Annotated in this window: 53 protein-coding genes and 1 pseudogene (1 of these 54 only partly in view); 33 read left to right on the top strand and 21 right to left on the bottom strand. The window is 68.3% G+C overall.

Translation table 11 applies throughout. The features are described from left to right. Positions 1–169: 169 nt before the first annotated feature. From E0H75_RS20660 to E0H75_RS20635, 6 genes are all read left to right on the top strand, one after another. Entirely contained in the window at positions 170–1,657 is a 1,488-nt protein-coding gene (locus tag E0H75_RS20660; RefSeq protein WP_131515207.1) for a DUF2252 domain-containing protein, read from the top strand. A 14-nt stretch (positions 1,658–1,671) separates the two neighbouring features. Continuing rightward, a complete protein-coding gene (locus E0H75_RS20655) occupies positions 1,672–3,369 on the top strand; it encodes a SulP family inorganic anion transporter (RefSeq protein WP_131515206.1) in 1,698 nt (565 codons plus the stop codon). Beyond that, positions 3,366–6,173 (top strand): cation-translocating P-type ATPase, encoded by a 2,808-nt coding sequence (locus tag E0H75_RS20650; RefSeq protein WP_202873075.1) that lies wholly within the window; start codon positions 3,366–3,368, stop codon positions 6,171–6,173. Before E0H75_RS20655 ends, E0H75_RS20650 begins: the two co-directional genes overlap by 4 nt. Beyond that, entirely contained in the window at positions 6,170–7,099 is a 930-nt protein-coding gene (locus tag E0H75_RS20645; RefSeq protein WP_131515205.1) for a polyphosphate kinase 2 family protein, read from the top strand. Before E0H75_RS20650 ends, E0H75_RS20645 begins: the two co-directional genes overlap by 4 nt. A 20-nt stretch (positions 7,100–7,119) precedes the next feature. Further along, the gene (locus tag E0H75_RS20640; RefSeq protein ID WP_238163158.1) at positions 7,120–8,892 is read left to right on the top strand and encodes a SulP family inorganic anion transporter; all 1,773 of its coding nucleotides are present in this window, start codon (positions 7,120–7,122) and stop codon (positions 8,890–8,892) included. A 92-nt stretch (positions 8,893–8,984) separates the two neighbouring features. Then, entirely contained in the window at positions 8,985–11,339 is a 2,355-nt protein-coding gene (locus E0H75_RS20635) for an arylsulfatase (protein WP_131515204.1), read from the top strand. A gap of 7 nt (positions 11,340–11,346) precedes the next feature. Here E0H75_RS20635 and E0H75_RS20630 read toward each other — a convergent pair whose 3' ends face one another. Genes E0H75_RS20630 through E0H75_RS20620 form a run of 3 tightly spaced genes read right to left on the bottom strand, consistent with a single transcriptional unit; the run spans position 11,347 to position 13,025 of the window. Then, entirely contained in the window at positions 11,347–12,015 is a 669-nt protein-coding gene (locus tag E0H75_RS20630) for a GAP family protein (protein WP_131515203.1), read from the bottom strand. Between the two features lie 14 nt (positions 12,016–12,029). Continuing rightward, positions 12,030–12,509 carry a hypothetical protein gene (locus E0H75_RS20625; RefSeq protein ID WP_131515202.1) on the bottom strand — a complete coding sequence of 160 codons (480 nt, stop codon included), beginning with the start codon at positions 12,507–12,509 and terminating at the stop codon, positions 12,030–12,032. A gap of 15 nt (positions 12,510–12,524) precedes the next feature. Next, complete coding sequence (locus E0H75_RS20620) at positions 12,525–13,025, bottom strand: DUF1269 domain-containing protein (protein WP_131515201.1); 501 nt, start codon at positions 13,023–13,025, stop codon at positions 12,525–12,527. Between the two features lie 212 nt (positions 13,026–13,237). Here E0H75_RS20620 and E0H75_RS20615 point away from each other — a divergent pair, with 212 nt between their 5' ends. The 6 genes from E0H75_RS20615 (at position 13,238) to E0H75_RS20595 (ending at position 16,977) form a co-directional block, all read left to right on the top strand. After that, the gene (locus E0H75_RS20615; RefSeq protein WP_165553886.1) at positions 13,238–13,537 is read left to right on the top strand and encodes a hypothetical protein; all 300 of its coding nucleotides are present in this window, start codon (positions 13,238–13,240) and stop codon (positions 13,535–13,537) included. A 12-nt stretch (positions 13,538–13,549) separates the two neighbouring features. Continuing rightward, positions 13,550–14,860 (top strand): hypothetical protein, encoded by a 1,311-nt coding sequence (locus E0H75_RS20610; protein ID WP_131515200.1) that lies wholly within the window; start codon positions 13,550–13,552, stop codon positions 14,858–14,860. 6 nt (positions 14,861–14,866) lie between these two features. After that, entirely contained in the window at positions 14,867–15,691 is an 825-nt protein-coding gene (locus tag E0H75_RS20605; protein ID WP_131515199.1) for a bestrophin-like domain, read from the top strand. A 60-nt stretch (positions 15,692–15,751) separates the two neighbouring features. After that, positions 15,752–15,913, top strand: coding sequence for a hypothetical protein (locus E0H75_RS43140; RefSeq protein WP_165553884.1), 162 nt, complete (start codon positions 15,752–15,754; stop codon positions 15,911–15,913). Between the two features lie 114 nt (positions 15,914–16,027). After that, entirely contained in the window at positions 16,028–16,471 is a 444-nt protein-coding gene (locus tag E0H75_RS20600; protein ID WP_165553882.1) for a DUF7144 family membrane protein, read from the top strand. 23 nt (positions 16,472–16,494) lie between these two features. Next, positions 16,495–16,977 (top strand): DUF7144 family membrane protein, encoded by a 483-nt coding sequence (locus E0H75_RS20595; protein WP_131515198.1) that lies wholly within the window; start codon positions 16,495–16,497, stop codon positions 16,975–16,977. Positions 16,978–17,010: 33 nt separating this feature from the next. Here E0H75_RS20595 and E0H75_RS20590 read toward each other — a convergent pair whose 3' ends face one another. Continuing rightward, the gene (locus E0H75_RS20590; RefSeq protein ID WP_131515197.1) at positions 17,011–17,727 is read right to left on the bottom strand and encodes a hypothetical protein; all 717 of its coding nucleotides are present in this window, start codon (positions 17,725–17,727) and stop codon (positions 17,011–17,013) included. 397 nt (positions 17,728–18,124) lie between these two features. Between E0H75_RS20590 and E0H75_RS20585 the strand changes: the two genes are divergently transcribed. The 4 genes from E0H75_RS20585 to E0H75_RS20570 all read left to right on the top strand — a co-directional run bounded on the left by E0H75_RS20585 (position 18,125) and on the right by E0H75_RS20570 (position 24,115). Beyond that, the gene (locus tag E0H75_RS20585; protein WP_131515196.1) at positions 18,125–20,632 is read left to right on the top strand and encodes a helix-turn-helix transcriptional regulator; all 2,508 of its coding nucleotides are present in this window, start codon (positions 18,125–18,127) and stop codon (positions 20,630–20,632) included. A 1-nt stretch (position 20,633) separates the two neighbouring features. Continuing rightward, the gene (locus E0H75_RS20580) at positions 20,634–21,938 is read left to right on the top strand and encodes a cation:proton antiporter (protein WP_131515195.1); all 1,305 of its coding nucleotides are present in this window, start codon (positions 20,634–20,636) and stop codon (positions 21,936–21,938) included. 103 nt (positions 21,939–22,041) lie between these two features. Continuing rightward, complete coding sequence (locus E0H75_RS20575; protein WP_131515194.1) at positions 22,042–22,299, top strand: hypothetical protein; 258 nt, start codon at positions 22,042–22,044, stop codon at positions 22,297–22,299. Positions 22,300–22,423: 124 nt separating this feature from the next. Further along, positions 22,424–24,115, top strand: a complete 1,692-nt coding sequence (locus tag E0H75_RS20570; protein WP_131515193.1) for a SulP family inorganic anion transporter — start codon at positions 22,424–22,426, stop codon at positions 24,113–24,115. On the opposite strand, the gene E0H75_RS20565 is transcribed toward E0H75_RS20570, so the two are convergent. Further along, positions 24,109–24,693: an HD domain-containing protein gene (locus E0H75_RS20565; RefSeq protein ID WP_131515192.1), complete on the bottom strand. Its 585-nt coding sequence runs from the start codon at positions 24,691–24,693 to the stop codon at positions 24,109–24,111. The two genes, E0H75_RS20570 and E0H75_RS20565, sit on opposite strands and share 7 nt — an antisense overlap. Positions 24,694–24,869: 176 nt before the next feature. On the opposite strand from E0H75_RS20565, the gene E0H75_RS20560 reads away from it, so the two are divergent. Together E0H75_RS20560 and ligA are read left to right on the top strand one after the other, a co-directional pair. Beyond that, on the top strand, positions 24,870–25,778 hold the full coding sequence (locus tag E0H75_RS20560) for an NADP-dependent oxidoreductase (RefSeq protein WP_131515191.1): 909 nt from the start codon (positions 24,870–24,872) through the stop codon (positions 25,776–25,778). 39 nt (positions 25,779–25,817) lie between these two features. After that, positions 25,818–27,815 (top strand): NAD-dependent DNA ligase LigA, encoded by a 1,998-nt coding sequence (ligA, locus tag E0H75_RS20555; RefSeq protein WP_131515190.1) that lies wholly within the window; start codon positions 25,818–25,820, stop codon positions 27,813–27,815. Positions 27,816–28,015: 200 nt separating this feature from the next. On the opposite strand, the gene E0H75_RS20550 is transcribed toward ligA, so the two are convergent. Next, the gene (locus E0H75_RS20550; RefSeq protein WP_202873074.1) at positions 28,016–31,834 is read right to left on the bottom strand and encodes a S8 family serine peptidase; all 3,819 of its coding nucleotides are present in this window, start codon (positions 31,832–31,834) and stop codon (positions 28,016–28,018) included. 297 nt (positions 31,835–32,131) lie between these two features. Between E0H75_RS20550 and E0H75_RS20545 the strand changes: the two genes are divergently transcribed. Together E0H75_RS20545 and E0H75_RS45040 are read left to right on the top strand one after the other, a co-directional pair. Further along, positions 32,132–33,736, top strand: coding sequence for a DHA2 family efflux MFS transporter permease subunit (locus E0H75_RS20545; RefSeq protein WP_131515188.1), 1,605 nt, complete (start codon positions 32,132–32,134; stop codon positions 33,734–33,736). Between the two features lie 17 nt (positions 33,737–33,753). Continuing rightward, positions 33,754–33,990: pseudogene (locus tag E0H75_RS45040) on the top strand (DUF302 domain-containing protein); the annotation flags it as partial. A 13-nt stretch (positions 33,991–34,003) separates the two neighbouring features. On the opposite strand, the gene E0H75_RS20535 reads toward E0H75_RS45040, so the two are convergent. Continuing rightward, positions 34,004–34,471 (bottom strand): hypothetical protein, encoded by a 468-nt coding sequence (locus E0H75_RS20535; RefSeq protein WP_131515187.1) that lies wholly within the window; start codon positions 34,469–34,471, stop codon positions 34,004–34,006. 28 nt (positions 34,472–34,499) lie between these two features. After that, entirely contained in the window at positions 34,500–35,330 is an 831-nt protein-coding gene (locus tag E0H75_RS20530; protein ID WP_131515186.1) for a serine/threonine-protein kinase, read from the bottom strand. A 302-nt stretch (positions 35,331–35,632) separates the two neighbouring features. Here E0H75_RS20530 and E0H75_RS20525 point away from each other — a divergent pair, with 302 nt between their 5' ends. Continuing rightward, a complete protein-coding gene (locus tag E0H75_RS20525; protein ID WP_131515185.1) occupies positions 35,633–36,625 on the top strand; it encodes a calcium-binding protein in 993 nt (330 codons plus the stop codon). Positions 36,626–36,750: 125 nt separating this feature from the next. Further along, a complete protein-coding gene (locus E0H75_RS20520; protein ID WP_131515184.1) occupies positions 36,751–36,966 on the top strand; it encodes a hypothetical protein in 216 nt (71 codons plus the stop codon). Between the two features lie 12 nt (positions 36,967–36,978). On the opposite strand, the gene E0H75_RS20515 is transcribed toward E0H75_RS20520, so the two are convergent. The 6 genes from E0H75_RS20515 to E0H75_RS45035 form a co-directional block, all read right to left on the bottom strand. Further along, positions 36,979–37,614, bottom strand: coding sequence for an alpha/beta hydrolase (locus tag E0H75_RS20515; RefSeq protein WP_131515183.1), 636 nt, complete (start codon positions 37,612–37,614; stop codon positions 36,979–36,981). Further along, positions 37,611–38,579, bottom strand: coding sequence for a ring-cleaving dioxygenase (locus E0H75_RS20510; RefSeq protein WP_131515182.1), 969 nt, complete (start codon positions 38,577–38,579; stop codon positions 37,611–37,613). The genes E0H75_RS20515 and E0H75_RS20510 overlap by 4 nt, the downstream gene beginning before the upstream one ends. 94 nt (positions 38,580–38,673) lie before the next feature. Beyond that, positions 38,674–38,937, bottom strand: coding sequence for a hypothetical protein (locus E0H75_RS20505; protein WP_131515181.1), 264 nt, complete (start codon positions 38,935–38,937; stop codon positions 38,674–38,676). Positions 38,938–39,002: 65 nt separating this feature from the next. Beyond that, the gene (locus E0H75_RS20500) at positions 39,003–40,256 is read right to left on the bottom strand and encodes an MFS transporter (protein WP_131515180.1); all 1,254 of its coding nucleotides are present in this window, start codon (positions 40,254–40,256) and stop codon (positions 39,003–39,005) included. Continuing rightward, a complete protein-coding gene (locus E0H75_RS20495; RefSeq protein ID WP_131515179.1) occupies positions 40,253–40,780 on the bottom strand; it encodes an ArsR/SmtB family transcription factor in 528 nt (175 codons plus the stop codon). The genes E0H75_RS20500 and E0H75_RS20495 overlap by 4 nt, the downstream gene beginning before the upstream one ends. 84 nt (positions 40,781–40,864) lie before the next feature. Next, entirely contained in the window at positions 40,865–41,113 is a 249-nt protein-coding gene (locus tag E0H75_RS45035) for an alpha/beta hydrolase (RefSeq protein WP_420323300.1), read from the bottom strand. On the opposite strand from E0H75_RS45035, the gene E0H75_RS20485 reads away from it, so the two are divergent. The 5 genes from E0H75_RS20485 to E0H75_RS20465 all read left to right on the top strand — a co-directional run bounded on the left by E0H75_RS20485 (position 41,093) and on the right by E0H75_RS20465 (position 46,745). Continuing rightward, a complete protein-coding gene (locus E0H75_RS20485) occupies positions 41,093–42,643 on the top strand; it encodes a mucoidy inhibitor MuiA family protein (protein ID WP_131515178.1) in 1,551 nt (516 codons plus the stop codon). The genes E0H75_RS45035 and E0H75_RS20485 overlap by 21 nt on opposite strands. A 135-nt stretch (positions 42,644–42,778) precedes the next feature. Next, the gene (locus E0H75_RS20480; protein ID WP_238163156.1) at positions 42,779–43,252 is read left to right on the top strand and encodes a GNAT family N-acetyltransferase; all 474 of its coding nucleotides are present in this window, start codon (positions 42,779–42,781) and stop codon (positions 43,250–43,252) included. Between the two features lie 121 nt (positions 43,253–43,373). After that, positions 43,374–44,615 (top strand): MFS transporter, encoded by a 1,242-nt coding sequence (locus E0H75_RS20475; RefSeq protein WP_131515177.1) that lies wholly within the window; start codon positions 43,374–43,376, stop codon positions 44,613–44,615. Beyond that, positions 44,615–45,082: a winged helix-turn-helix transcriptional regulator gene (locus E0H75_RS20470; protein ID WP_131515176.1), complete on the top strand. Its 468-nt coding sequence runs from the start codon at positions 44,615–44,617 to the stop codon at positions 45,080–45,082. The genes E0H75_RS20475 and E0H75_RS20470 overlap by 1 nt, the downstream gene beginning before the upstream one ends. Before the next feature lie 628 nt (positions 45,083–45,710). After that, positions 45,711–46,745: a type I asparaginase gene (locus E0H75_RS20465; RefSeq protein WP_131515175.1), complete on the top strand. Its 1,035-nt coding sequence runs from the start codon at positions 45,711–45,713 to the stop codon at positions 46,743–46,745. 32 nt (positions 46,746–46,777) lie between these two features. On the opposite strand, the gene E0H75_RS20460 is transcribed toward E0H75_RS20465, so the two are convergent. After that, positions 46,778–47,134 (bottom strand): carboxymuconolactone decarboxylase, encoded by a 357-nt coding sequence (locus E0H75_RS20460; RefSeq protein ID WP_131515174.1) that lies wholly within the window; start codon positions 47,132–47,134, stop codon positions 46,778–46,780. Between the two features lie 125 nt (positions 47,135–47,259). On the opposite strand from E0H75_RS20460, the gene E0H75_RS20455 reads away from it, so the two are divergent. Next, positions 47,260–48,087 (top strand): alpha/beta fold hydrolase, encoded by an 828-nt coding sequence (locus tag E0H75_RS20455; protein ID WP_131515173.1) that lies wholly within the window; start codon positions 47,260–47,262, stop codon positions 48,085–48,087. Between the two features lie 2 nt (positions 48,088–48,089). On the opposite strand, the gene E0H75_RS20450 is transcribed toward E0H75_RS20455, so the two are convergent. From E0H75_RS20450 to E0H75_RS20435, 4 genes are all read right to left on the bottom strand, one after another. Then, on the bottom strand, positions 48,090–48,707 hold the full coding sequence (locus tag E0H75_RS20450; protein ID WP_131515172.1) for a LysR family transcriptional regulator: 618 nt from the start codon (positions 48,705–48,707) through the stop codon (positions 48,090–48,092). A 48-nt stretch (positions 48,708–48,755) separates the two neighbouring features. Continuing rightward, positions 48,756–49,724: a GNAT family N-acetyltransferase gene (locus E0H75_RS20445; RefSeq protein ID WP_165553880.1), complete on the bottom strand. Its 969-nt coding sequence runs from the start codon at positions 49,722–49,724 to the stop codon at positions 48,756–48,758. A 278-nt stretch (positions 49,725–50,002) separates the two neighbouring features. Then, a complete protein-coding gene (locus tag E0H75_RS20440) occupies positions 50,003–50,311 on the bottom strand; it encodes a WhiB family transcriptional regulator (protein ID WP_475009181.1) in 309 nt (102 codons plus the stop codon). A 146-nt stretch (positions 50,312–50,457) separates the two neighbouring features. Continuing rightward, positions 50,458–51,669: an MFS transporter gene (locus E0H75_RS20435; RefSeq protein ID WP_202873072.1), complete on the bottom strand. Its 1,212-nt coding sequence runs from the start codon at positions 51,667–51,669 to the stop codon at positions 50,458–50,460. 167 nt (positions 51,670–51,836) lie between these two features. Between E0H75_RS20435 and E0H75_RS20430 the strand changes: the two genes are divergently transcribed. The 4 genes from E0H75_RS20430 (at position 51,837) to E0H75_RS20420 (ending at position 55,119) form a co-directional block, all read left to right on the top strand. Continuing rightward, complete coding sequence (locus tag E0H75_RS20430; protein ID WP_131515169.1) at positions 51,837–52,634, top strand: alpha/beta fold hydrolase; 798 nt, start codon at positions 51,837–51,839, stop codon at positions 52,632–52,634. Between the two features lie 25 nt (positions 52,635–52,659). Further along, positions 52,660–52,797, top strand: coding sequence for a hypothetical protein (locus E0H75_RS43135; protein ID WP_165553878.1), 138 nt, complete (start codon positions 52,660–52,662; stop codon positions 52,795–52,797). A 1-nt stretch (position 52,798) separates the two neighbouring features. After that, the gene (locus E0H75_RS20425; protein ID WP_131515168.1) at positions 52,799–53,272 is read left to right on the top strand and encodes a P-loop nucleotide/nucleoside kinase family protein; all 474 of its coding nucleotides are present in this window, start codon (positions 52,799–52,801) and stop codon (positions 53,270–53,272) included. A 113-nt stretch (positions 53,273–53,385) separates the two neighbouring features. Further along, entirely contained in the window at positions 53,386–55,119 is a 1,734-nt protein-coding gene (locus E0H75_RS20420; protein WP_131515167.1) for an AfsR/SARP family transcriptional regulator, read from the top strand. An 86-nt stretch (positions 55,120–55,205) separates the two neighbouring features. Here E0H75_RS20420 and E0H75_RS20415 read toward each other — a convergent pair whose 3' ends face one another. Both E0H75_RS20415 and E0H75_RS20410 read right to left on the bottom strand, forming a co-directional pair. Continuing rightward, positions 55,206–55,682, bottom strand: a complete 477-nt coding sequence (locus tag E0H75_RS20415; RefSeq protein WP_131515166.1) for a hypothetical protein — start codon at positions 55,680–55,682, stop codon at positions 55,206–55,208. Positions 55,683–55,815: 133 nt separating this feature from the next. Beyond that, complete coding sequence (locus tag E0H75_RS20410; protein ID WP_131515165.1) at positions 55,816–56,010, bottom strand: hypothetical protein; 195 nt, start codon at positions 56,008–56,010, stop codon at positions 55,816–55,818. Between the two features lie 111 nt (positions 56,011–56,121). Between E0H75_RS20410 and E0H75_RS20405 the strand changes: the two genes are divergently transcribed. Continuing rightward, positions 56,122–56,728: the 5' end (the start) of a RecQ family ATP-dependent DNA helicase gene (locus E0H75_RS20405; protein WP_202873071.1), read on the top strand. Its footprint extends 998 nt past the window's final position; 607 of the gene's 1,605 nt are visible here — the first part of the coding sequence; the start codon lies at positions 56,122–56,124; the stop codon falls past the right edge of the window.

Raw genomic sequence — 56,728 nt, 5'->3', positions numbered from 1 at the left:
ATGCCCATCCTGGGCGGCCTGCCCCAGACAGGCATCCCACACGCCGGATGATCGTGAGGCCCGCGGACCGGGCCTGATCCTCCCTCAGGGGTGATGCGGCGGCCCGGGTTCTGCTGAATCGTCGGCGACGTACGCCCATCGCAGGGCGGGACCCGGAGGGCGGCCGATCATGGCGACGAAAGTTGTACATCTGACCCTGGACGAGCGCAACGCACGCGGTCTGGAAGCGCGCGAGCGAGCGAATCCGGACAGTCACGCCGGGTGGAAGCCCGCCGGGGACCGGCCGGACCCGGTGGCGCTGATCGAGGAGCAGAACCGCCGGCGCGACGCCGACCTGGTCCCGGTCCGGCACGGCCGGATGATGGCATCGCCGTTCACGTTCTACCGCGGTGCTGCCAAGATCATGGCCGCGGACCTCGCCGAGACACCGACGTCGGGTCTCACGGTCCAGCTGTGCGGGGACGCGCACCTGTCGAACTTCGGCGTCTTCGCCTCGCCGGAGCGGGTCCTGGTGTTCGACATCAACGACTTCGACGAGACGCTGCCGGGCCCCTTCGAGTACGACGTCAAACGGCTGGCGGCGAGTCTGATGGTGGCCGCCTTCAACAACGGCTTCTCGAAGGCGGACGCTCATGCCGTCACGAAGGACGCGGTCACGACCTACCGGGAGACGATGGCCCAGTTCGCCTCGATGAAAACCCTCGACGTGTGGTACGCCCACACCTCCGAGGACGAGATCAAGCAGTCGGTCGCCGATTTCCTGTCCGCCACCGACGGCAAGGGCAAAGGCAAGCACAAGCGCAAGGGCGCCGAGGCGATGGAGGGTACGACCGGTCTGACGTCGAAGGAGCGGAAAGAGGCGACCAAGCGGTTCGAGAAGAACGCGAAGAAGGCGCACACTCGCACCAGCGATCAGGCGCTGACCAAGCTCAGCGAAGAGGTCGACGGCCGCTATCGCATCGCCAGTGTCCCGCCGGTGATCGTCCCCGCGCGCGAGCTCCACCATGCGTACGGCATCGAACCCGGAGAGCTCGAGGACGTCGTCTTCGACCTCTTCCGCGACTACCGTTCCACCCTTCGGCCCGACGTCCGGCAACTCCTCGAGCGCTTCGAGATCGTCGACTGGGCCCGGAAGGTCGTCGGCGTCGGCAGTGTCGGAACCCGGGCGTTCATCGTCTTGCTGCAGGGCCGGGACCGCGGTGACCCGCTGTTCCTCCAGGTCAAGGAAGCCACCGCGTCGGTGCTCGAAGGACCGTTGCGCAAGAGCACCTTCAGGCAACCGGGCGAGCGGGTGGTCCAGGGCCAGCGACTGATGCAGGCCAGCAGCGACATCTTCCTCGGCTGGTCCAAAGGAGTGCAGGCGGACCGCTACTTCTACTGGCGCCAACTGCGCGACATGAAGGGGTCTGCGCTGGTGGAACTGATGGCGCCCGCGACGATGGCCTTCTACGCCCGAACCTGCGGATGGACCCTGGCCCGTGCGCACGCACGATCGGGTGACGCGGTGTCCATCGCTGCCTATCTCGGCGACGACGATGCCTTCGACAAGGCCATCACCGACTTCTCCGAGCGCTACGCCGAGCAGAACGACCGGGACTTCGCGGAGTTCACCAACGCCATCAGCACGCACCGGATCGAAGCCACCCCCCAAGTCTGACCCGGGACGACGGTATGAAACTGGTCCCCGAGCCGCTGCGTGGCTACCAGCGAGCCTGGCTGGCTCGCGACATCATCGCGGGTCTGACGCTGTCCGCGGTGGCGATCCCCGAGGTGATGGGCTACACGTCCATCGCCGGTACGCCGATCGTCACCGGGCTGTACACCATCATCTTCCCCACCGTCCTGTTCGCCCTGCTCGGCTCCTCGCGGCTGCTCGTCGTGGGCGCGGACTCGGCCACCGCCGCCGTACTCGCCGCGGGCCTCACCGGCCTCGGCATCGCCGGAGTCACGCCCGGATCGCCCGACTGGCTGGCCTTCACCGGCCTGACGGCGCTGGTCTGCGGTGTCCTGCTGATCCTGGCGCGCCTGCTGCGGCTGGGGTTCATCGGCGACTTCCTGAGCGCATCCGTACTGATCGGCTTCCTCACCGGCGTCGGCATCCAGGTGCTGTCCGGCCAGATCCCGGACCTGCTCGGGATCTCCAAGGGCAGCGGCAACTGGTTCGAACAGCAGTGGCACTGGATCAGCTCACTGTCCTCGATACAGGTCGGCGCGTTCGCCTTCGGACTGGCCACGATCGTGATCATCCAGTTCTTCAAGCGATTCCTCCGGGTGGTCCCAGGTGCCATCGTCGCCGTCATACTGCTGACCGCGATCTCCGCCGTGACCGACGCGAGTGCGCACGGCGTGGCGGTGGTGGGCGCCGTGAAAGGCGGATTCCCGCCGATCGGCCTTCCCTCGGGGATCTCCTGGTCGGACGTGACCAAGGTGCTGCCGACCGCGCTGTCCTGCTTCGTGCTGATCATCGCCCAGAGCGCCGCCACCTCCCGCAGCTTCGCGTTCAAGCACGGAGATGCCGTCGACATCAACCGCGACATCGTGGGACTCAGCGGCGCCAGCCTCGCCGCCGGCCTCAGCGGCACCTTCGTGGTCAACGGCAGCCCGACCAAGACGCAGATCCTCGACGAGCAGAAGGGCCGCACCCAGCTCGCCAACCTGACGATGGCGGCGGTCGCACTGCTCTTCACCATGTTCTTCACCGGACTGCTGGCCGATATGCCCAAGGCTGTGCTCGCCGGGATCGTGTTCCTGATCGGCGTCAGCCTGATCGACCTGCCCGGCCTGAAGCGGCTGTGGGGGCGACGCCAGGACGAGTTCATCGTGGCGGTGATCACGGCGATCACGGTCTTCGCCGTCGGCGTCGAGCAGGGAATCATCCTCGCCATCGTGCTCTCGCTGCTCGACGTGGTCCGGCGGCAGTACAAACCGGGCGACTACGTCATCGGTCAGGACAACGCCGGCGAACCGACCTACCAGCCGGCCGTGCCAGGGGCACAGAGTCTGCCCGGGCTGGTCGTCTTCCGCTACGACGCGGAGCTCTTCTTCGCCAACGCCAACCGCTTCGCCGACGACCTCGAGTCGGTGATCTCCGCCGCTCCTGACCCGGTCCGCTGGGTAGCGCTGGACTGCGGCGGGATCGATGACATCGACTACTCGGCCGGCGTGACTCTGGCCAATCTCGTCAAGTACAGCCAGGCCCACAACGCCCGCTTCGTGCTGGTCCGGCCGGATACCCAACTGCTGGCGACGCTGCGGGCGTACGGGACGCTCGACACGATCGGCGGGGACAACATCTTCCCGACGCTTGTGGACGCCTTCCGCGCCTACCGCGCCGAACCAGCTGCGACGGAGAGCAGGGCAGAGTCATGAGCGAGACCGGCATGGCAGCGTCGTCGGCAACCGAAGTCGAGCGAGCGCCGTACACCCTCGCGGCGGAGGAGGTGGTTGCCGCGGCCGGGTCCGATGCCGATGCGGGCCTTTCGGGGCCTGAGGCAACGAGCCGGCTGTCGTCGTACGGGCCGAACGCGATCGCCGCGGAGAAGCCGCCCTCGATGTGGGCGATCGCTGCTCAGCAACTGCGCGACCCGATGAACCTCATGCTGGTCGCCGTCGTGGTCGTCAGCCTGCTGATCGGAGAACTCTCGACCGGCATCATCGTTGCCCTGCTCATCCTGCTGAACATCGGACTGGGCACGCGCCAGGAGCTGACGGCACGGGCGAGCGTCGATGCCCTGTCCAACCTGCAGGTACCGCAGGCGCGGGTGGTCCGCGACGGCGAGGTGGAGATGATCGCAGCCACTCAGGTGGTTCCGGGCGACATCGTCCAGGTCGAGGCCGGTGACATCGTGCCGGCCGACGGCCGCATCGTCCGGTCCGCGACCCTCGAAGCCCAGGAGGCCGCACTCACCGGAGAGAGTGCGCCGATCGCCAAGGGCGCTGGTGCGCTGGCCTCCGCCGATGTCGGTCTGGGCGACCAGACCAACATGTTGTTCCAGAGCACTTCGGTGACCCGGGGCACCGGCACGATCGTGATCACCGCGACCGGGATGCAGACGCAGATGGGCCGGATCGCGACGATGCTCACCTCGGTCACGCGCACCCGCTCACCGCTCCAGCGCGAGCTCGACTCCTTGACGAAGGTGCTGGGGTTCGTTGCCTGGGGATCGGTGGCCGTGATCGTCGTGGTCGGCCTGATCCGTGGAACGCCGGGCAAGGACCTGCTGCTGCTCGGCATCGCGATGGCGATCTCCGCGATCCCGACCGGTATGCCGGCGTTCGTCTCGGGCCTGCTCTCGCTCGGCGCGAAGCAGTTGGCCGAGGCGAAAGCCGTGGTGAAGAACCTCACCGACGTCGAGACGCTCGGTGCGACGAGCGCGATCAACACCGACAAGACGGGGACGCTGACGCTGAACCAGATGATGGTCTCGACGTTGTACGCGAACGGGACGTGGTTCACCGTCGACGGCGAGGGCTACCGCAAGAGCGGCGCGATCCGTTCGGTGGCAGGCACTGCGGTGCCCGACTTCACCCGCCTCGGCCTCGGACTCGCGCTGGACAGCGACGCGGTCGTCGGCGACGACGGGTCGGTGATCGGCGACCCGACCGAGGCGGCGCTGGTCGTGCTCGCCGCGAAGCTCGGCATCGACGCGGAGGAGACCCGGCGTACCTATCCGCGGCTGTCGGAGGTCCCGTTCGATTCCGAGTACAAGTTCATGGCGACGTTCCACCGAGTGACCGTCGACGGCGTCGAGGACGTCATCGAACTGGTCAAGGGCGCGCCCGACGTCGTCCTCGCGCGCTGCACCCAGGCGGGTGGACCGCTCAGCGGTTCGCAGGTCCCGATCGCGGAGTCGAAGGACGGCATCGCCGAGGCCAACGAACGGATGGGGCGCAAGGGTCTGCGCATCCTCGCGTTCGCGGCCCGCCTGGTCGCCGACCACGAGCTGACCGCGATGACCGACGATCCGATGTCCTTGACCAAAGGGCTGTCGTTCGTCGGGCTGGCCGGAATCATCGACCCGCTGCGGACGGAGGCGAAGAGCGCGGTCGGTACGGCGCTGGCCGCCGGCATCGACGTACGCATGATCACCGGTGACCATGCGGTCACGGCTCAGGCGATCGGCGAGGAGCTGGGCCTTGGTCCCGGCGCGATCAGCGGCACGGAACTGGCGACGCTGAGCGACGAGCAACTGAAGCAGCACATGCCCGAGTTGCACGTGTTCGGCAGGGTCACCCCCCAGGACAAGCTGCGGCTCGCCCGGGTCATGCAGGAGCAGGGCATGATCGTCGCGATGACCGGCGACGCCGTCAACGATGCGGCCGCCCTCAAGCAGGCCGACATCGGGGTGGCGATGGGTAGCGGCAGCGAGGTCACCAAGCAGGCCGCGCGGATGGTGCTCACCGACGACAACTTCGGCACCCTGGTGCACGCCGTGGAGATCGGGCGGCGCGTGTACGACAAGGTTGTCTCGTACGTGCGGTATCAGATGACGCAACTGCTCTCGCTGGTCTTCCTCTTCCTGGCCGCCACCGTGTTCGACATCAACGACGGCGTGGCGATGACCCCGTCGATGGTGCTGTTCCTCTTGTTCTTTGCCACAGCCGTCGGTGTCGTGATCATCGCCGTCGATCCCGGTGATCCCGACGTCATGCATCGTCCACCGCGCGACGCCGGCGTACCGATCACGAACCGGAGCGCCGTGATCATGTGGATCTGCTATGCCCTGGTGCTGTTCATCGCCGCCTTGCTGCCCCTGGTTGCGGGGCCGGACGACCCGAGTACCTCGCAAGGCACCGTGTCGATGACGATGACCTTCGTGGTGATGGGGCTGGGGACCACGTTCAACGCCGTGGTCAACCGGCGCGACCCGACCAGCGGCGTGACCGCACCGATCGTGAAGGCCGTGGTGATCGGCCTGATTCCGGTTGTGCTGATCTTCCTGGCGACCCAGCTCCCGACGCTGCAGAGCGGACTGCTCACCGTCTCGCTCTCTCCGCGTCAGTGGCTTACCTGCATCGGCCTGGCCGCGCTGCTCCCGATCGTCGTCGAGGTGGGCAAGGTGGTCAGGAGGCGCCGGCGCCGGCGGCGTACGGCGCTCAGACCGGACCATGCCGTCGCGCCGGCTCGTGCCTGGAGCGCGCCGGCCACCGCAGAGGTAGGAGACAGCCAATGACATCTCGTGAGCAGCGGATCGCCGACTTCATCGAGCCGTTCCGGGTCGAACCGGGCTCGAAGGTCACGCTGGCCAAGGACTTCGAGCCGGACTTCAAGGGCACGATCCGTTCGAAGAAGCGCGGCCGCAAACTGCTGGACCAGGGCATCGAGCTGTTGGCCGAGTACCAATCGCGGCTGTACGCGCAGCACACCCACGGTGTGCTGGTGGTGCTGCAGGCGCTCGACGCCGGCGGGAAGGACGGCACCATCCGCCATGTCATGACCGGAGTGAACCCGCAGGGTGTGGCCGTGAGCAGCTTCAAGGTCCCCTCCAGCGAGGAGCTGGATCACGACTATCTGTGGCGCTACGGGCTGCGCCTGCCGGCTCGCGGTCAGATCGGCATCTTCAACCGATCGCACTACGAGGAAGTGCTGGTCGTTCGCGTGCACGAGGAACTCCTCGACCGGCAGAAACTCCCGCCCGGCTCCCGCCGGGGGCTGTGGAAACGGCGCTATCGCGAGATCAACGAGTGGGAACAGACCCTCACCGGCAACGGCATCAAGATCGTGAAGCTCTTCCTGAACCTGTCCAAGGAGGAGCAGCGCAGCCGCTTCCTGCGCCGGATCGACCTGCCCGACAAGAACTGGAAGTTCTCCGCGGCCGACATCCGCGAGCGCGACTACTGGGACGACTACCAGCGCGCCTTCTCGACGATGCTGTCCAGGACCAGCACCGCATGGGCGCCCTGGTACGTGATTCCCGCCGACCGCAAGTGGTACGCACGCATCGCCGCCGGTGCGGTGATCGCCAACACGCTGATCGAGATCGATCCTCGCTATCCCACGGTCGGGAAGAAGGCACGCGAAGCGTTGCAGGAGATCAGGCGTGACCTCGAGGCACAGGCCCCGGCGGGCGCGGCGGCCGATCCGTTCATCGAAAAGTAGAGCGAGGGGGTCCGACGAACGTGGCCGACGACGGCAAGCACCCGGCGATCAGTCCGCCCGGGTGGCAGGAGTACGTGCCTGGTGTGGGGCTGGCCAGGTCGTACGAGCGGGCGTGGCTGCCCAAGGACATCGTCGCCGGCCTGGTCCTGTCCGCGCTGCTGGTGCCGCAGGGGATGGCGTACGCCGAGCTGGCCGGTCTGCCCGCGGTAACTGGGCTCTACACCTCGATCCTGTGCCTGCTCGGCTACGCCGTCTTCGGGCCGTCCAGAGTGCTGGTGCTCGGTCCCGACTCGTCCCTGGGCCCGATGATCGCGGCAACGATCGCGCCGCTCCTGCTCGCCAACGGTGACCCCGCCCGGGCGGTCGCGCTCGCCTCGATGCTGGCGGTGATGGTCGGCGTGGTGATGACCGTCGCCGGCCTGGCCCGGTTCGGGTTCGTGGCGGACCTGTTGTCGAAGCCGACCCAGATCGGCTACATGAACGGGCTCGCGCTGACCATCGTGATCGGTCAGTTGGCCAAGCTGTTCGGGTTCTCGGTCGATGCCGACGGGCTGGTGGCCGAGGCGCGCGCCTTCTTCTCGGGGCTCGCCGACGGCGAGGCCAACGCGACGGCCGCGGTCCTCGGGGTGTGCTCGCTGGCCGGCATCCTGTTGCTGAATCGGTTCATGCCCAAACTGCCGAGCGTCCTCATCGTCGTGGTGCTGGCCGCCATCACGGTCAGCGCGTTCGACCTCAAGTCCCATGACGTCGACACGGTCGGCGTACTCCCCCAGGGTTTCCCGCCCTTCACGGTCCCGGCGGTGAGCTGGGGCGATCTGCCGCCGCTGTTCGTCGGGGCGCTCGCCATCGCCGTCGTCGCGCTCGCCGACACGATGTCGACCGCATCGGCGTTCGCCGCCCGCCGGGGCGATCGGGTGCGCGGGAACCAGGAGATGGTCGGCATCGGTGCCGCCAACATCGCGGCCGGGTTCTTCCAGGGCTTCCCGGTCAGCACCAGCGGGTCCCGCACCGCCGTCGCCGAGCAGGCCGGTTCCCGGTCCCAGGTGACCGGCATCGTCGGCGCCGCGATGATCACCGTGGTCCTGGTCTTCGCCACCTCGCTGATGCAGTACGTGCCGCAGCCGACCTTGGGCGCGATCGTCATCGCCGCGGCGCTTTCGCTGGCTGACATCGCCGGCACGCGCCGGCTGTGGCATCAGCGCCGGACCGAGTTCTGGCTGTCCATCATCGCGCTGCTCGGCGTGGCCTTCCTGGGTGTACTGCCCGGCATCCTCGTCGCCGTGGGCCTGTCCATCCTCAACGTCTTCCGGCGCACCTGGTGGCCGCACACGGCCGAGCTCGGTCGGGTCGAGGGAATCGCCGGCCTGCATGACACCGAGAGCTACCCCGGCGCAGAACTCCTGCGTGGTCTGGTCGTCTACCGCTTCGACGCGCCGCTGATCTTCGCGAACGCGCGGATGTTCAGTGACAAGGTCCGGGAGACCGCTACCGACGATCCGAGCCTGCAATGGATCATCGTCGCCGCCGAGCCGATCACCGACGTCGACACCACGGCCTCCGACATGCTGCAGGAGCTGGACGCCTGGCTCAACGCCCGCGGGGTGTCCCTGGTCTTCGCGGAGATGAAGGATCCGGTGCGCAAGAAGATCGAGCGGTACGAACTCACCCGCACGATCAACCCGGCGCACTTCCACCCGACGCTCGACGCGGCCGTCGCCGAGTACGTCCGGCAGACCGGCGCGAGCTGGCGCAGTCCGCAGCCGGAGGCTGACGACGAGGGCTCGCGGCGGTGAGCCGGTTCATCCCTTCGGGGTGACGACTCGCGCTCGGGGGTTTGACCAAACTCGGCAGAAAGAAACTGCCCCCGCGAGAAGAGGACGACGTCATGCCTGCGCAGTTCCGAGGATCGATCAATGTCGACATTCGCGACTCCGAACCGGATTGGTCGCCGTTCGAACCACCGAGGGCACCGGACGGCGCCCCGAACGTCGTCTACATCGTGCTGGACGATGTCGGCTTCTCGGCGATGAGCTGCTACGGCGGCCCGATCGAGACGCCCAACATCGATGCGATCGCGGGTCGCGGGGTGCGCTTCACCCAGTGGCACACGACGGCGCTGTGTTCGCCGACCCGGTCGTGCCTGCTCACCGGCCGCAATCACACCCGCAACAGCATGGCCTGCATCACCGAGGCGGCGATCGGATTCCCGAACGCGAGCGGGACGATCCCGCCCGAGAACGGGATGCTGTCGGAGATCCTCGGCGAGCGCGGCTGGAACACCTACATGGTGGGCAAGTGGCACCTGTGCCCGACCGACGAGATGAACCTCGCGTCGACCCGCCGCAACTGGCCGACCGGCCGGGGCTTCGAACGGTGGTACGGGTTCCTCGGGGCCGAGACCAACCAGTGGTACCCCGACCTGGTCTACGACAACCACCCGGTCGACCAGCCGCGTTCCCCGGCGGAGGGCTACCACCTGACCGACGACATCACCGACAAGGCGATCGAGTTCATCCAGGACGCCAAGGCGATCGCTCCGGAGAAACCGTTCCTCCTCTACTACGCACCTGGCGCCTGCCACGCACCGCACCACGCGCCGAAGGAGTGGATCGAGAAGTTCGCCGGCCGCTTCGACCAGGGGTACGAGGCGATGCGGGAAGAGACACTGGCCCGCCAGAAGAAGCTCGGCCTGGTACCGGAGGACACCGAACTGCCGGCGCTGAACCCGATCGGCACACCCCAGACGCGCACCGGCCCGGACCACCAGCCGTACCCGGAGCTGGACTACACCCGTCCGTGGGACACGCTGAACGCCGACGAGCAGCGCCTGTTCGCCCGGATGGCCGAGGTGTACGCCGGATTCCTCGGGCACGCCGACCACCACGTCGGCCGGCTGCTGGCCTACCTGGAACAGACCGACCAGTTGGACAACACCCTGGTCATCGTCGTGTCCGACAACGGCGCGAGCGGCGAAGGCGGTCCGAACGGCTCGGTCAACGAGATGAAGTTCGCCAACGGGATCCCCGACGATCTGGCCGAGAACCTCGCCAAGCTCGACGAGCTGGGTGGGACGAGGACGTACAACCACTACCCGAACGGCTGGGCGATGGCCTTCAACACACCGTTCAAGATGTGGAAGCGGTACGAGTTCAACGGTGGCACCGCGGACCCCTGCATCATCTCGTGGCCGCAGGGCGCCCAGGCACGCGGTGAGCTCCGGCACCAGTACCACCACGCGATCGACATCGTCCCGACGATTCTCGACGTACTCGGCGTCGAAGCCCCGGAGACGATCAAGGGACATACCCAGAGCCGCTTCGACGGGATGAGCATGCGCGCCAGCGTCGACGACGCATCCGCCGCGTCCGGACGCAAGACACAGTTCTACTCGATGCTCGGATCCCGGTCGATCTACCACGAAGGCTGGAAGGCTGTCACCACCCACCCGACCGTGTCCGGCTGGGCCAACTTCAACGCCGACGAATGGGAGCTGTACCACGTCGACGTCGATCGATCCGAGGTCAAGAACCTCGCGGCGGAGCAACCGGAGAAGCTGCGCGAACTGGTGAACATGTGGTTCGCGGAGGCCGGAGCGAACAACGCGTTCCCGCTCGACGACCGCTCGGCACTGGAGATCCTCGGCACGCCACGACCGCAGCTCACCGCTGCGAAGGACCGGTACGTGTACTACCCGGACACCGCCCCGGTGTCGGAGTGGCAGGCGGTCAACACCCGCAACCGCTCCTTCACGATCGGCGCAGTGGTCGACATCCCGGCGCCGGGAGCCGAAGGCGTGCTGTTCGCGCTGGGTGCCAGGTTCGGCGGCCATGCGCTGTATGTGAAGAACAACCGGCTGCACTACGTGAACAGTTTCGTCGGCGCGATCGAGCAACTGGTCGTCGGGACGAAGGACATCCCGACGGGTGAGAACCTGATCCTGTCGGCCTCCTTCGAGAAGCAAGGAATGGATCCCGACGCCGCGACCGGAACACTCTCGCTCTTCCACGGGGACGAGAAGGTCGGCGAGGCACAGATCAAGACCCAGCTCGGAGCCTTCGCCATCGCAGGTTCGGGCCTGTACATCGGCCGGCACAACGGCGAGCCGATCACCGACGACTACCCGGGCGAGCCGCCGCACCACTTCACCGGCGGCACGATCAACCGGGTCGCGGTCGACGTCAGCGGCGAGCCGTACCTGGATCTCGAACGCGAGGCCGCCCTGATGCTGATGCGCGAGTAGGGACCGGCTAGAAGCTCCCGATCCCCTTGCCGATCATGACCACACCGATGACGAGGAGAAGGACCGCCATCACGACGGCGTTCTCCCGGACCAGCCACTCGCGCAGCGTCTCGAGTGGCTGGGCCATTCGGTCGGCGGCCGCAAGGTAGGCGATGACGGGCACCGCGACGGTACACGCGGCGATCACCGTGAAGACGGCGATGACGACAACGATCTGACCGTTGCCGAGGTTGCTGCCACCGATCGCGATGCCCGCACCGGCCGCCATGATGAGGTTCTTGGGGTTCAGCGCCGAGAGGAGAAAGCCGAGGCCGGCGCCCTTGACCGGGGTCAGGGTGTCGATGGCCGACATCCATTTCGGCAACTCGGGCGCCTGACCGTGTGGACGGCCCCGCCATTGTCTGGCGGCCAACAGGATCAGCAGCAGGCCGAGGACGAGTTTGATCGTGCCCTGGACCGGATTCGAGGCGTCCGGGTCGTTCTCGGGCAGAACCGCGGACAGCAACGTGAAGGCGACGGACGCGACGATGATCCCGGCGATCCAGCCGATGAGGAACCCGACGCTGGTTGCCTTCGCCTTCGGCGACAGCAGCATGAGGATCGCCGCGATGATGGGGATCGGGCTGATCGCGACGCCCAGGGCCAGGGGAAGGATCTCGCCGATCACGCCACCCATACCCACTCCTGCGCTCAGCTCGCCGGACAGCTCTGTTTCAGCGTTGTGGCGAACGACGAAGCCGCGGTGCCGACTTGTGCGAGCGCCGTACCGATCGCCGGAGCCTTCTCCCTCAGGGTGTCCGCGGTCAGGCCACTGGCCGCGGTCTCCAAGCCTGAGAACGCCGTCTTCACACCCTCGACGGCGGGTTGCAGATTGGCCGAGGCCGAGGCCGCCGCGGCGTCCAGGCTGGTCTTGACGCCGGCCATGGCGGTGTTCAGCGCGGTGAGACCGTCCTGCAACGGCTGCACGTTCATGAGGGTGTCCAGCGACGACTTCAGAGCCGTCGCGGCAGCGCAGTCCGCCGACGGCTCCCCCGTTGCCTGCGGCGCCGCAGTCGGTGACGGAGCCGTCGTACCCTGTGTCGAGCTGTCGCTGCAGGCCATCGGTACGACTAGCAGGGCAACGGTCGCCAGCGCGGCGACGACGGATCGACGGACCCCGGTTCGCAGCATGGCCTGTGCTCGCGACTACTTGGCGGCCTTCTTGACCTCCGTCGCACTGTCCGCGTCGACCTCGTGCTTGGTCACCTTGTCCGCATGCGACAGGGCCTTGTCGACATCGGTGACCCAGGTCTCCTCGAACAGTGCCACGATGCCGGAACTGTTGAGCGGCAGGGTGTCTTCGAGGTCGGCCTTGATCGCCTTCTTCTCCCGGTGGGACTTGAGGCCTCCGATACCGAGGCCCGCACCCGCACCGACCACCGCACTCGCCAGCAGGCTGGGCGGGAAGATGAGGCCGAGTACCGCACCGCCGACCGCGCCCCACGCCGCACCCTTCGCCGCCGTGTGGAAATCGTCGTCGACGTTGATCTTGCCGTCGGTGCCGCGGCTGACCAGGACGAGTCCGTCGACCTTGATCAGATCGTCCGAGGCGGCTTGCTTGATGGCGTCCCAGTCACCTTGGGCTGCCTCCGAGTTCGTGTACGCGGCGATGTACAGGTCGACTGGGGCGTTCTTGTCAGATCCCACGGGTCTCTCCTCCGGATCAGGCGACCGCGACCGCGCGGTCCGACGTACCTGTCGCCCTCACCTTTCCTCCGGCCCCGGCGGAAAGCCTCACCCCGGGCGGACTAGGTCGTGAGCGGTGAGCCGCGCTGGGTCGATTCACCCCGCACGGATGATGCTCAGCCTCAGCCCCGCGCGCAACGATCCAAGTCGACCGAGTGCGCGAAAGGACAGACATGGGGTGTTTCTTCGCCTTGTTCGCCGGGATCTTTCCGCGGCTCGGCCTGTTGATCGTCTGGATCGCGCGCCCCAAGCTGGTGGACGCCGCCTTCGACTCATGGTTCTGGCCGCTGCTCGGCATCATCTTCCTTCCGTTCGCGACGCTGATGTACGTCGTCCTGTACACGGGCGGCGGCCTGAACGGCTTCGACTGGTTCTGGATCGTCCTCGCCGGGCTCCTCGACGTCGCCCACTGGGGCGCCGGCTGGACCCAGCGCCGCCAGGCCCCCGGCTACCCAGGCACCGTCCAGGCGTGAGGAGGCGCAGGCATGTCTGTCCCAGACTCCACCCCGTCCGGTGGTCCAGTGAGCAGCGTGCCCGTCGAGGCGACTGAGTCGAAGCGGCCGTCCAGGGGGCGTACGGCCGCGGTGATCGTCTGCCTGGTGCTGGCGGCGTTGCTGACGACGCCGGCGGCGATCGCCTACTGGGGACAGCGCACGCTGAACGACACCACGCGCTACGTGAACACCGTCGGCCCTCTGGTGAACTCGCCGGAGGTGCAGAACGCCATCGCCACCAAGGTCACCGACACGATCCAGGATCAGGTCGACATCGAGGCGCTCCTCAACGACGTGTTCTCCGGTGTCATCACCGACCGGCCGCGGTTGCAGCGACTGGTCGGACCGCTGTCCGGCGCGATCAACAGCCTGATCGACCGCCAGGTCCGGGAGTTCCTCGCGTCCGACGCGTTCGCCGACCTGTGGACGGCCGCCAACACCAGAGCCCAGCAGACCCTCCAGCGCGTGCTGAGGGGTGATCAGACCGGCGCCGTCTCGCTGCAGGGTGAACAGATCGTCCTCGATGTCTCCCAGGTCATCGACCAGGTCAAGCAACGCCTGGTCGACCGGGGACTCACCATCCTGCAGAACGTGCCCATCCCTGACGTCGACAAGCAGATCGTGTTGGTGGAAGCGCCTCAGGTGAAGCAAATGCGGACGATCTACGCGTTCGCGAACCCGGTGGCGCAGTGGCTGATCGTAGTGGTGGCGGCGCTCTATCTGCTCGCTCTGGTGCTCTCGCGCCGGCGTCCGCGGACGACGGTGATCATCGGTGCACTACTCGCGGGGAACGCGCTGCTGATCGCGCTGGCGCTGACCATCGGACGGCAGCTGTTCATCGACGCCCTGTCGGGTACGACGTTCGGTCCGGCGAGCGCGGTCTTCTACGACCAGCTGCTGTCCTACCTCGAGCGTGGCCGGCAGGTCTTCTTCCGGCTGGGTTTGATCATCATCGTGATGGGCTGGTTCGCGGGACCCAACAAGTCCGGCTCTGCCGTGCGCGGCGCCCTACGCGATGGTTTGGAGGGTATCGGCGGAGCCCTGGCCGACGGCCCGGTCGGCACCGCGGGCCGATGGGTCGCGGTCAACGCCCGGTGGTTGCGCGTGGTCATCGGCTTCGTCGGCGCCGTCGTACTGCTCTGGGGCAACAACATCTCGACGTCCCGCTTGTTCTGGTCGCTCGCACTGGTGGCCCTGTTGCTGATCGTCGTGCAGGTCCTGGTCGGCGCCGGCCGGGCGACGACCGCCTCCCGTCCCGTCCCACCGCCCGAAGCCCAAGCTGTACCCGGAACCGCGAACTAGCGGCGCATGAACATCGTCTGGGCCCTGGTGATCACGGTCCTCACGACCGCGGTCACCGTCACCGCAATGCTCTTCGTGCGCAGGCGGGCGCCGCAGGGCAGCTACTTCAGTGACGGTGACCGCGCCTCGGGTGTCTTCGGTGTGCTGGCCACCGGGTTCTCCGTGCTGCTCGGTTTCATCATCTTCTTGTCGTTCACGTCGTACGACCAGTCGCGGGCCGGCGCCGAGTCCGAGGCGACGATCGTGGCGCAGCAGCTTCAGACGGCGCAGTTCCTGCCCGTCAACGCCCGGACGGACCTCACCGGCGAGCTGATCTGCTACGCCCGGTCCGTCGCCGGGGTCGAGTGGAACGCGGTGAACACCGGCACGCTCGGCAACTCCGTCAACCCGTGGGGTGTGGAGATGTTCCGGACGATCTCGGCCGTCGATCCGCGAACTCCGGTCGAGCAGTCGGCGTACGACCGGTGGATGGACCAGACCGCCGACCGCGAACAGGCACGCATCGACCGGGTGCACGGCGCGGAGGGGATCATCCCGACGCCGTTGTGGCTGGTCCTGTCGGTGATCTCGGCGGTGATCTTCGTGTACCTGCTGTTCTTCGCCGACCCGGGCGAGCGCGCGGTGACGCAGGGCGTCCTGATGGGCAGCGTGACGGTGGTCATCACCCTGATGCTGTTCCTGCTGGTGTTCTTCGACCACCCGCACGGTGACGGGGTGGGCAGGCTGCAACCGACGGCGATGGAGCGAACCATCAGCCTGATCGATTCCCAGACCAAGTTGATCGGGCTCACTGTGACCCCTCCGTGCGATGATGACGGCAACCGGCGCTGACGAGCGGCCCGAGCACGGCCGCACCTGGCAGAGATCCACCTACAGATAGCGAGCAACTATGTGCTCACCGTCGTCCTGTACGCCGTGGTTTTGTTCTTCGCCGGGATGAGCACCAAGATCGCCGGCCGCCGGCTGCGCTGGATCCTCCTCGGGGTCGGCTGCCTCGTGTTCGTCATCGCCGTCGGCTGGATCGCCACCTTTCCGGTCAGCGTCGAGATCTGAGCGGGCGCTCGTCCCCTGGGGATGATGCCGCGGCCGGGGTGCTGGGTCAGCCTGGTGCCATCTCCGCTGCGGCGGAACGGTTCGATCACGACGTGCACAAGGGAGTGAACGACAGTGGCACAAGGGGCTGCAGCATCGCAGTACGAAGGCGCGAGCGAGTCACACGAGGTCAGCGGCTGGGCGGTCGGCTTCATCCTGTTCGCCGGCGTCATGATGGTGATGTCCGGAGGCTTCCAGGCATTTTCCGGCCTGGTGGCGCTCTTCGAGAACGAGTTCTACGTATCCACCCGCAACTACTTGTTCCAGTTCGACGCGACCGCCTGGGGCTGGATCCACCTGCTGTTCGGCATCGCGGTACTGCTGGCCGGACTCGCCGTCATGGCGGGACAGACCTGGGCGCGGGTCGTGGGCATCATCCTGGCCGTGCTGAGTGCACTGGCCAACTTCACCTTCATCCCGTACTACCCGTTCTGGGCGCTGACCATCATCGCCATCGACATCTTCGTCATCTGGGCGCTGGCCGTCCACGGTCGCGATCTCCACGATGCCAGAGCCTGACGGCCGATTCAGAGGAGACCGAGATGGCTGAGAAGAGAGGTGGGGGCGTGCTGGCCGGCATCGTCGTGTTCGCCGGCTCGCTGCTCGTGGTGATCGGAATGGTCAACGTCTTCCAGGGATTCATCGCCCTGTTCAACGACGAGCGCCTGGCCATGACGCGGAACAACCTCATCGTTGTCGACACGACCGGCTACGGCTGGGTGCTGCTCATCTCCGGGCTGCTCATGCTCGGTGTGGCAGCGGGCCTGCTCGCGGCGCAGACGTGGGCCAGGTTCGCGGCCATCGTGCTCGTGTGCCTGCACGCGGTGACGCAGATCGCTTGGCTCGGCGCATACCCGGTCTGGTCGCTGCTGATGATCGCGCTGGACGTCGTCGTACTGTTCGCCCTGACCGTCCGGTGGTCCGACGTACGCGAGCGGATCGGCGGGCAGGGCGACGTGGACTGGAACGAGCAGGAAGAGATCCAGCTCTCAGCCACCAAGCAGCGCATCCCCCCGATGGCCTGAGTGACGGCGCGGCGCCCCAGCTGGGTCCTTGACTCAGCTGGCTCGGCGCCGCGCATCGTCGACGTACGGAAGCGGGTTGCCGGATGCTCGTGCGCCGGACGCGAGCCAGGCCGCGAGTCCGTCCGGAGAGCGCCGATGGAGCTCGTCGAGGTACTGCTGACGCTTCTCGACGACGGACAGGCGCTCCGCAGCCGTCGGGGCGGTCTCCAGCAGGCGGAAGCTCCGGCGCCAGGCCAAGCACAACGCCTCGTCGCCGAGCGAGCCGAGGTCCGGCGCCGCCTTGGCCGCAGGACCGTCGGCGAGCGGCGTCACGGAGTCGCGAGGTGTCGTCGGCTCCGGCCGTACGACGAGACGATCCCCCTTGGCCTTGCGTCGCGCCTGGACGAGCGAGGTGAGAGCCGGCGTGGTCACTGCCAGGATCACCACGACCAGTACGCCCGCGACCTTGGCGACCGCGATCAGGCCCACGGCGGCCGGCGTCATCAGCCCGGCACCCACCGTGACCCGGACGACCCTGGCCACCGCGACCCGTCCGTCCCCTCCCCACATCGACGAGGCGACGACGGCTGTCGCCATCGCAACGACGACCACACTGATGACGACCCCGACCAGACCCCAGGCGGCGATCGCGCAAACAAGCCCGATGGTGGTGGCCAGGTAGACACACCACGACCGGATCGTTCGGCTCGTGCCGCGGGATGTGCCGGGATCGGGTAGATCGGCGCCGGATGACCGCCTCAGCTCGCTCACGTTCTCAGTCCTTTGCCCCGGTTCTCGATCGCGTTCTTCCGCCATCGAGCTCAGCGTCAGCATGCACCGGGCCGACCGGACCCCGCCTCCTCCTGCCAGGGTGAAACGAGTCCGGCGGTGGCACGCGTCGGCCCGCCTCACCCCTGAGGGGTGAGCTACCGCCGCCGGTCCTGAGGCAGCATGGGCAGGGTCGACGAATATCGGTGTCATCCCGTCTCGAAATCTGCGGTGAAACCACCGCGCACCGTCCCGTCGAACACTCGTGGGGTCCATCGCCGGGAGGGGATACATGCCGGGCGGTCAGCAAGCAGGGGACGGGCGCGGACGTCGCTTGATCCCGATACACAACCAGGAGCAGACGGTCCGGCCGGGACCGTCTGCGATCCCCTGGCGCACGGTGGTGCGCCAGCGCCTGCTGGACCTGGTGAGCCAAGGAGTACAGCGCCCGCTGACGCTTGTCAGCGCGCCCGCGGGCTTCGGGAAGACGATTCTGCTGTTCTCGTGGGAGGCACTCGGCACCTGGGCCGGCCCGGTCAGGCACATCACTGTGGACGCGGCCGGCGAGCAGTCCGCGGCTTCGCTGCAGGCCGTCCTCGACGGCCTCCACCTGAGGGGTTCCGCCGCTGCCGAGGAGCCCGCGCTGGTCCTCGTGGTCGACTGCGGCGACCTCACCCTCGCATCGGAGCTCTGGGACAGCGTCGATCGCCTCATCCGCGGCACTGCCGGCGTACGCATCGTCCTGCTGACCCGCGCGGATCCGCCGCTACCGCTCTATCGTTATCGGCTGGCGGGCACCGTGACGGAGATCCGCGCCGCCGACCTGGCCTTCACGGTCGAGGAGGCCGCGGGCCTGATGCGGCACGAGAACCTCGAGCTGACGCCGGCCGAGGTGGCAGAGCTCTGGGCCAGGACGGACGGCTGGCCGGCGGGTCTGACGTTCGCGGCGATGAATCTGGCCGGGAAGGCCGACACCGCACAGGCCATCCGGGAGTTCCGCGGCGATGTGGGGAACGTGGCGGCGTTCCTGATGACCGAGGTACTGCAGACGCAGCCCTCCGCGCTGCGCGACTTCCTGCTCCGGACCTGCATCGTCGACCAGCTCTGGCCCGCGCTGGCCGAGGCGCTGACGGGTCGCGTCTGTGACCGCCGGTCGCTGGAGTTCCTGTCCCACGGGAACGCGTTCACCCAGCCGGTTCCCGGGACCGACGACTGCTACAGCTACCAGTCGCTGTTCCGGGAGTTCCTGCGGGCCGAGCTGTTGTTCGAGCGACCGGCTCTGGTCCCAGAGCTTCACCGCACCGCCGCCGACTGGTTCGCGCAGAACGGGCAGCGGCTGACGGCGGTCCGCCACGCCATCACGGCGGGACAGTGGGGCGACGCGGCCCGGTATCTGGTGGAGGACTTCGACTTCGCGCAGCTCCTCGCCGGTCGCCAACGGCAGCTCCTGAGAGGGCTGGTCGCCGACCTTCCCGACGACCTCGAGGGAGCGGATGCCGAGGTGGTGCGGGCCGCTCGAGCACTCGCGGAGTTCGACGTCGACCTGTGTACGGCGGAACTGCGCAAGGCTCGAGGCAGCCTCGACCAAGGTGTCCCGCCTCGGACACCTGCGCACGAGCTGTCGATCACTGTGTTGCACGCGATCTGTGCAAGCCTCCAGGCCGACGTCACCACGGCGCTGGACGCCGCACTCGCCGCCGAAGCCGGCCTCGCCGCGTCGGTGGGATCGAGGGCCTTCCATCCGGAGCTGAGGCTACTCGTTGCCGGATGCAAAGGCCGGGTCCTGCTCCAGTGCGGAGACTTCCCTGGCGCCGCGGAGGCGTTCGCCGAGGCGATCGCGATGGCCGACGAAGCCGGTCTGTCCGAGGCCTTGGCCGACGCCTCGGGGATGGCCGCGCTGGTGGAGGCCGTGTGGGGCCACCTGCGGCGGGCCGGCGAGCTCGCGGCACAGGCCGCCGCGCCGACGGCGTCCGGGGCTCGCCTGGATGAGCCCCAGTCGGCGATCGTGGCCCGAGCCTGGGTGAGTGCGGACCAGGGTGAGCTCACGGCAGCCCGGGACCTGGTGCATCGCGCCGCGAGCGCCGTACCGACGTTCGATGTCCGGGTTATCGGCGCCTTCGCGGCCCTGGTCCGGGCCAGAGTGCTGCGAGCCGGAGGAGATGCCGACCTGGCCCGTGCGGAGCTGAAGGCGGCCGCCAACAGCTATCGCGCCGGAACCGACGACTGGCTCGGCCAGCTCCTCGTCGTGGACGAGGCGAAGATTCTCGTCGCGCAGCACCGGCCGCATGAGGCCAGGGCGGTGATCGAGCACTCCCCCGGCCGCGACCAGGTCGAATCGATCCTGGTGCTGCAACGGGCGGCGACCGAGGCCGGTGAACGGGGTCCAGCGCTGCCGTCTCCGGTCACGCAGCGCGCGACCTCCCTGGAGACCCAGATCGACAGCTGGCTGGTGCAAGCCGCGGAGTCGATCAGAACAGGTGAGTCCGGCCGGAGCGACCTCCATGTGGAGCGCGCCTTGCGACTGGCCGCACCCGAGCACCTCCGCCGGCCGTTCTCGGACGCGCCGCGACCACTGCGCAAGTTGCTCCAGCCGACCGGCGAACTGATGCGGCGTCACGCCTGGCTCCGAGCGCCGGGAACAGGACATGACGGTACGGCGGCCCCGTCGGGCCGGCGCGAGTACGAACTCGTCGTCACCATCACCTTGAGCAGCAAGGAGCACGAGGTGCTGGAGTACCTCGCCGAGCTGCTGACCACCGAAGAGATCGCCAGCATCATGTACGTCTCGGTCAACACGGTGCGCAGTCACGTGCGGAGCATCCTGCGCAAGCTGAGCGCGTCCCGGCGCAACGAGGCCGTACGGCGAGCATGGGAGCTGGGTCTGCTCCCCCCACGCCCCGAGGCCTGAGGTGACAGAGGGCACGTTCGCGGCACTCGCGCTTCTCGTCCTCGGGTGGGCAGTGATCTCGGATCTCCTGGCCCGCTTGAACATCACCGGTCCGCTGGTGTTCGCTGTCGCCGGCTATGCGCTCGGCAACCCTGACTGGGGGCCTCTCTCCGTCGACGTCGAGGCCCCGTCCGTCCATCTGCTCGCGGAGCTGACGCTGGCACTGCTGTTGTTCTCCGATGCCGCCAGAGTCAACGTCTCACGGCTGAAAGAAGACATTCGCCTGCCGGGCCGCCTGCTAGCGCTCGGCCTTCCCTTGTCCGTGATCCTGGGATCGCTCCTGGCCGCGTGGTTCTTCGACGATTTCACCTGGGCACTCGCGGGCTTCGTCGGCGCCACGCTGGCTCCGACCGACGCTGCTCTCAGCGCCCAGGTGATCAACGATCGCCTGATCCCCATGCGTTTACGGCGCGCACTCAACGTGGAAAGTGGACTCAACGACGGCATCGTCACACCGGTCGTCACGTTCACGCTGGCTGTCGCCGCCGGCCAGTTCGGGATCGAAAGTCACGACAGCACCGCCGACCACGGCGGTGGCGCGCTGCTCGAACTCGTCGTCGGGCTCATCGCCGGCCTTGCGGTCGGGACAGTAGGTGCCTGGCTCTTGACAGTCGGCTCAGGCCGGCAGTGGATGACGACGGGCGCACGGCGACTCGGAACACTTGCGGCCGCACTCAGCAGCTTCGCCCTCGCCGTCACGTTCGGCGGCAACGGATTCATCGCGGCGTTCGTGGCCGGTATCGCCTTCAGAGCAGCGCTCGACGAGCAGACGATCGACGCGGACACCGCCGTCGAGCTACCGGAGCTGCTCGGCGAGGTCCTGGCCTTCGCCGTCTGGTTCCTCTTCGGAGCCGCGCTGGTACCGATTGCCCTTCACAACTTCGACCTCACGCTCCTCGCGTACGCCGTCCTGAGTCTGACTGTCGTCCGCATCGTTCCGGTCGCCGTGTCCCTGCTCGGCGCGGGTCTGGACCGCACGACCGTTGTCTTCGTGGGATGGTTCGGGCCGCGCGGCCTGGCATCGGTGGTGTTCGCGCTGCTGGCGGTCGAGCAGCTCGGCGAGATCGCGGTCGTCGAGCGGGTCGTCGCCGTTGTTGCGCTCACGGTGTTCCTGAGCGTCGTACTCCACGGTGTCACGGCCGGTCCGCTCGGACGCCGCTACGTGCACCTCGAGCAGGCCGACGAAGACCAGAGCGGCGGACCCCGATCCCGCCGTACGCCGAGAGGTCTGCGCAGCCCCGACGCCCTTCGCAGCGACCAGCCGTGACCACGGCACGGGCCCGGTGTCGGGTTCGCCTGCGCGGGGTTATAGTCGGCGTGCTGGAATTCGGTGACCACCACGCCGCATGCGAAGCAGAAAGTCTAAAATCATGGGCTTCCAGCCCAGCGACGGAATCGATCGGCCCCGGACCGACGACCCCGAGACGGCCGCGCTCAGAGAGCAGGCCACCGGCGTACTCGCCGCGTATCACCAGATCGAGCTGGCCGAGGCGGGCATGCTGCTGATCGTGCTGGCCGAGTATCTCGACTGCTCTGTCGATGCTTTGGCCGCCGAGGTACTGCGCACGGCCGACGAACCACCTCAGTCCGGCGACTTCTCTCCGGAACGAAGCGGCACATCGGAGTAGCTGCTCGTCCGCCCGGATCGTCCTGCCGGGATGAGGTCGCAGCGGTGGCCGATCCCTAGGCTCGACAGCGCCGGGACAGGATGAGGCCCTTCTGGATCAGGCCTTCTGAAGGAGGCGACCCGACGTGGGCGCACATCCCGTACGCCGTTGGCTGCGGTCGGAGCGGCCGAACGTGCGCGCCGATGTGGTCGCCGGACTGCCGGGCGCGATCAGCAGTGTGCCGGACGGGATGGCAGCCGCGGTACTCGTCGGCGTGAACCCGATCCACGGCCTGTATGCGTGTTTCGCCGGTCCGGTCGCAGGCGGGCTGTCGTCGAGCACGCGGCTGATGGTGATCACCACGACCACGGCGGCGGCGTTGGCGGCCGGGTCGGCCTTGTCGGACGTGGATCCCGCGGACCGGCCGGACGCCCTGATCCTGCTGACGCTCATCGCCGGTGTGGCGATGATCCTGGCGGGGGTCGCGAAGCTCGGGCGCTACACGCGGTTCGTGTCGCACTCGGTCATGATCGGCTTCCTGACCGGGATCTCGGTCAACATCTTCTGCGGCCAGATCTCCGCCCTGACCGGCGCGCAGGCCAGTGGCGGATTCGCGCTGGCCAAGGCGGTCGACGTCGTGACCCATCCGGCGCGCATCGACATCCCGTCCCTGCTCGCAGGGCTGGGAGCGCTCGGCATCCTGGCCGGCCTGTCCCGGACCCGGCTGGCTCCGGTCGGCGCACTGGTCGCGCTGGTTGTCCCGACCGCGGTGGTGATACTCGCCGGTGCCGATTCGGTGGCACGGGTGGAGGACGTCGGGGAGATTCCGCCCGGCATTCCGTTGCCGGACCTGCCGAACCTCAGCCTGCTGTCGTTCTCTCTGGTGACCGGTGCGCTGGCCGTCGCGGCCATCGTCCTCGTCCAGGGCAGTGGGGTCGCCGAGGCCGCACCCAACCGGGACGGATCGGTCTCGAACGCGAACCAGGACTTCATCGCCCAGGGCGTGGGCAATCTCGCGGCCGGCTTCTTCCGCGGTCAGCCGGTCGGCGGTTCGGTTGGCCAGACCGCTCTGAACCAGACAGTCGGGGGCCGCACCCGGTGGGCTCCGATCTGTGCCGGTCTGTGGATGCTGGTGATCCTCGCCGCCTTCTCCGGCGTGGTCGGAGTCGTCGCCATGCCGACCCTGGCCGCCGTACTCATCTTCGCCGCCGTCGGTTCGCTCCGGCTGGGTGAGCTGAAGACGATCATGCGCACCGGCCACACCTCGCAGATCGCGATCGTCTCGACGTTCCTCGCGACCTTGTTCCTTCCGGTCGCCGCCGCTGTCGGGCTCGGCGTGACGCTGTCGCTGCTGCTCCAACTCAACCAGGAGGCGATGGATCTCAAGGTCGTCGAACTGAAGCCCGCCGGCGACGGCCGGTGGACCGAGCACCCGGCCTCCGAGCGGCTGCCGAGCCATCAGACGATCGTGCTCGATGTGTACGGCAGTCTGCTCTACGCCGGATCCCGCACCCTCGGCGCCAAACTGCCTGATCCGGCCGGCGCCGAAGCACCCGCCGTCGTCCTGCGGCTCCGGGGCCGGACCTCCGTCGGCGCGACCTTCGTCAAGGTCCTGGCCGACTACGCCGCCGCCCTGCACACCGCGGGCGGCCGCCTGTACCTCAGCGGCGTGGACCACGGCCTGGCCGAACTGCTACGCCGTACCAACCGAGTCGACGTCTCCGGCCCGGTCACCGTCTTCGAGGCCGGCGAACTGGTCGGAGAATCGACCGAAAAGGCCCGCCACGAAGCGGAAACCTGGGCAGTTGCCCACCGCACCAATACCCCGGATCAGTGAGCGTCGAGAGGGTTGCCGGCGATTCTCTTGGCGAGGCCGGACTGGATTGCGCGGGCGGCGGAGCTGGTGGGCTTTCGGTCGGCCTGGGCCTGGAAGCAATTGAGGAACTCGGGGGTGAGGCCGAGGCGCGGATGTTGCTGGAGTACTTCGGCCCGGAAGGCGGGAGTGAAGTCGTCGAGGTTCTTTCCGACGATGTCCACCGCCGCGGCGCGCGACATCAGGTGGCCTTCGGGATCGTCGGCCGCGTCGACGTCCAGCCACATGTGCCTGACGATGACTTCGCCGAGGCGTTCGCGGCGTTCCGTCGGCCAACCGGCACCCGTGGCGAACACCCGCGCGACGTGGCCGCTCGCCTCCTCGAACGAGACGGTGTGGCTGTCGAACTCCGGCACCAGGCTGAGGTCGTGGAACATCGCGGCCGCGAACAACAACTCGGCGTCGTACTGGATGCCCTGCTGCGTGCCGTACGTAGCCGCCCACACATAGACGCGGTGCGAATGGCTCAGCATCGCGGGTGACAGATACGCGGAGGCGACTTCCAAAGCCGCTGACGACGCGGCCGTGCCGGGAATAATCATGCTTCGACGGTACGGCGCGACCGGACCGCACCACTGGTCCAATCCGGCACAACGGTCATGGGCCATCCACCGCAGAAGCGGCCCATCACCTCTACCCTCAAATGGCCCACCGATGGCGGACCAACAGAGCGTACGGTCGAGGTCGGACCATCACAACGACTACCGCAAGGATCGTCATGCGTGCCATCACAGCCCAGGACCGCGCCGCCGGCGTCGCCGGCTTGACCCTGACCGATCTCCCCCATCCGCACGCTGCGGAGAACGACGTCATCGTGCAGGTGCACGCCGCCGGCTTCACCCGTGGCGAGCTGGACTGGCCGGGGACGTGGACCGACCGCGCCGGCCGTGACCGCACGCCAACGGTCCCCGGCCACGAAGTGTCGGGGGTCGTCGCCGAGCTCGGCTACGGCACCACCGGGCTGACGATCGGCCAGCGGGTCTTCGGACTGACCGACTGGCTCCGCAACGGCACCCTCGCGGAGTACACCGCCGTTGAGGCCCGCAACCTTGCCCCGCTCCCCACAGACGTCGACCACGTCACCGCGGCCGCTCTGCCGATCTCCGGTCTGACGGCTTGGCAGGCGCTGTTCGACCACGCCCAGCTGAAGGCTGGCCAAACCGTCCTCATTCACGGAGTCGGTGGCGCCGTCGGTTCCGTCGCCGCACAGCTGGCCCGCGATACAGGTGCCCACATCATCGGCACCGGCCGAGCCTCCGACCAGGCCATGGCCTCCGATCTGGGCGTCCACGCCTTCCTCGACCTCGACGGCGATCGCCTCGAGGACGCCGGGGCGGTCGACGTCGTACTCGACGTGATCGGCGGCGACATCCGCGACCGCTCCACCGCGCTGCTGCGCCCCGGCGGCACCCTGGTCACCATCGCCGATCCGCCCACCGTCCACCCGCAGGACGGCCGGGCCATCTTCTTCGTCGTCGAGCCCCATCGCGAACAGCTGGCCCAGCTGGCGAACCGTCTCCACGAGGGCCGGCTCGTCCCCCTCGTCAGCGCCGTCCGACCTCTGGCCGACGCTCCCAAGGCCTTCACCGAACGCGGCAGAACGATCATCCAGATGACCACGGACTGATCCGACGGTTTGTCCGAGCGCGCCGGTAGTGTCCTGCCCGTGGACGTTGGGGAGCGCATTCAGGAACTTGCCGATCAGATCGTCGTACTGCGGGACGCCTACTACCGCGGTTCTCCGTCGGTGGCCGACGCGGAGTACGACGCGATCGAGGACGAGCTGCGGACGCTGATCGACGCCAACCCGCAGCTGGCGCCCGACCCGAACCCGTTGGAGCAGGTGGGTGCGCCCGCGGTCCTGCACGCGCCGATCCGGCACTCGCGGCCGATGCTCTCGCTGGAGAAGGCGACGCGGCCCGAACAGGTCGAGGCCTTCTTCAGTCGCTTCCCCGGCCAGCCGGTGGTGGTCATGCCGAAGCTGGACGGGCTGTCACTGGCCCTCGTCTACGAGAACGGGCGTCTGGCACGAGCGATCACCCGCGGCGACGGGACGACCGGCGACGACGTGACTCCGCTCGTGCGGGCGCTGGCGGACGGAGTCCCGGACCGGCTCGACGTACCGCACCGCACGGAGGTTCGCGGCGAGGCGGTCATGTTGCGCTCCACCTTCGCCGCCTACAACGCCGCCCACCCGGACAAGCCACTGATCAACCCACGAGGCGCTGCCGCCGGCACACTCCGCGCCAAGGACCCGGCCACCGTCGCCGAACGGCGCCTGCAGTTCCTGGCCTTCGACCTGCTCGGCGACCGCGACAGCGCCGACGCCGACCTCGAGCGCGCCCTGCAGACGATGGGATTCACCGTCGCCGACATGCGCCACTGCGACGACGCGGCCGCGGCGCAGGCGGTGATCGCCACGATCGAGCAGCAACGCAACGAGCTCGACTACGACCTGGACGGCGCCGTACTGCGGTTGGCCGACCGCGACGCCTTCTCCGCGGCCGGCACTCGCTCCAGCTCGCCACGCGGCGCCCTGGCGTACAAGTTCGCCGCCGAGGAGAAGACCACCGTGCTGGCCGACGTGGTCTGGGACGTCGGCAAGACCGGGAAGATCGCGCCGGTCGCCTGGCTGGAGCCCGTCTTCGTCGGCGGTACGACGGTCACCCGCGCGACGCTGGCCAACCAGGAGGTCATCCGCGCCCGCGGCATCAAGATCGGTGACACGGTCCTGGTACGCCGTGCCGGCGACGTCATCCCGTTCGTTGCCGGCGTCCTCGATGAGTCCAAGCGCACCGGCGCGGAGCGGGACATCGTGCCGCCGTCCGTGTGCCCGTCGTGTCAGCAGCCCCTGATCGAGCAGGGAAACAGCCGCGAGCTGTTCTGCACGAACGTCGCGTGCCCTGCCCAGACAGTACGGCGACTGATCCATTGGGCGTCCCGCGCGGCCGCCGACATCGACGCCATCGGCGGGGTCTGGATCGAGCGGCTGGCCGAGGCGGGCATCCTCGAAAACCCGTCTGACTTCTACCAGCTGAGCGCTGAACGGCTGCTGGAGTTCGATCGCATCGGCGACATCTCGGCCGCCCGCATGATCGAGTCGATCGACGCCAGCCGCCAGGTCGGCCTCCGCCGGGCGATGATCGGTCTCGCGATCCCGATGGCCTCCGAAGGCACCGCGGCCAGGCTGTGCCGCGCGGGATTCGCTTCCCTGGAAGAGGTTGCCGACGCAGGCGTCGACGGGCTCGTCGCCGTCGACGACATCGGTCCCAAGGTCGCGGCCTCCCTGAGCGAGCACCTCATCCGGCTACGGCCTGAGCTCGAACGACTTCGTGCGGCCGGCGTCTCGCTCGACGTACGCGAAGAGGATCTCCCACCTGTCGTCGCGGCCGGCGCGCCGCTGGCCGGCAAGACAGTGGTCGTCACCGGCTCCATCAGCGACCCGCGCTCCGGCGAGAAGGTGGCCCGCCCGGCCTTCCAGCGACTCTGCGAGAAGGCCGGCGCCACCATCGCCTCGTCGGTCTCGGCCAGCACCGACTTCCTCATCACCGGCGCCGACGTCGGTGCCGCCAAACTCACCAAGGCCGAGAAACTCGGCGTCACCGTGGTCGACCAATCCGAGATCTGGCAGCAACTCCAAGCCGCCGACCTCCTCAACCGCTGACCCTCCAGGAGGCGACGTAGGTGAGAGGACTCTAATGCTCGCTTAAGGTTTCGCGGGGGTTTCCGTTGCTAGCTTCCGATGACCATCGGCAGAGACGGAAGACCGCGCCAAGTGGACGTCTGGAGTATTCGAGACCGGCTCGCTGCTTGCCCGCCTGGGGTGGACGATCCCGGCCGCTGCGGGCCGGGCTGAGCGGTGGGTCAGTACTTGAACTGCTGCAACTGCCGACCGTCGACGGACGGCACCCACCCGGTGCGGGTGTTCGGGTCCAGCTGCACCGCACGTTCGGTCTGCGCGTTGTACTCGCCGCCGAACGGACTACTGACGAAGTTCAACCCGGACACCACCGAGACCTGTTGGCCGGTGGCCAGATCGATGACCGCGAGCTGGCTGGTCGCGTTGCTGTCGGTGACAACTCCGCCGACACGGCCGAACTGTGACAGCACCGGCGGAGTGCGGAACGCGACCAGCCCGACGTGGTGCACGCTGTCGATCGCGAGGTACGCCGCCTGCTGCTGCCGGACCGGAATGGTCGGCGCCGCGGTCGTCATGGTGTCGCCGGCCAGCACGCTCATGCTGGTCGTCCCAACGATGTTCAGGCTGACCGAGCGGTACGACAACTGGTAGAGCCGGTCCGCCCCCTCGTCCAGCGCGAGGCCGTTGGCGCAGACGCTGCCCGAGTCCGACAGCCGCAGCGCGCCGGTGTCGAGGTCGACGCTCACCGCGGAGCCCGCCCCGCCACCGATGCAGATCAGGCTGCTGCTGGTCCGGGACAGGTACACCCTCCCGGTCTGCCGGTCGAGCTCGATCATCTTGAACCCACCCCGCACCGCACCCGGCGGATCAGCGTCGATCGCCGGACCCAGGGTGCCGCTCGCGACGGCGAGCGGGAGAACGACGTCGGTACCATCGTCGTTGCGCAAGGCAAGGATCGCTGCACGATGCCGGACGGCGTCGACGCGTCCGCCCCGAACCGTGTAGCCGTCCATGGCCGCCGTGGCGACGCGCTGCTTCGTGGTGGTGTTGTAGGTCTCCAGGGCCGAGCCGGTCGGCGAGAAGTGCAGGAGTACGACGCGGTGCGCCTGCGGATCAGCACCGAGGACCTGGTAGCCACCGTCCGGCGACGGATCGGTGGTGATCGTGCTGCCATAGGTGCCGGCCGCGGCGTCGTACTCCAGCACCGACTCTCCCCCGCCGGGCGTCCGCAGGGCGGCGTACGACGTACCCCCGGGCTGTGCCGTGAAGCTCGTCACCCTCCCGTCTCCGGGCGCGAGGCCGTCGTCGACGGTCAGCAGCGACGACGCGGACGCCTGGCCGAGGATCCGGCCGGATCGGTCGGTCCCGAAGACCCGGACGTTGTACGCCACCGAGCCGCCGAGACCGAGGTCGACCGCACTCAGGAACGCGATGCCCGAGAGGGCCGGAAGGCGTTGATACGCAACGGATCCCGCGTTGACTCCGTTCTGGTCGCGCGAGTCACCGTTGGCGTTGGTGAAGGTGTTGAGCGCGTTGTAGAGCGTCGGCGCGGGAGCGGAGAACTCGACCGCCGCTCCGGCCGCGCCCGGCACCGAGCGGACGTCGTACCGGAGCGAGAAGCGCGGCTCGGCGCGCCGGATCTCCAGCGTGTGGTGGGCTTGCGTACCGAGCGCCGGGGCCGGCGGCCGGTGGTCGGCCGTACCGCCGTCGACCCGAATCGCGGTGAACTCGCCGTACGTCGGCGAGCCGGCCGAACCGGTGACGGACCGCTGGACGATCCCGATGCCGTAGATCCCACCCCCGCCGACGAACGCGCTCGCCGGGATCACGACGTCGCCACTCAGATCGTTGAGTGGAGCAACGAACCCGGTGCCGAACAGCGGTGCGGTGAGCGGGTTCCAATGCCCGAGCGTGGACACCACGAGCTGCGGGTTGGACAGGTTCCGTACGCCGGTCAGGTCGTAGTGAGCCGTGACCGCGCTGCCCGCGCGGACAGTCGCCGGCGCGATGGGTGCCACCGCCTCGGCGTACGTCCCGTCCGTCGGTCCGACGGTGAGCGTCTTGGCCGCCGAGTCGACCACATGCTTGCCGTTGCGTACGTCGAACGTCACGCTGACGTCGCGATCCTGATCGGACACGACGGGCAGACCCGCGGCGCCGAGCAGCTCCGTCGGCGTCAGCCGGACCGCGGGTACGGACGAGTGGAACTCGTGGCCGTTGACGGTCAGCACATAGTCGGCCTTGCCGTTGGTCGCGCCAACGATGTCGGCGCCAATGGTGACCGGTCCGACAAGGCCTTCGCCGGTGCCGCCGGTCTGCAGGTCGATCCGGTCCGGCTCACTGGACTCGAGGAACGAACTGCCGAGGCCGCCGGTGACGACGCGGTGTGCGACCGACAGCCGCGCGATCCGGTGCTGTCCCTTGTGGTCGCGCAGCAGGTCGTTGACCGCGGCGGTGACATCGAGCTGCGGTCCGACGGTGACCTTCCGGTCCATCTGCGGCGGGGTAGCGACCGCACGACCGGTGCGTTCCAGCAAGGCTCGCACATCAGTCGGGCTGAGCCGGTGTCCCGTCAGTTCTGATGCCTGCAGTACGACGGCAGCGGCCGCGGCGACCATCGGCGCGGACGCCGACGTACCGCCGTTCAGTACGGGCATGACATCTTGCGCGGCCCCTCCCCCGGTGTGCTCGTACACCAGGATGCCGTCGCTGGGTGCGGACACGTTGAGGCGCGTGCCGAAGCCGGACGAGAACGTCGTGCCACCGTTGGTGCGCGTGGCCGCGAAGGTCGGGTTGTGCGACGGCGGCTCCGAAGCAATGTCGTCGAGCGTCGTGCCGCCGACGGCGATCGCACCACTGTCCGGGACCCGCGTCGGCGTGGTGGACTGCGCGACGTCGTCGATATCGGTCGCGGTCTCGTGGTGTGCGACCAGGTCGGTGGGTGTGCTGCCGCCGTCCGGACCGACCGCGGTCGGCGTGTAGAGCCGGGTGCCGTCGTTCGACGAGATGGTCACCACGATGTGGTATTGGTGCACGATCGTGCTGACCACGTTCCGGATCACCGGGTCGTCCTCGAGGTACCGGCCCGGGAAGCCCTGGGTGTCGGTGCCGAAGCCGAGGCTCGCCGTGATCACGTCCGGGCGCGGGGTCTGCCGGGCCGCGGCCAGCAACGCCACCGCGATCTGGTCGAACGTCGGCTCCTTCGGTACGACGAGCCGGTACTGCGCACCCGGCGCGATGCCGAGCAGATCGGTCAGACCGTCGCCGGTCGCCTCGGGGCGCTGCTTGTCGTGCGGCAGCGGTGCCATCACCCCGAAGTCGAGCAGCACCTCACCGAGTTGGGCGTCCTGGCCCTCGGTCGAGCCGACCGGGTCCAGCTTGCCGTCCGGCCCTGCTGTGTACGTCGGAATCAGCGGCATGGCCGGCAGGTCGAGGTAGCGCTGTCCGTCACGGACGATCGTGGTCGGGCCGTGGGAGCGGACGTAGTTGTCGCCCGCATCGGCCATCGCCTGGTCGGTGAGATCGCCGATGGAGACGTTCGTGATGATCTGGCCGGCACCTGGCAGTTGGCCGAACCGCTCCTGCAGCGTGCTGAAGGCGCCGACCGCGTTCGTACCTCCGGCGTTGAGGAAGCTCTGCGCGGAGGAGGTCAGGCCGTAGTTCGTCGGCAGGGCCGACGGCAGGGTCTTGGCCGCCGTTGGAGTCGCCGCCTTGCGAGCCGCACTGACCGCCTCCGCCGGCACGGGCTTCGGGCCGGTCGACATCGCCGAGACACGCTGCTCGGGGTGTGCGGTCTGCTGTGCGAAGGTGGCGCGCACCGCCTCGTCCGTGGGAGCCCAGTCGCCGCCGACTGCCGCCGTACCGTCCGGGACCAGGATCGTCGTACGGCCGAGAACGTTGCCGTGGGCATCGGTCCGGGTAGCTGCGCCGTCCGGATCGAGGGCGATGTGACCGCCGTCCGGCATCGACACCTGACGGGACGGACCGGGTCCTGGCGGTGCCGCCGCGGCCGGTCCGGCGACCAGCGAGCCGGCCAAGGTCACAGCGGTCAGGAGGCAAACAAGCAGACGGCGGTGCGGAAGGGCGGAGGGCACGACGGCCCCTTTCTCCGTGGCGGTAGGAGGAGTGCTGGACAATTACGCACCACCCACGGCGACCCACCACACCAATTGACCGAAACCCGCCACTGGCAATTCCCCGCCACCCCGGCCAGACGCCTGCGCACTGTCCGTAGTCGGTGACTGACACTCGGGGATCGTCCGGTTGGATCAGCAATTTGCTCGTGTCGGGGCCGGGTTCGCGCGTAGGCTCGCGGCAAGCAGACCTTGTGCTCAGGGGGGATGACGTTGAGCCAGCCAGCGACCCAGTCCGACTACCCGGACCACATTGATGCCGCTGTTCTGAAGATCGCCGGTGTCGTGGTGCTGGGCGCCATCATGTCGATCCTCGACATCACGGTGGTCAACGTCGCCCTGCCGACGTTCCAGCTCGAGTTCGGCACACCCGACGATCCGGTCACCTACGCCCACGTCGCCTGGACGGTGACCGCGTACACGCTCGCGCTCGCGACCGTGATTCCGCTGACCGGGTGGGGGGCCAACCGGTTCGGCACCAAGCGGCTGTACATGACGGCGATCTTCCTCTTCACCGCCGGGTCCGCCCTGTGCGCCACCGCGACGAGCATCGACATGCTCATCGCGTTCCGCGTCCTGCAGGGTCTGGGTGGCGGCATGCTGATGCCGCTCGGCATGACGATCATGACCCAGGCCGCGGGACCACACCGGATGGGCCGGCTGATGGCCATCCTCGGCGTACCCATGCTGCTCGGCCCGATCATGGGACCGATCCTGGGTGGCTGGCTGATCGAGGTGGCCAGCTGGCACTGGATCTTCCTCATCAACGTCCCGCTCGGCGCGATCGCGCTGGTCTACGCCTGGTTCGCCCTGGCCAAGGACCATGCTGAGCCGTCGGAATCGCTCGACCTCCTCGGAGTCGCGCTGATGTCCCCCGGGCTCGCCCTGTTCCTGTTCGGCATCTCCTCGCTGCCCGCCGAGGGCGGTGACTTCACCGCGCCCCGGGTGTGGGTCTCGATCCTGATCGGTGTGCTGTTGATGGCGGCCTTCGTCTGGCACTCCTTCAAGCCGGAGCACCCACTGCTGGACCTGCGGCTGTTCCGCGACCGCAACCTCACCGTCTCGATCATCACCATGTTCCTGTTCGCCGCGGCGTTCTTCGGCGGCCTGCTCCTGGTGCCGACGTACTTCCAGCAGATTCGCGGCGAGTCCACCCTGCATGCGGGTCTCCTGGTGGCGCCGCAGGGACTCGGTGCCATGGTGACCATGCCGATCGCCGGACGGCTGGTGGACAAGATCCCGGTGGGCCGGATCGTGCCCGTCGGGCTCGGGCTGATCGTCATCGGCATGTTCGGACTGACCCAGCTCACGGCGACGACGCCGTACGCGCTGATCATCGTCATGCTGGTCGTGATGGGCTTCGGGATGGGCGGCACGATGATGCCGCTGTTCACCACGGCGCTGCGGACGCTGCGCGGTCCCCAGGTCTCGCGCGGCTCGACCCTGCTGAACATCACGCAGCAGATCGCGTCGTCCTGCGGGGTCGCGACGATGTCGGTCATCCTCACCAACCAGCTCAACGACTCGCCGATCATCCCGGGTACGCAGAACATTCCCGGGCTGGGCGACGGACTCAAGGAGACCCAGGCCGCCATCTTGTCCAACACCCGCCCGGAGAGCCTGATCCCGCTGCACATCGACCCCGCCGCCATCGCCCGCGGACTGGTCGAGGCCGCCCAGGCCTTCGCCAACACCTACTGGGTCGCCTGGGTGATGGTTGTCCTCACCTTGATCCCGGCCCTGATGCTGCCCCGCAAACGCGCGAAATCGGATCTCGTCCAGGGCGATCTGCCACCCGCAGTGGTCGACTGACCGCGGAGAGCGCGGTGATGCACGATCACGATCGGGTGATCACGAAGGTGGCGACCGGCACCGTCGCCGAGGTGACCGCGAGATTCCGCGACATCCTCGGTGCCAAGGGAGTCACGGTCTTCGCCGTCATCGACCAGGCCGCGGCGGCCCGCGCGGCCGGTCTCACCTTGCGCGACACCGTCCTGGTCATCTTCGGCAATCCGGCGGCCGGCACCCCGGTCATGGAGGCCGCGCCGCTGAGTGCCCTCGATCTGCCCTTGAAGCTCCTCATCTGGGACGACGCCGGCACGACGCGGCTCGCCTACTACTCCCCCCGAGACCATCGGCGAACGCCACGACGTACCAACGGGAACCACCGCCGCCCTGGCCGCCATCCACCCCCTCACCGACGCCCTCACGAAACCTCATCCCCCGAGCTGACGGTCCGGCGGCAGCAGGCGGTGGGCCAGGCAGAGAACCAACGAGCCCGAGCTCGTCCTTCAGGTAGGACTGCACACTCTCGCGGAGCGGGTACTCGTCCGGCAGGACGCGCGACAGCTGAAGGAAGATCCCGGCCATGCCGAGCCTCGGATCGCCCAGCAACGGGGCGAGCGGACGCAGCCATCCGAGCGCGATCCGCGGCGCCGAGACGAGGGTGTGCGTGTACAGCACCCGGCACAGGACGACGGACGGATCGTCGCGAACCGCGGCCACCTGCTGATCGGCCCACGCACCAGCCGTCATGCCATCTGTCACCGGCTCAGGATCGCACGGGCTCAGGACTTCAGCTGGTGTTCAGGGCGGAGAGGGTTTGGGCGACGGTGAGGCGATTGGTGGGGTCTTTGGCCAGTAGGGCTTCGATGATCGGGCGCAGGGGGCCAGCGTTGACGAAGGCGGCAGGCCGGGCCTCGACCACAGCGACCAGGGTGCTGAACGGGTCGCCGGCGCCGAAGGGTGACTTCCCCTCGATGGCCGCGAACAAGGTCGCGCCCAGCGAGAACAGGTCGGATGCCGGGCCGACCGCGTCCCCGCGGGCTCGCTCCGGTGACATGTACGCCGGGCTGCCGGCCATCGCCTCGCTCGACAGCGTCTGCTCGTCGTCGACCGCGGTTGCGATGCCGAAGTCCATCAGGACAACCCGTCCGTCGTCACACAGTTGGACGTTGGCCGGCTTGACGTCGGAGTGCACCAGACCGGCCTGATGGACGGCCCGTAGCGCGTCGACCAGGTGCAATGCGATCCGCTGTACGTCGGCAGCCGGTAGCGGACCGTCCGACGCCAGCGCGTCGGCCATGGTTCGCCCTGTCAGCGGTTCCATCACGATCCAGTGATCGCCGGCGTCCTCGACAACGTCGTATACCTTGACCACATTGTGGTGATCCACTCGCGCCACCGCGCGCGCCTCGGCCAGCGCACTGGCGCGAACCTGCTCGGACGCGCGGCCGGGAAGCACCACCTGCTTGATCGCGACGCGCCGCCCCAGCAACTCGTCATCGGCGAGCCAGACCCGGCCCATACCGCCGCGGCCGAGCAACGTCCTCAAGCGGTAGCGACCAGTCACCAGGCGATCCGGGCCGACGACCGTCGGTACTGACCGCACCTCGACTGTTGTCATGATCGCCTCCCTCTGCCGGTCTTCCGTGCTCCCTATACGGACCCCGAGCCCATTCGGTTCGACGCTTCTTGATCCTCCTCGTCCGGCCCGCGCAGCACATGGTGGATGTCCCCGGATCGAACCCCGGGTCGGCACTCACCACACCCTGAGTGGTTTTAGATGCTCCAGGCAACCAACTGCCATGGTGCCAGAAATTACGTCGGAAATGTTTGAACCGGCCGGCGACGGGGCGCGTGTAGCCCCCCATAGACAGCACGGCGCGTCGACTCGAGACCGCCGTACCCATTGGGAGGGACAAGATCATGAGTAGTGTGACAAGGCGTCTGCGCCGAGGTCTGAGCGCGGCAGCTGCCGCGGCCATCAGCACCGGCATCGCCGTGACTCTGGCAGGCACGGCATCCGCGACTCCGTCGAGTGGCGTCGTCATCGACACCGGCCAGCTGATCGTCACCGGCACGAACCACGCGGACAACATCACGCTGACCGTACCGGCCACCAACACGTCGGTTCTCGAGGTCGACTTCGGTCCTGGTACGACCAAGCGCACGGTCAACCGCAGCGACTTCACCCAGATCCTCGTCAGCAGCCGGGGCGGCAACGACGTCGTACGGATCGACTACGGCGCCGAGGTTCAGCCGTTCACGATCATCGACACCGGCGACGGCAACGACTCCGCGGTCGGGGGCAGCGGCAACGAACTGTTCCGGATGGGCGCCGGCAACGACAGCGTCGACGGCAACCGTGGCACCGACACCGCACTGCTCGGCAACGGCCGCGACTCGTTCACCTGGGATCCGGGCGACGGCAGCGACGTGATCCAGGGCGGTCGCGACCAGGACACGCTGGTGTTCAACGGTGCGGCCGCGGCGGAGAAGTTCGTTGCCGCCGCCAACGGTCCGCGACTGCGGTTCACCCGGGACGTGGGCAACATCGTGATGGACACCGACAACGTCGAGCGGGTCTCGCTGAACGCGCTCGGTGGCGCCGACTCGGTCACCGTCGGCGATCTGCGCGGTACCGACGTCAAGAACGTCGATGTCGACCTCGGTGCACAGCTCAACGCGAGCGGCGGTGACTCAGCGGTCGACGCTGTGACTGTCACCGGCACCGCCGGAAGGGACCACATCCGGGTCTCCGGCTCCAGCGGGGACGTGCAGGTGTCCGGGCTGAAGGCCGACGTACGGCTGAAGGACGCGGAACCGACGGACCAGTTGACGATCGACACGCTGGCCGGCCGCGACGACGTGAACACCCGACGGCTCGCGCCGGGCACCATCTCGCTCAGCATCCTGTGATCGCACCACCCCGGCGTCCGCCGCACAGCGGACGCCGGCCGCCCCGGTGCGACGCGACCATCCGGCTCCCGCATCGCTACGAACGCTGGCGGAATCCCGATGAAGCCCCCCAGGGAGTCACCACCATGAACCTCAGAATCCACATCCATCAAGCCTTCACCGGCGGCTGGTGCGCCGACATCGACGACGACCACGACCGCCAGCCCGACGACCCCTACTGGTGCGTCGACCAATGGCCCACCCAGCAGGACGCCCTCACCGCAGCCTGCGTCCAACTGGCCGGCCTCAACGCCTCCGCCCAGCGCACCCAACCACCACCCCGAATCAGCGGCGCGGCGTGATTCTCGCCGTCTTCACAGCGAGTCGTTGAAGGTGTCGACGAACTGTTTGATGCGGGGCAGCTGGGCCGGGTCGATGGTGTGGCCGCCTTCGAAGGGCAGCAGGTCCACGTCGGCGCCTCGGCTGCGGAGCTGGGCGGTCAGTCGGGTGGTTTGTTCTGCGGTGGCCATCGGGTCGGTGTCACCGTTGACGATGAGGACTCGTTTGCCGGCCAGGGCGTCGTTCGCGGGCTCGTCGGCAGCGAACGGGACCATCGCGGCCAGCAGTACTGCGCCGGCGAGGGACTCGGGGTGACGTAGCAGGAGCGCGGATGCCATGTTGGCCCCGTTGGAGAACCCGACCGCGACCCAGGACCCAGCAGGTACGTCGTACTTCTGCTCGGCAGCCGTGAGGAAAGCAGCCAACTCGTCGGCGCGCAGTCGCAGATCCTCCTCGTCGAAGACGCCCTCCTGGACTCTGCGGAAGAATCGGGCCATCCCGTGCTCCGACACCGTTCCCCGCGGCGACAGCACGGGCGCCTCGGGCGCGAGATACTGCCGCAGCACGAGCAGGTCGTACTCGTCTCCGCCGGTGCCGTGCAGCAACAGCAGCGGCGGCGCGGACGACCCCGGTTGCCAGACGTGCGGCCGCTGGAGCGGATCCTCGCTCATCGATCGACCTCGTCCGGGGCCGGCGGGACGCGCAGCGACGGCAACGAGGCCTGGATCTGCTCGCGGTTCGGTTCGAGCCAGGGCGGGAGCTTCAGATGCTGGCCGAGTTCCAGCAGCGGCTCGTCGACGGTGAAGCCCGGCTGGTCGGTCGCGATCTCCAGCAGGACTCCGCCCGGTTCGCGGAAGTAGATCGAGGTGAAGTACTGCCGGTCGAGAATCTCGGTGACCTGTACGCCGGCCTCGATCAGCTCGAGGCGCCACTTCGCCTGGGTCTCGCCATCAGGCGCCCGGAACGCGATGTGGTGAACCGTTCCGGCCGCCTGCACACCGCGCGACGACGTACTGGGCTGAACGTCGACCGCCGTACCCTCGGCTCCCCCGGACATGACGAACCGGGATCCATCGGCGGAGTCTTGCCCGTGCTGCATCCCGAGCATGCCCGCGAGCATCTCGGCGGTCGGGTCGAGCATCTGCTCGGTCATGGTGACCGAGAACAGGCCGCGAACGGCGTTGTCGAACGGGATGGCGGCGACGCCGTCCCAGCCCGACCGGGTGTCACCGTCGGAGGCGACCAACTCGATCACCAGGCCGTCGGGGTCGCGCAGCCGCAGTACCTCCTCGTCCGAGCGCGCCACCGGTGCGTCGGCATCGACGCCGAGGCTCTGCAACCGCTGCTGCCACCAGCCGATCGACTCCGGCGGCACGCTGAACGCGGTCGCCGTGGTGAGCCCCGTGCCCTGCCTGCCGTACGGCGCTCCCGGCCACGGGAAGAACGTCAGCAGCGTCGACGGCCGGCCCGAGGAATCGCCGTAGTACAGGTGGTAGGTGTCCGGGGCGTCGAAGTTCACGGTCCGCTTGACCAGGCGGAGGCCCAGCACCGTCGTGTAGAAGTCCACGTTCCGCTGTGGATCCTCCGCGATCGCGGTGACGTGATGCAGCCCGTGCGGTGCGACCGACTCAACCATTGCTGTGCCCTCCAGTCCGCAGACCCGGGACGACGTCGGCCGCCCCTTCTTCGACCCTACGACTGGATGTCGCTCGCCACTACGGGCCGACGGTTCACAACACGTAGAAGCCGGTCACGACGGTCGGGAGCAGGCCGACGATGAGCCAGAGCGACAGCAGCGAGCGCCGGAAGATCGCCAGGATGCCGGCTGCGGTGAGCAGGCCGATGACGCCCGACATGATCCACAGGCCGACGCCCTTGCCGTAGTCGGTGTCCGCGACCCCGATGCTGTACACGGCGAGCGTGACCGCGGGAACGCTGCCGACGTGGAAGAGGATGGCCGAGGCGACCCATCGCTGCACCGTCTCGATGTTCATCGGAGCTCTCCGGCTCCTGGTACCCCTGGTCGCCATGGCTCAAGTGTACACGAATGATTAGTGCACTAACTATCTTGCGGAAGTGACCTTGCACTCACTGTCGTCGTCGCCCGCGGAAGGTCGCGCACCGACCGTGACGCCAGTGTCACGAGGGCGACCACGATGTACGCCACTCCGGCGATCACCATGACTCGCTGAACGCCGAAGGCCAGCCCGATCGGACCGAACAGCAACTGGCCGACCGGGATCGCGACGAACGAGCCGAGCATGTCGTAGGAGTAGGCACGCGAGAGCATCTCGACCGGCACGTGTTCCTGCATCGCGAGGTCCCAGCCCAGACCGAAGACCTGGCTGCCGAGACCGGCCAGGAAGGCCCCGACCATGGCCGCCACCAGCACGGGCTGCAGCCCGAGGACCAGCATCGGGATTCCGTTCAGAGCCACCGCGGCCATCCCCCACAGGAGCGGCCTGCGGAAGGAGATGCGGATCAGGATCAGCGAGCACACCAGGAAGCCGACCGCCTGGGCCGACCGGATCAGTCCCCAGCCGGCCTCGCCGATATCGGTCTGGGTGGCGAGCACCGGGCCGAGGGTGTTGAGTCCGCCGCTGCTGATCGCGTTGAGCAAGGAAAACGAGGCGACGACGACCCAGAGCCAGGTGGTACCGCGGAAGTAGGTCCACCCCTCGCGCAGGTCGGCGATGGCGCCGCCGCGCTGCTGCCCGTCGGCCGGGCGAGGAATGCGAACCCGCGTGAGGACAAGCATCGCGAGCAGGTACGTCGTACCGTCCACGGCCAGCGCCCACCCCGGTCCGACGACGGCCACGAGCACACCACTCACGGCCGGGCCGAGCACCATCAGTGCGTTCTCGGGCACCGCGAGTACGAGGTTCGCCGCCTTGAGTTGGTCGCGCGGGACGAGTTGGGGCATCACGCCCGCCAGGGCCGGCATCCCCGCGGCCGTGGCGGTGCCGTTGAGCGCGGCGAGCGCCGCCAGTTGCCAGACCTCGGCGGTACCGGTGATCACCAGCGCGGCCGTCGCCAACTGGCTGAGGCCGGACAGAACATTGCTCAGCTGGATCACCAAGGTCCGGCCGAACCGGTCGGCCAGTACGCCGCCGGCCAGCAGGAACACGACCATCGGGATGCTGTAGGCGGCCAGGACCGTGCCGAGCGCCGTCGCCGAATCGCTGACGTGGAGCACCGCGAACGCGAGCGCGACGCCGGCCATCGTCGTACCGGCTCGGTCGATCAGCCGGGACATCCAGTAGTACCGGAAGTTGGGCTCGCGCAGCGGGGCGAGCGCGGAGCCGTCCTTCATGACCGCGCCTTCTTGGTCATCTCGAACGTCCAGGACGTGGCGCTGACATGCACCGTGCCCGGTGTCCGCGGCGGCTGGTTGTGGTCATGCATCAAGCCCGAGGCCTCCATCAGCAGTTCGCGCACCCGCTCCCAGACCTCCGGCGGCACCCATCCGTCGAGGTCGCTGAAATGGTTCGGCGACTTCGGCTTGCGCTGCGTCATCCGGCGCTCCAACTCGCGACCCAGCGCACGCACCTCGGCGATCCGGCTCTCCGTGGTGATCCGGGACCGAGGCTGTCCTGGGTCCTCGTGCGGATAGCGGTACCGCTTCGCGACCCCGCCACGGATCCGCTCCTCCCCCGCCTCCACGATCGCGCCCGACTCGAGCAGGATCCGCAGGTGGTACGACGCGTTCGCATGCGTCAGGTGCAGCTCCCGGGCCACCTCGGCGGCGCTCATCGCCGTACCGGTCAGCAGCGACAGGATCCGCAGCCGGACCGGATGAGCCACCGCCCGCAGCTCCTTGACTTCGTCCTCGGTCATCTCACTCCCCAACAACTCTTGGGGAGAACGATGCCGCACGACCAGCCCAACCGTCAAACACTTATTGGGCAGTCTGCCCGGCGGTCAGCGGTGCAGGAGCGCCGGTGGCGGTAGGCCGACCAAAGGAGCTGTCCGTTGGAGGGTGCGAGCCGCCGCGGGCAGGAAGGGATTCGGGTTCGCCGGGCACACCGTTCCCTTGGGCGGAAGGGACCCGGTGAGCAGGTAGGCGTCGACGTGGTCGGTCACGCACTCGCTGCGGTCGTAGGTTCTTGGCCAGGCTTCACTGTCCCAGCGGGCGGCTACTGTCGGGTCATGGTTGAACTTGTGGTGGATGCTCCCATCGCGGCCGTCACTGTCTATCCGGACCGGGCCCGAGTCACTCGGCGCGGCAAGATCACTGTGCCGGCCGGCGATCAGACGGTGTACGTCGAGCCGCTGCCGCTCGCCTTGCAGGAGGACTCGGTCCGGGTCTCCGGCCACGGTCCGGCCACTGTGCTCGGCGTGGACCTGGCGATGCGCCACCATCCGCAGGCGCCGGACGAGACTGTGGCCGAGCTGGAGCGGCAACGCCGCGAGGCCCAGTCCGAGGTTGCGGAACTGACCGACGCCGATGACGTCCAGGCCCAGCTCGACACGTTCCTGGCGCAGCTGGCGCGGCGCGCCGGCGGCAGCTTCGCGAAGACGCTGGCCTCCGGTGGGTCAGGCGCCGAGCTGGGCGGCTTCGCCGAGTCACTCGCGGCCCGGCTGACCGCCGTACGATCGACGCGCAGGGAGCTCGCTACGCAGCGGCGCGAAGCCGAGGAACGCGTCGCCGCTGCCGACCGCCGGCTTGCCGCGGTCGCACAGCAACGCACTCCTGACCGTCGTTCGGCTGCCGTCGCCTTGGCCCTGGACGCCGAGGCCGAGGTGGAGATCGAGCTCTCGTACGTCGTGCCTGGTGCCGGCTGGACGAGCTCGTACGACGTACGCCTCGCGGGCGACAAGCTCACGCTGAGTTGGTACGGCCTGATCACCCAGCACACCGGTGAGGACTGGCCCGAGTGCGACCTCACGCTGTCGACAGCCCGGCCTACGACGGCCGTCAAGGTGCCTGAGCTGGACCCGTGGTACCTCGACCGCTTCCACCCGCCGGTGCCGACCGGTGTCTCATTGAGCCGTGAGGCCCGGCCGGCGGCGTTCACCGAGCAGCTCCAATCCGCCCCGGCGCCCGCCCTCGCCGAGCTCGCCGCGACCGTCGAGCAGGGCGTGACTGCTGCGACGTACACCCCGCCCCGGCCGGTCGCCGTACCCGCTGACGGTGCCTCGCACCGCGCCACGATCGCCTCGATCGGTCTCGAGGCCGAGCTGGACTACATCACGGCGCCGGTCCGCTCGGCCGACGTCCACCTGCGGGCCACGGTGGTGAACTCGTCCACGCACACGCTGCCTCCCGGGAAGGCCGCCGTCTTCCATGAGGCGGACTTCGTCGGCTCGGCCGCGCTGCCGATGTGGGCGCCCGGCGAGGACGTCGAGCTCGCACTTGGCCTGGACGACCGGATCCGCGTCGAGCGGAAGCTGGTACGCCGTACTGCGACCAAGGCGACGCTCGGGTCGACCCGCCGGCGCGAGGTCGAGTACGAGACCCGGATCGAGAACCACACCCCACGCTCAGCCCGGATCACGGTGCTCGACCAGTTGCCGGTGGCCCGCGACCACGAGATCACGGTCAGGCCGACCAGCACCGAGCCGGAGCCGGCTGAGACCACCGACCTCGGCGTCATCACCTGGAAGCTCAACCTGGCCGCCGGCCAGGAATCCAAGATCAACCTCGCCTTCCGGGTCGACACCGGCAAATCAGTGGACCTCACCGGCTGGCGCGAATAGTCGGTGGAAAGGAGGATCCGTGGGCAAGCCGAAAGCAGACCTCGAGCTGTCGGTTCGGGCTTTGGATGTGGATACCTGGCCTGCGTTTGAGCGGTTGGTCGAGGCGAACAACGGCGTGTGGGCGGGTGCTGGTGTGTGGGGTTCCACGTCAAGCTGGGCAAGGATCGGACCGCGGCGCAGAATCGCGACGAGAAGGAGCAGCGCGTTCGCGAAGGCCGCACCCACGCGGCGCTGGTGTTTGCCGACGATGAATGCCTCGGCTGGTGCCAGTTCGGCTCCCCCGAGGAGCTGCCGGAGGTCAAGAGCCGACGGCTGTACGAGAAGGGCCTGACCACCCTGCCTCAGTGGCGTATCACCTGCTTCTTCACCGGCAAGGGTCTCCGCGGTCGCGGCGTCGCCGACGCGGCACTCGGCGGGGCGCTGGCCGAGATCGCCCGCCTCGGCGGCGGCACCGTCGAGGGCTACCCCGAAGAAACCGATGACCGGACGGTGTCGGGATCCTTCCTTCATACCGGCCCGATGGCCGCCTTCGAGAACCACGGCTTCACCCGCACCCGACCGATCTCCCCCCACCGCTGGGTCGTCACCCGCACAGTCGCTCCCGCCTGAGCCCCGCCGGTGTCGCCGGTCGTGATGTGACGGAGGTCATGGGCCGGGCTGGATTGTTGTGGGCAACTCAGGTGTTCTGGGTTTCGATGCGCAACTCAGGTACCTTCCGAAGGACATCGGCATGACGGCTCTCGATCTTCCCGCGACCACCTCCGCACCAGCCCGCCGTACCCTCAGCCGGCGGGCCAGTTTCTGGGTCGCCGCCGCGGTCGCAGCGATCAGCCTGTGGACGAGCGCCGCGCCGACCACGACGTACCCGCTGTACGCCGCGACCTGGCACCTCACTCCCACCGCGACCACGGCGATCTTCGCGGTCTATCCGGTCGTCCTGGTCGCCTTCCTGCTGATCTTCGGCCAGCTCTCTGACTACATCGGCCGCCGGCAGACGATGCTGTACGGCGTCGGCGCAATGCTGGCCGGCGTACTCTTCTTCGCGGTCGCACCTTCGGTTGGCTGGGTGTACGCCGGGCGTGCGCTGATGGGGGCCGGTGTCGGTCTGGCACTGACACCGGCGACGGCTGCTGCGGTCGAGTTGAGCGCGCGCGGGAAGGCGAGCCGGGCGTCGTCCATCACGACGGCAGCGACCGCGGTCGGGCTGGCCCTGGCGACGATCGTCGGCGGCGGCCTGATCGAGTACGCGCCCGCGCCACTGCACCTGGACTTCTGGGTGCTGCTGGCAGTGATCGCGGTGGTGTTCGCAGCGGTCTGGCAGATGCCGCGGCACACCAAGGACGAGAGCCAAGGCCGCTGGCGGCCGCGCCCGATTACCGTTGCCAAAGGCATCCGAGTGCTGTACCTCGCGGCGGCCCTCTCAGTCACCGCCGCCTATGCGTTCGGCTCGGTGTTCCTGGCGCTCGGTGCCGAGATCATCCGTGATCTGGTGGGCACCGGCAACATCTTCGTCATCGGTCTGCTGCTGGCGATCTTCTCCGCCGCGACAGGCACGACGGCGATCGCCGGCCGTCGGTTCCCCGCGACCCGACTGGTGCCGCTCGGCGCCGTTCTCACGCTCGTCGATCTCGGCCTGCTGGAACTTGCTTCCACCCAGCACTCCCTGCCGTTCTTCGTCGCCACGACGGTCGTCGGAGGTACGGCGTACGCGCTGCTCTTCTCCGGTGGACTCGGGCTGATCGCCACCCACGCACCCACCCACCACCGCGGCGGAACCGTCGCGGCCGCCTACCTGGTCGCCTACCTCCTGCAAGGGACGATCGCGCTGACCCTCGGGCTCGTGGCGACCGCGTCGGGCTTGAGTACGGCGCTCCTGCTCGGCGTGACCGTCATCGGTACGCTGGCGCTGCTGGTGATCCTGGCCGCCGGCCTGCTCGCGGCGCGCAGCCGCGGACCAGCGAAGGAGGCCTGATGACAGAAACCCAACCGAACTGCTCGATCGCACGGACGCTCGATCTGGTCAGCGATCGGTGGACCTTCCTCATCCTGCGCGAGGCGCACCTCGGCACGACCCGCTTCGCCGACTTCCGCGACTACCTCGGCATCGCCCCGAACATCCTGGCGAACCGGCTGGCCGCGATGGTCGAGTCGGGCCTGCTGGAGAAGCACGAGTACCGCGCCGACGGCGAGCGAACCCGTTCGTCGTACCACCTGACTCCGGCCGGCGAGGATCTCAAACTCGTCCTCGCCGCCCTCCAGCAATGGGGCGACACCCACGTCCCGCGCAAGGCCGGCCCCACCGTCCTCCGCCGAGACACGCGATCCAACGACGTGGTCAGGGTCGCCTTCACCACCCCCGACGGCAACGCCGTACCCCCCGAGAACGTCACCTTCGAACCAGTCCCCAAAGGCCCCGCCGACCGATCCACCTGGCGTTAGCCGACTGCCTAACCCGGGACGGCTGCAGTTCACGCGCCCGTGGGCGATGGTGACGTGGGACGAACACGCGACCTTGTGCACCAACCAACCACCAGCAGTCCCCCGATCCGGTCGATCCGTGCTCAAGGTCGCCGACGGGGACACACGGACAGGAGGTGTCGGGTGATCGGCGCGTTGTGCAGCCGCTGCTGAGCAGGCCGAGCTCCCGTTCGGCGTGACACCTCCTGTCGAACTGCCCGGCCAGTCAGTTCCTCGGCCTCCCCGCGAGCAGACCCAAAGCCCGGGACCAGGTGCAACTGGACGCGCCCAGCGGGACCGAAGGTATCGATCTGGGAAAGCCCGGCACGTCTTTGAACTTTGGCGCCTGGAAGTTGCTCTTATCAATTGAGAGGAGCGGCCTCATGCGCCAGACCCAGATCCGCCGCAGACCGGTACGACCTCGCAGAGACACGCCACCGCTCGACCTCCGCACACCATCAGGCCGCCCGCTCCCCTTCTAACCGCTCGCAGTAGAGGACAAGTAAATGTCCTTGCCTGGTGGCCCTCGACGACCGACCGGATCTCGTCGTCTTGGCGTGCTACAACGAGGTGCGCTCCGGACGTCGCCGGGCGTGGAGGGGGCCAGGCTATGAGCGACAGCGTGCTGGTGCTGCACACGGGCGGGACGATCGGGATGGTCGACACCGGCGATGGTCAGGCTCCTGTGGCCGGTGCGCTGGGTCCGTTCCTGGACTGGATCGTGGAGAACTCGCGCGGCGAGCTGCCGCCGATCGCGTTCACCGAGCTCGACGAGTTGATCGACTCGGCCAACGCCACGCCCGAGAGTTGGTGCACGATCGCGAGGATCCTGTACGAGCGTCGCGCGGACCACCACGGTTTCGTCGTCCTGCACGGCACCGACACGATGGCCTACACCTCCTCGGCGCTCTCGTTCCTGCTGCCGAACTTCGGCAAGCCGGTGATCGTGACCGGCTCGCAGATTCCGATCAGCCGCACCCGGAGCGACGGACGGCAGAATCTGATCGGCGCGCTCCAGGTCGCCGCCCGGCCCGACGTCGGGGAGGTGACGCTGCTCTTCGGCGAGGTCCTGCTCCGGGGCAACCGGGCCACGAAGATCGACGCGTCGGGACTCGATGCCTTCGACTCGCCGAGGTTCCCGCCGCTGGCCGAGATCGGCATCGACATCGTCGTCAAGCACGCCCTCGCACGGTCACCCGAGGGCGAGCCAGGGCTGACCGCCGGCCGGCTCGGGCACGTCGCGGCGGTGCGCCTCTTCCCCGGCTTCTCGGCGTCGATCCTCACCAACCTGTGCCGGCCACCGCTGCAAGGCCTCGTGCTGGAGGCGTACGGCGCGGGCAACGGACCCTCGCACGACAAGGAGTTCCTGGCCGCGATCGAGGCCGCCACCTCCCAGGGCATCGTCGTGGTCGTCGTCACGCAGTGCGTCCGCGGGTCCGTGCAGCCGGGCGCCTACGTGACCGGATCCGCGCTGATGCACGCAGGCGCCGTACCGGGGTTCGACATGACCTGCGAAGCCGCACTCACCAAACTCGCGGTCCTGCTCGGCCAAGGGCTCGACCCCGCCACCGTCGCCGCGACAATGCAACGCGACATCGCCGGCGAACTGACCGTCCACCGCGAGGCCGATCCCAGCCGAACCTGACCGAAGGATCCGGCCCGTTCCTCAGGGCGTGACTAGGCGGTGCCTCTGGCCTCGGCGGCGGCCTCAGCGGCCAGCTCAGCCGTGGCCACCTCGATGGCAACATCGATCACCTCCACGATGCGTCCGGTCGCCGCCACCACCCGTGAGGTCCCGACGATGGGGGCGATCGCAGTCAGGACACCGCGGACGCCGTCGGCGTCCAGGCCCACATCGCTGCCGGCAGCCAGGTTCAGCGCGTACGACGCGGGAGGTGCATCACTGGCCACCAGCGCCGCGAGCCGGGCAACCATGATCATCTGCGGGTCGAGGCTGGTGGCCTGCAAGGAGTCCGCGGTCATGTTCGCCAGAAGGTCGAGCACAGGGGTGTCTGATACTGACGGTGTCGACATGGCTTCTCCCTGGGATTGGTGTCCAGCGACTTCGGTCGCCGTTCACAGCCTGTCTCTGCCGCACCCGCAGAACCTCATCCGGTGTGCATGAACCATCGGTTGATCCCGGTGAGAGAAAATTCGCCATGGGCACCGACCACGGGTGGGTAGCCGAGCACGTGCAGGTCGAGGGCAGGTCGGTGTTCTACCGACGCAGCGTCGGCCGGAGTGGCGTGCCCGTCGTACACATCCACGGCTTCGCGATCTCCGGGTCTTACATGATGCCCACGGCTCGCCTGCTGGCCGGCCGATGGGTCAACGTGGTGCCCGACCTGCCGGGCTACGGGCGCAGCGAGAGACGCGACCGCGTTCTGGATGTTCCCGCGCTCGCCGGCGCCCTGCTCGCGGTCCTCGACGCGCTCGACATCGACCGGGCAGTGCTGGTCGGGAACTCGATGGGCTGTCCGATCGGCCTCGAGGTGGCGCACGAAGCACCCGAGCGCGTCCACCGACTGGTGCTGGTCTCGCCCGCCGGCGGCATTCAGAACCGCCCGTTGCCGCGCGCCCTCGGACAGTTGGCGCTGGACGTGATCCGCGAGAGCCCGAGGATGGCCCCGATCGCGCTGCCCGACTACCTGAGGTTCGGACCGGTCAACGGTCTGCGCCTGTTCCACGAGCTGACCCTGTACCCGTCCCTGGAGCGGTTGCTGCACACGCCCGTACCGACCTTGGCCGTCCTCGGTGGCCGGGATCCACTCATGCCGCCTCCGTCCCGCGTCCACGAGGTGGGCCGGCTCGCTTCCCAGCACCTGGCGGTCGTGCTCGTCGAAGGGGCGGCGCACGCGGTGAACTTCAACCACCCCGAGGAACTGGCGGAAGTGATCGAGGCCTGGCTGGACGACGCGCTGCTCACCCGCAGCGCACGACTGCCCGCCGGTGTGCGCGTGGTCCACGTACGCTCCGACACCGTCTGAGGTCAGTGGTGGATCGGTGTCTCCACCTGTCCTAGCGGGCGGACGACTTCCAGGCCGGCGCGTTCGGCGATGATTTCGGCGCAGACGGAGACGGCGGTCTCCTCAGGAGTCAGGGCGCCCACCACGAGCCGGTAGTTCAGGAAGGGAACGCGGCGGATCGACTCGGGCAGACCGGCCGGGACCGGGCCGGGGGCAACGTCGACCGACCGCTCGGACAGCAGCGCCGCGAACTGGCGCGGATGATGCACACTCAGCTCGACGTCCAGGTCATCGGCCCGGCCGGCGAACAGCTCGATCAGGCCAGGGGCGGCGTACTCGGCGAACAGGGTCGAGGCGGCGATCCGCATCAGTCTCCGGCCGCGCCCGGCCTGGCTGACCTGCTGGATCGTCCGGTTCTGCAGTCCGAGCAACTCCACGGCGCGACTGGCCAGCCGCAACCCGCCGGGCGTGAGTGCCAGCCCCGACGCCGTCCGGGTGAATAACTGGTCCCCGAGTTCCTTGCGCAGTTGGGCAACATGCAGGGAGACGGCCGCCTCGGTGACCTCGAGTTCACCGGCGGCGGCCTTCACCGAACCGAGGCGCACGACCGCGGAGAACGCACGAAGCTGAGTAGGCGTCATCGTGTCGCCATCGTAGGACCGCGGCGTGACTTTCGCCGCGTGCAGATCTCAGGTGTCGAGCGGGATGACGCGGCGCCAGCCTTCGAAGATCATGGTGGGCGTCATGCCGACCGAGAGGTAGAGGCCGAGTGCCGGGGTCGGGTTGTTGGTGTCGACGTGCAGGATCGTGCCGGCCCGCCCGGCGACCGCGTCGGCGGCGAAGGAGTCGCGCAGCAAGAACTTCGCGAGTCCCCGCCCCCGGAAGCCCTCGACCACCCCGAGCATTCCGACGGACCCACAGTTCTCGGCCTCGACGAACTCGTCGTTGCAACTCCGCACAGCGACTGCCTGCCCATCGACCTTGAGCACAGTCAGCTGGGACCAGTCGAAGGTCGAACTCGCTCCGAGCGCCTCGACCCACTCGTCGTGCGGACGCGGGACGAAGCCGAACTGGCCGCGGAAGCTGTCGATGATGACCTCGTGAGCAGTCCAGCGGGTTGCGTCGTCGAAGGCTCCGCGGCGTACGACGACGCCTGCTGGTGGATCCGGCGTGGCGACGGGTCCGGTGTGGTCGATCCGCATCCGGTGGTACGTCGTACTGGCGGTGAAATCGCGGTCGGCCAGCAGAGCGCGGAACGACTCGTCAGCGCGGTAGACCCACGCATCGACGGCGACCTCGGCGTGTCCTCTCGCACGCCCCATCTGCCTCGCGCGCAGCAGCGTCTGATCCAACAGCCAGGCAGCGACCTCGGGCTCCGCTGACGTCACCTCGATTCCGACGACCTCGTGGTCGCCTTTGGCCAGCGCCATCCCATAGCCGACCGGCCGCCCGTCCGCCGCCACGACGAGAAACCCGTCCGTCGAAGGATCGAAACCGGGCTCGACGAGGCCATCGGCAATCTCGTCCAGCGTGCAATCGGCAAACCCGACCACCGCCGTGTTGTACGCCGCCATGAGCCCGAAAATCCCCACAGCATCGGATGGCTCAGGAGTCCGAACGCCATAGCCATCCGGCAGTACGACGTTCACTGAGCGCATGCGGAACCACGCCGGTTACTTGCCTCAGGCAATGAGGCCCAAGCGGCGGGACAAGCGGTGGCAGCGTTGACGGTCGTCGATGTGGTGGCGCCGGCGAACGCAGGTACAGCGAAGGCTCCCACCGGTGGTGCAGTGATCGCCGGTAGGGCGTACGCGGTGCGGATCGGTCTGCGGATGTGGATAGTTGTGTGAACACATTTCACGATGCCCCCCTTGGACACCAGTTAGATGCACTCGAGGAGGCCGAAGTTGGTCAATTGCAAAACCGGTATTCCGCTTCAATCGAACAATTGACGGACTTCGCGCCGCCGGTTTTCGATCCTGCGTTGCCTGAGGGCGCGGCGCTCCTCCTCGGACAGCCCGCCCCACACCCCCGCTTCTTGCCGGGTGTTCAGGGCCCAACGACGGCACTCCTCGAGCACACCGCAGCCGCAGCAGACCTGCTTGGCCTGTTCGATCTGCAGAATCGCGGGTCCCGTGGTCCCGATCGGGAAGAACAACTCCGGGTCCAGGCCCGCACACGCAGCGCTGAACATCCAACTCCCGGACATCGCCCCCGCCGCGGGCAGGTCCATCGAGAGGCTCATCGTGCGGCTCCTTTCACCGCGGGGAAGCTAGTACCAGCAAGACTGGCCCGCCCCTGCCCACGTGTCGTCGCAGCCAGCACCCGATGCGCATTGCAGCCAGCAGGAAGATGAGGACCCCCGCTGGCACCGCCGACGCGGGCCCAGAGTCAGCGGGCGCTCTTCACGGGCAGGATGGCGAACGCCCCGACGATCGCGCACACTCCGGCAACGCCGTACAGCACGCCGTAGCTGCCGCCGCCGACCGCGAGGATGGCCGGAGCGATCGCCGCCGCGACCGATCCGGGGAGCGCGCCCGCGATGTTGAGTACGCCGAGGTCCTTGGCCGCGTTGGCCTTGTCCGGCAGTACGTCGACAACGAGCGCCAGATCGACGGCCATGTAGATGCCGAATCCGAGCCCGCCGATCGCCATCCCGATCAGATAGCCGTTGACGCTGACCGCAACACCGATGACGAGCATCGCCAGCCCGTAGACAATCGACGCACTGAGGACGAAGACCTTCCGCCTCCCCGTCCAGTCGGACAGCCGGCCACCGACGAGCGATGCGACAACGATGACACTGGACTGGATCAGCGTGCCGAGGAAGATCTGTCGCGGTACGTCGGCCTCGGCACTCCCGATCTTCTCCAGCAGGTAATAGGCCTGGTAGGTGAACAGGAACGCGTACGCCAGTACGAACAGGAACCGGCTGACGAAGGCCCAGGCGAAGTCCGGGTTCTTGCGCGGTGAGACGTAGAACGTGCCGGCGAACTCTCGCAGTGACCAGGGCGGCCTGTCTGCCTTGTTCAGCCGGCGATCGTCGAGAACCACCGCGAACAGAAGAATGAAGAACCCGCCGATCACGCAAGGGGCCAGGAACATCGCGAGCTGGTTCCCGGTGAACAGTTTGACGAAGAAGGTCCCGCTGACCGAGGCGATCGGCAGACATACGCCCAGTACGCCGGCGACCACGCCGCGTTGCGTCGCCGGGACCTGATCCGGCAGAACCGCCACCTGCACGGCGAGCAGAGCGTTGAAGAACAGCTGGGCAGTGCACCACCCGACGAGCACGACCAGGATGTTCGGCGCCACCGCGACCACGAGAATGCCCAGCGAACCACCCACCAGGCCGACGACCATCCACGGCCGCCGCATGCCCAGCCGCGACGTCGTACGGTCGCTCAGCTTGCCGAAGAAGGGATTGCAGACCATCGCGACCAGGCCACCGATCCCGGCGACCAGTGCCAACCTGCTCGGCGCCTGCTCGATCCCCACCAACGAGTTCACCTTCAACGCCAAGGTGACCAGCAGCGGCGCGATCAACACCAGACAAGTACTCAGGTACGCCAACGTGTACAGCAGGATGAACCCCCACCCCACCCGACGCACCTGATCCTCTGCAGTCCGGGCGCTCCCCACCCGTCCAGAAATCACTGCCATCCGACCATCCCCCTCTCCAAAAGTCCCCCCACCAACAGCTCCGGTCAATGGCCGGTTCCTGAGCGGTTGACAGCCTGGTTGACCGGCTCGACGCCTAGGGTTTGGGGATGCTGCCGATTCACGTGACGGTGTGGGACGACGGTGGGGCTTCGGGTGGGCAGGTGGTTTTGGTTCATGGGACGTTGTCCTGGGGGCAGGCGTCGTTCGCTGGGCAGCGGGGGCTGGGACGGGATCGGCGGATTCTGGTCGTGGATCGGCGGGGGTTCGGGGAGAGTCCGGACACGGACATGAGTGACTACGACGTCGACGCGGATGACGTCATCGCTCTGATGGACAAGCCGACTCACTTGGTCGGGCATTCGTACGGCGGTGTGGTCGCAATGCTCGCTGCCGGGCGTCGACCCGAGCTGGTTGCCTCGTTGGCTTTGATCGAGCCGGCGGCGCTGGCTGTCGCGACCTCGGATCCGGTGGTTGCCAAGTCACTCGAGGGCAACCGCCGCTACTGGCCGAGCACTCAGTCGATGACGGCGGAGGAGTATCTCAAGGTTGTCTGGGGTGACCAGGCCGTTCCTGAGCCGTACGAATGGTCCCTGCGCGCCGCTGGTTCGGCGCTCCACGAGCGTCCCTGCTGGAACGCCGACGTACCGCTCGAGCCCATCCGCTCCGCGACGTATCCGAAGCTTGTCCTGGCCGGCACTTGGGAGACGGCCCCGGCTGACTACCGCGCCGCGGCCGGGGAGGCGCTCATCGCCACCTCAAGGTTCATCGCCGCACAGACCGGCGCGACCTTCATCCAGGTCGAGGGTGCTGACCACTCCCCGCACCAGCAACGCCCCGACGAAGTGAACCAACTCTTGCTCGACCTGTGGCGACAGGCCGACGGACCGGCGGGCAGTGGCACCTGACAGCAGCGCACACTACGCTCCGACGATGGAGCGAAGTGACGCGGCCGAGACTCGCGAGCGAGGCGACCGCCGGTCGCTGTTCGACCTGCTCCTGCTGGTCCTGCTCGAGAACGCCGCCCGCCGCGCCGAGGAAGCGTCCATCGGCCTCGAAGGCCGTCACTGACATGTCGAACCACCCCGCAGGCCCAGGCCTGCTGGTGCTGATGTGCGGTACGGCGTACTCCGGCAAGAGCACCTATGCGCAGGCTCTCGCGCAGAAGGTCGACGCAGTGGTGGTCAGCCTCGACGAGATCAACGAACGCCGTGGACTGTGGGGCGGTGACGGGATCCCGGTCGAAGAGTGGATCCGCACCCACGAGCTCGCGCGGGCCGAAGTCCGCGCCCTGCTCGACGCCGGCCGGACAGTGATCGTCGACGACACCAGCTCGCTGCGCTCACTGCGCGACGGCTGGCGATCCCTGGCCGCCGGCGCCGGGTTCGTGCTCGTCTACCTGGACGTTGCCCACACCACCATCCGCCGGCGCCAGGCCGGCAACCGACGCAGCCTGGCTCGGGGGGACGTAGCGGACGTGGTTCTGGAAGCGCATCTGGCCGACTTCGAACCACCAGGGCCCGATGAGAGTCCGGTTCGGGTTTAGCAGTTGAACGCGTATCAGGATCGGCACCGTGTGCATCCAGTCCGTGAGCGCGCGCCTGCGCGGAGGGGGATGCATCGCCATGAGTCGCACAACGGACGGACTTGGGTAGAGATATGTACCTGCCGCCGGTCCTTCGCCCCCTGGCCGCCGCGAGCGCGATCACTCCGGGGGTGCGGCGTATCGCGGAGGCTCCGATTTCCGTGGTCCGAGGTGTACCAGGTTCGTACGCCGCCGAGCGGTTGGCCGGCGTGGTCGACAGTTGGCAGCGGCTGCACGATTGCGTCTGGTTGCGTGCCCACGACGTACGCCCGACGGACCTGGCGCAGTCCCTGGCCGCGGCCTGCAAGCATCGCTGGTCACCTGGTGAGCTTGAGACCGGACGACTTCCGGCTGCTCGACTCGGCGACGAGATCCAAGGAGCACCGGAAGGCGCGGTGATCGTGCTCGAGCTCGGCAGCCGACTGACCCCGGGCGTCGCCCGGCTGGTCAAGGCGATCCGGCCCGCCGTCATCGATCGGAGCGTCCGAATGGTGGTGGTCGCCGAAGGCCGGTTGCATCCACCGCTCGGCCGAGGACCGGACTGCGTGGTCCCGGCGTCCGACCTGGTTGACGAAGCTGCTCTCGAGTCAGCCCACAACCGCGCACGGCTCCTGAGGTACGCCGGCCGGCACGCGGCTGTGCTCGGAGACGTACTGGACGCCGCACAGCTGTGGTCCCCGGACGCCGTGGATGAGGCCCTCGGCTCCGCACGCAGCCTGTCGTCGCTACTCGGCCGCTTGACCGCGGGACTGCTCGATCAGCTGACGCCGGATCAGCGGAGTGCGCTGCAGGTCGCGCTGACGGTTGGCTATTGGCATCCGCAGATGGGCACGGGACCGATCGCGTCCGGCCAGCTTCGACCGTGGTTGGTGCCGATGGAGCAGCAGTGGGGCTGGCTGCGCCCGATCTGGGGTCCATCCCTTCGGCGAGAACTGACCCGGCCAACGGATACCAAACGTCGCTGGTTCAGTAGCGATCGGCCGGTGCCGGCGTACCCCGGGAGCCTGCGCAACCGGTCGGCGACGCGACACGGTCTGCTCCAAGCGCGACTGTTCGGCCCTCTCGAGGTGCGGGTCGACGGCTCGCCGGTGACGTCCTGGAACGGTCAGAGAGGTACGAGCGTCCTGCGGTATCTGCTCTCCCGCCGGAATCACTCGTGCTCGAGGGACGAGTTGCTCGAGGAGTTCTGGCGCGACGTGCCGGCCTCCGCCGCACGCAACCGGCTGCAGGTGGCGGTCAGCGGCCTGCGCCGTGCCTTCCTCGAAGTCACCGCGATCAACCTCGTGGAGTACGCCGACGGTCGGTATCGCATCAACCCGGACCTGCACGTCGAGGTCGACGTCGAGACCTTCGAACAAGGACTGCGCACCGCCGCCGCGGCTGAGCGGGCGCACCTTCACGAGGAGGCCAGAACGGCGTACCAGCAGGCGATTGCGCTCTACAGTGGCGATTTCGCGGCGGATGCGCCGTTCGAGCAATGGACCTTGCTGCCGCGGGAGAGCCTGCGCATCAAGCTCGTCGACGCGTTGGACCGGCTGAGCCGCATCGACCTGGCCGACGGCCGGGTGGACGACTGCATTGCCACTGCGCACCGGATGCTGGACATCGACCCGTGCCGCGAGGATGCGCACCGCTTGCTGATGCGGTGCTACGCCGCCCAGGGCCGGACCTATCAGGCAGTGCGGCAATACGAGTTCTGCACCCGGATCCTGCGGGTCACGATCGACGCCAGTCCTGCACCCGGCACCAGCGCGCTGTACGACCAGATCCGGAACGGTTCCGCCGCGGAACTGGCCGAGCTCCGCTGACCGGGTCGCGTCCCTGGCTCAGGGACACGACCCGGTCGGCTACGGAGCAACTGACCCCCGGGAAGCGAAGGGGATCAGACTCGCGGCTACTGCGGGTCCTCGACCTGGATGATCGGGCCCTCGTTGAACCCGGTCATGTCGAACCCTGGGGCGCCCAGGTTGCTGTCGAGGAAGACCGAGACCACGACCTTGTAGATCCCGCTGACCTGGCTGCCCGGATTCCCCTCGTCCAGGGTGTTCGGCGCAACGTTGAGCTCCACGGCGTAGTTCGAGACGGCCGGGTCGGCGTCCACGGTGTTGTCGGCGGCCAGCAGAATCTCAGGACCACCGCCGAGGGACTCGGCGAATGCCTGGACGTTCCACTTGCCACCGAGCGCGGACAGCCACAGTGGCCGCAGCGGGCCGGTGACCTCCCACTTCACGCTGATCTTGAACGCGTCCGTGCGGTCCAGGACGTGGTTGCCGACCTGGAAGGGCGGAAACTCACCGGCAGGGTCGATGATCGTGACGGTGGTCACTTCGCCCTGGATCAGGCCGGGAATGTTGGGATCGAACTGCTGCATGACTACTCCCCCAAGTGGGTGGGCGGCCCTGGATGGGCGCGCCTCACCGAGAGAGTGCCCGGCAGCGCTGAGCGACCCGCCGCAGTAGCGCTGAGCGGCCGCGCTCAGCCTTGACTAAGCGGAAACCCGCAGGTCAGCCGCCGATTCCGGCCTCGATCTCCAGGCCCTGGGTGCCTCCGGAGTGCAAGGCGAAGAAGTCACCTCGGTCGAGGACCGTCAGTCCGCCCGACCGCTTGAGCACGAGGCGACGACCACAGCCGTCGTACGGGCAGACGAACAGGAGCTCCGCTCCGTTGTCCGCTTCGAGGACCATCCGGTGCTGGTTCATGGTCACACCTCCTGGGCACGGCAGTCACTGCGAGCCACCGACCGCCTCCCCAAGACCTGTACCCGGGAACCTTCGCCACCAGTCCTGACGCCGGTGATGGATGATGTGCGGGTGTCTGTTGATGTTGCCGGGTTGGCTCGGGAGCGGTTGGCGTTCGACTCGTTGCGACCGGGGCAGGAGGAGTCTGTCCGGGCGGTACTCGAGGGGAAGGACACGCTCGCTGTTCTTGCCACCGGGACCGGGAAGACCGCGATCTACCAGTTGGCCGGGCTCGCGCTGGGTGGAGTGACGGTCGTGGTGAGCCCGTTGGTGGCTCTCCAGCGCGATCAGTTGCGGGCGTTGTGCGCACGTTCCGCGGGCGTCGAGGTCGCTGAGTTGAATTCGAGCGACGCGGCCGGTCGCCGGATGGCCCACGACATGCTGTCGAACGACCGGCCCGGGTTCGTGCTGCTGTCGCCGGAGCAGCTCACGCATCCCGACGTACTCGACCTGCTGGCTGCGTCCCGGCCGCGGCTGGTGGCCGTCGACGAGGCCCACCTGGTGAGCGAATGGGGCCAGGACTTCCGCCCCGACTACTTGCGGCTCTCCGCAGCCATCCGCGCGATGCAGCGGCCCCCGGTCCTCGCGTTGACCGCGACCGCCGCCCCGCCGGTGCGCAAGGAGATCATCCACCGCCTGGAGATGCACGACCCGGCCGTGGTGGTCGGCGGCTTCGATC

Origin of the sequence: Kribbella capetownensis (assembly GCF_004331485.1) — a bacterium.
GTDB classification, from domain to species: domain Bacteria; phylum Actinomycetota; class Actinomycetes; order Propionibacteriales; family Kribbellaceae; genus Kribbella; species Kribbella capetownensis.
This window is presented reverse-complemented; position numbering and strand designations above follow the sequence as displayed.

Coding starts and splice junctions, on each gene's coding strand:
- E0H75_RS20660 (WP_131515207.1), top strand. CDS start 170: ATGGCGACGAAAGTTGTACATCTGACCCTGGACGAGCGCAACGCACGC.
- E0H75_RS20655 (WP_131515206.1), top strand. CDS start 1,672: ATGAAACTGGTCCCCGAGCCGCTGCGTGGCTACCAGCGAGCCTGGCTG.
- E0H75_RS20650 (WP_202873075.1), top strand. CDS start 3,366: ATGAGCGAGACCGGCATGGCAGCGTCGTCGGCAACCGAAGTCGAGCGA.
- E0H75_RS20645 (WP_131515205.1), top strand. CDS start 6,170: ATGACATCTCGTGAGCAGCGGATCGCCGACTTCATCGAGCCGTTCCGG.
- E0H75_RS20635 (WP_131515204.1), top strand. CDS start 8,985: ATGCCTGCGCAGTTCCGAGGATCGATCAATGTCGACATTCGCGACTCC.
- E0H75_RS20630 (WP_131515203.1), bottom strand. CDS start 12,015: ATGGGTGGCGTGATCGGCGAGATCCTTCCCCTGGCCCTGGGCGTCGCG.
- E0H75_RS20625 (WP_131515202.1), bottom strand. CDS start 12,509: ATGCTGCGAACCGGGGTCCGTCGATCCGTCGTCGCCGCGCTGGCGACC.
- E0H75_RS20615 (WP_165553886.1), top strand. CDS start 13,238: ATGGGGTGTTTCTTCGCCTTGTTCGCCGGGATCTTTCCGCGGCTCGGC.
- E0H75_RS20610 (WP_131515200.1), top strand. CDS start 13,550: ATGTCTGTCCCAGACTCCACCCCGTCCGGTGGTCCAGTGAGCAGCGTG.
- E0H75_RS20605 (WP_131515199.1), top strand. CDS start 14,867: ATGAACATCGTCTGGGCCCTGGTGATCACGGTCCTCACGACCGCGGTC.
- E0H75_RS20595 (WP_131515198.1), top strand. CDS start 16,495: ATGGCTGAGAAGAGAGGTGGGGGCGTGCTGGCCGGCATCGTCGTGTTC.
- E0H75_RS20575 (WP_131515194.1), top strand. CDS start 22,042: ATGGGCTTCCAGCCCAGCGACGGAATCGATCGGCCCCGGACCGACGAC.
- E0H75_RS20565 (WP_131515192.1), bottom strand. CDS start 24,693: ATGATTATTCCCGGCACGGCCGCGTCGTCAGCGGCTTTGGAAGTCGCC.
- E0H75_RS20560 (WP_131515191.1), top strand. CDS start 24,870: ATGCGTGCCATCACAGCCCAGGACCGCGCCGCCGGCGTCGCCGGCTTG.
- E0H75_RS20545 (WP_131515188.1), top strand. CDS start 32,132: ATGACGTTGAGCCAGCCAGCGACCCAGTCCGACTACCCGGACCACATT.
- E0H75_RS20530 (WP_131515186.1), bottom strand. CDS start 35,330: ATGACAACAGTCGAGGTGCGGTCAGTACCGACGGTCGTCGGCCCGGAT.
- E0H75_RS20525 (WP_131515185.1), top strand. CDS start 35,633: ATGAGTAGTGTGACAAGGCGTCTGCGCCGAGGTCTGAGCGCGGCAGCT.
- E0H75_RS20520 (WP_131515184.1), top strand. CDS start 36,751: ATGAACCTCAGAATCCACATCCATCAAGCCTTCACCGGCGGCTGGTGC.
- E0H75_RS20515 (WP_131515183.1), bottom strand. CDS start 37,614: ATGAGCGAGGATCCGCTCCAGCGGCCGCACGTCTGGCAACCGGGGTCG.
- E0H75_RS20510 (WP_131515182.1), bottom strand. CDS start 38,579: ATGGTTGAGTCGGTCGCACCGCACGGGCTGCATCACGTCACCGCGATC.
- E0H75_RS20505 (WP_131515181.1), bottom strand. CDS start 38,937: ATGAACATCGAGACGGTGCAGCGATGGGTCGCCTCGGCCATCCTCTTC.
- E0H75_RS20500 (WP_131515180.1), bottom strand. CDS start 40,256: ATGAAGGACGGCTCCGCGCTCGCCCCGCTGCGCGAGCCCAACTTCCGG.
- E0H75_RS20495 (WP_131515179.1), bottom strand. CDS start 40,780: ATGACCGAGGACGAAGTCAAGGAGCTGCGGGCGGTGGCTCATCCGGTC.
- E0H75_RS20485 (WP_131515178.1), top strand. CDS start 41,093: ATGGTTGAACTTGTGGTGGATGCTCCCATCGCGGCCGTCACTGTCTAT.
- E0H75_RS20475 (WP_131515177.1), top strand. CDS start 43,374: ATGACGGCTCTCGATCTTCCCGCGACCACCTCCGCACCAGCCCGCCGT.
- E0H75_RS20470 (WP_131515176.1), top strand. CDS start 44,615: ATGACAGAAACCCAACCGAACTGCTCGATCGCACGGACGCTCGATCTG.
- E0H75_RS20465 (WP_131515175.1), top strand. CDS start 45,711: ATGAGCGACAGCGTGCTGGTGCTGCACACGGGCGGGACGATCGGGATG.
- E0H75_RS20460 (WP_131515174.1), bottom strand. CDS start 47,134: ATGTCGACACCGTCAGTATCAGACACCCCTGTGCTCGACCTTCTGGCG.
- E0H75_RS20455 (WP_131515173.1), top strand. CDS start 47,260: ATGGGCACCGACCACGGGTGGGTAGCCGAGCACGTGCAGGTCGAGGGC.
- E0H75_RS20450 (WP_131515172.1), bottom strand. CDS start 48,707: ATGACGCCTACTCAGCTTCGTGCGTTCTCCGCGGTCGTGCGCCTCGGT.
- E0H75_RS20445 (WP_165553880.1), bottom strand. CDS start 49,724: ATGCGCTCAGTGAACGTCGTACTGCCGGATGGCTATGGCGTTCGGACT.
- E0H75_RS20440 (WP_475009181.1), bottom strand. CDS start 50,311: ATGAGCCTCTCGATGGACCTGCCCGCGGCGGGGGCGATGTCCGGGAGT.
- E0H75_RS20430 (WP_131515169.1), top strand. CDS start 51,837: ATGCTGCCGATTCACGTGACGGTGTGGGACGACGGTGGGGCTTCGGGT.
- E0H75_RS43135 (WP_165553878.1), top strand. CDS start 52,660: ATGGAGCGAAGTGACGCGGCCGAGACTCGCGAGCGAGGCGACCGCCGG.
- E0H75_RS20425 (WP_131515168.1), top strand. CDS start 52,799: ATGTCGAACCACCCCGCAGGCCCAGGCCTGCTGGTGCTGATGTGCGGT.
- E0H75_RS20420 (WP_131515167.1), top strand. CDS start 53,386: ATGTACCTGCCGCCGGTCCTTCGCCCCCTGGCCGCCGCGAGCGCGATC.
- E0H75_RS20415 (WP_131515166.1), bottom strand. CDS start 55,682: ATGCAGCAGTTCGATCCCAACATTCCCGGCCTGATCCAGGGCGAAGTG.
- E0H75_RS20410 (WP_131515165.1), bottom strand. CDS start 56,010: ATGAACCAGCACCGGATGGTCCTCGAAGCGGACAACGGAGCGGAGCTC.